Here is a 57,671-nt window from a genome sequence, read left to right on the forward strand (position 1 = left end):
GCGGGATGCTCATCTCTCCCCTGCCCTATGCCACCGACCTGAAGCCCGGCTCCGCCACGAAGCCGCTGCCCGGCGTCCAGCCCCAGATCGTCGATGCCGAGGGCAAGGTGCTGGACGGCGCAACCGAGGGCAATCTGTGCATCGTCGACAGCTGGCCGGGGCAGATGCGCACGGTGTGGAACGACCATGAGCGCTTCTTCCAGACTTATTTCACCACTTATCCCGGCAAATATTTCACCGGCGACGGCTGCCGCCGCGACGAAGACGGCTATTACTGGATCACCGGCCGGGTCGACGACGTCATCAACGTGTCCGGCCATCGCATGGGCACCGCGGAGGTCGAATCCGCGCTGGTCGCGCACGCCAGCGTCGCGGAGGCCGCGGTGGTCGGCATGCCGCATGAGGTGAAGGGCCAGGGCATCTACGCCTTCGTCACGCTCAACGTCGGAACCGAACCGGGCGAGGAGCTGCGCGCCGAACTGCGCCAGTTCGTCCGCAACGAGATCGGCCCGATCGCGTCACCCGACGCGATCCAGTTCGCGCCCGGCCTGCCCAAGACGCGCTCGGGCAAGATCATGCGCCGCATCCTGCGCAAGATCGCGGAGGACGAGGTTGGCAATCTGGGCGACACCTCGACGCTCGCCGACCCCTCCGTCGTCGAGAAACTGGTCGCGGAACGCGTCGTCCGCAAATAGCGACTGATCGGGATCAGGTCGGGGAACGGCGTTCCCCGGCCGCCCATTGGGGAGCGATGACCCAGCACCCCAAACCACCCTATCCCGAACAGCAGCAGCCGATGCCCGGCCGCACCGAGGCGATGGACCCGCGCCCCGATCATGGCGAGCACAGCTATGTCGGCCACGGCCGCCTGCTCGACAAGAAGGCGATCGTCACCGGCGGCGACAGCGGGATCGGCCGCGCGGTCGCGCTCGCTTATGCGCGCGAGGGCGCCGACGTGCTCGTCTCCTACCTCGACGAGCATGACGATGCGGAGGAGACCAGACGGCTGATCGAGCAGGCGGGACGCACCGCGATCCTCGTCCCCGGCGACCTCAGCGATCCGGCGCATGCCCGCGCGGTGGTGGACCGGGCGGTCGCGGCGTTCGGGCGCGTCGACATCTTGGTCAACAATGCCGCGCATCAGGCGACCTTCCAGTCGCTGGAGGACATTGCCGACGACGAATGGCAGCTGACCTTCGCCACCAACATCCATGCGATGTTCTATCTGGCAAAGGCGGCGGTGGCGCACATGCGCAGCGGCAGCGTCATCATCAACACCACCTCGGTCAACGCCGACCAGCCCAACGAGACGCTGCTGGCCTATGCCACCACCAAGGGCGCGATCCACAATTTTACCGCCGGGCTGGCGCAGATGCTGGCGGAGCGCGGCATCCGCGTGAACGCGGTCGCGCCGGGGCCGGTATGGACCCCGCTGATCCCCTCCACCATGCCGCCGGAGAAGGTGAAGACCTTCGGCAGCAACACGCCGCTCGGCCGCGCCGCGCAGCCGGTGGAACTGGCACCGCCCTATGTGATGCTGGCGACCGACGAGGCGAGCTATATCACCGGCGCGACCGTGCCGGTAACGGGCGGGCGACCGTTTTTGTGATGCTGCACACGATCCACACGTCACCCCGGGCTGGACCCAGGGTCCCGCTTCTTCTCCGGCGTGGCCGCACGAGCGGGACCCCGGCTCAAGGCCGGGGTGACGGAATAGCCAAAACGCGCCCACTCACCACCCATGTTACTGACTTTACGACATAAAATCTAAACCATACCCCATTTCGCCCGTTGGTCCCCCGCCATCATCACCAACGAGGCGCACCATGTATTACCACGACAAACGGCTCCAATATCCCGTCACCGTCGAGAACCCGGACCCCGCGTTCGCGCGGATGCTCCAGCAGGCGATCGGCGGGGTCGAGGGCGAGATCCGCGTCTGCATGCAATATTTCTTTCAGGCGTGGGGCAATCGCGCGCCGACGACGAAGTATCGCGACATGCTGCTCCACACCGCGACCGAGGAGATCGGCCATATCGAGATGCTGGCGACCGCCGTCGCGCTCAACCTCGACAAGGCACCCGCCTCGCTTCAGGAAGCGGGCGCGACCGACGGCATCGTCGGTGCGGTGATGGGCGGGGAGCGCCCGCGCCACGTCATCGAGGGAATGATCCACAAGAACCTACTGTCGGGCGGGCTGGCCGCGATGCCGATCGACTCCGACGGCGTGCCCTTCAACATGAGCCATATCTACGCCAGCGGAAACGTCGCCGCCGACATGTATTGCAACGTCGCCGCGGAAAGCACCGGGCGCGTGCTCGCCACCCGGCTCTACAATGCCGCGCATGACGAGGGCATGAAGAAGATGCTCCACTTCATGATCGCGCGCGACACGATGCACCAGGAGCAATGGCTCGCCGTGATCGAGGAGCTGGGCGACAAGGCCGCGGTGCTGCCGATCCCCAATTCCTTCCCGCAGGAGCAGGAGGACCAGCAGCACAATTACGACTTCTTCGTCACTTCGATCGACGGCACCTACCCCGAAGGCCGCTGGACGCAGGGGCCGAGCGTCGACGGCAAGGGCCATTTCACCGCCTTCCGCAACGAGCCGCTGGGCGAGGAACCGGTGCTCGGCCCGGCCCGTCCCGACAGCAGCGCGCAGGCGGAGCAGATCGGGAAGGCCTGATCCGATCCGTCACCCCGGGCTTGCCCCGGGGTGACGGCCGGGAATGCTCCACCCTTGGCGAGCCACCCCCAACTGCCGTATCGCGCACGCTCCCGTTTCGTGCCGGAGCCGCCTGCCGATGCCCTTCCCCGCACCGCTGCGGTGCTGCCTCGCCCTTCTCCTCCTGCTGCTGCCCGTCCCGCTCGCGGCGCAACCGTCGCCGCTCGTCACCGCGTCGGCGCAGCTGGCACAGGCGGAGGCGGATTTGCGCACCGCGGACCGCGCGCTCGACGGGCGGCTGGACGACGACCGCCGCGCCGAATTGCGCACCGGCGTGCTCGCCGCGCGCACCGCCACCGTCGCCGCGACGCAGCAGCTGACCGAACAGCTCGCGCTGATCGATGCGCGCATCGCCGGCCTCGGCGCCGCCCCCGCGGAGGGCGAGGCGGCCGACATCCGTGCGGAGCGCGCGCGCCTCGCCCGCGAGCGCGTCGCGCTCGATTCCGCCGCGAAGCACGGCCGCCTGCTGGGGGTCGAAGCGCAGCAGCTGGCCGACGAGATCACGCAGAACCAGGCCGAGCAGTTCGGCCAGCGCCTCTTCGCGCACGTCCCCTCCCCGCTGTCCCCCGCCTTCTGGAGCGCGGTGATCCACAATGCGCCGCGCGACATGCGGCGCATCGCCGCCTTCGTCGACCGCGGCGTCGGCAGCCTGCGCGACCGTCCCGCCCGCGCGCCGTGGTGGCCGGCGCTGGTCGGCATCGCCGCCGCGCTGGCGATCCTGCTTCCCGGGCGCGCCGCCGCGCACGGGCTGGGGCGCCGCTTCCTGATCGAGGGCGCGCCGGGGCACCGCGTGCGCCGCTCCGCCAATGCGATGTGGCGCGTGCTGGTCGGCACGCTGGCGCCCTTCATCGCGATGACCGCGCTGGTGCAGGGACTGCGCTGGTCGCAGCTGGAGCCGGCGGGCTGGACCGCGCTGTTCGATGCGCTGATCGCCGCCGCCACCTTCGGCGGGTTCACCGCGGCGGTCACCGGCGCCGTGCTGATGCGCAACCAGCCCAGCTGGCGCGTGCTGCCGATCGCCGACGATGCCGCGCGTCAGTTGCGCCCGTTCAGCTGGCTGCTCGCCGCGATCGCCTTCCTCACCATCCTGTGGGACGCGTTCAACACCGCGGTCGGCGCCAGCGCGGCAGCGCTCAGCGCCACCCAGGCGGTCGAGGCGATCGTCCATCTCGCGATGATCGTCGGCGCGCTGGCGGTGATCGCGCGGCTGCGCGCGGCGCGGGCGGATGCGGAGGAGGCCGCGCCGACCCGTACCGGGCTGGGCGCGCTGGCGCTGGTCGCCTGGGCGATCGTCGTCGCGGCGGCGGTCGCGCTGCTGGCGGGCTATCTCGGTTTCGCATTGTTCGTGGTGCAGCTGATCGCCTGGGCGGTGGTGCTGGGCAGCATCGTCTTCCTGACGATGGCCGCGGTGGACGATATCGCCACCACCGTCTTCACGCGCGATGGGCCGGTCGGCCGCGTGCTGAGCCGCGCGCTGGGGCTGCGCGGCGCGGTGATCGACCAGTTCGGCGTGCTGCTGTCGGGCGTGGTCCGCCTGCTGCTGGGCGTGATCGCGGTGGCGATGCTGTTCGCGCCGTTCGGGGCCGGCGGCGGCGTGGGCACCCTGTTCGGGCGCGTGGGCGCGCTGGCGCAGGGTATCCAGATCGGCGGCATCGCGATCTCGCCGGGCACCATCCTGCGCGGCGTGCTGGTGCTGCTGGTGGGGCTGGGGCTGGTGCGCGCGTTCATGCGCTGGCTGGAGGGCAAGTATCTGCCCGCCACCGACCTCGACGGCTCGGGGCGCAATTCGGTCAGCCTCGTCGCGCGCTATGTCGGCATCGCGCTGGCGGTGATCTGGGCGCTCGCCTCGCTCGGCATCGGGGTGGAGCGGATCGCGCTGCTGCTGTCCGCGCTGTCGGTCGGCATCGGCTTCGGGCTTCAGGCGATCACGTCCAATTTCGTCTCCGGCCTGATCCTGCTCGCCGAGCGCCCGATCAAGATTGGCGACCTCGTCCGCATCGGCACCGACGAAGGCGACGTGAAGCGGATCAGCGTCCGCTCGACCGAGATCGAGCTGCCGGACCATTCGACGCTGATCGTGCCCAATTCGGAGCTGATCACCAAGACCGTCCACAACAGGACGCTGGCCAGCCCGCTGGGTCGCATCCAGATCCAGTTCTCGATCCCGATCGAGGCCGATGCCGACCGCGCCCACGCCCTGGTCGAGCGCGCCTTTGCCGAACATCCCGCGGTGCTCGACGCGCCGGCCTCGGCGGTGTTCATCGATTCGATCGCCAACGGCCGCGTCCTGTTCAACTGCTTCGCGCACGTCGACAGCCCCCGCGCGGCGTACCGGGCGAGGAGCGAGATCCTGGCCACGCTGCTGCGCTGGTTCCGCGACGAGGGGATCGAGCTGGGCACGGTGCCGCAGAAGCTGGAGTTCGTGCCCGCCGCGGACCCGGCCGCGCCGCGCGGCTGACCCACGTCGTCACCCCGGGCTCGACCCGGGGTCCCGCTTCTTCTTCCGTCGCCGCGGAAAGCGGGACCCCGGATCAAGTCCGGGGTGACGAAGAAGCGGTTGCCGGCCCTTTTTCACCGTCCCCATGCCACCATCCCCCGCCCCGAATGTTGTGCGCGTGCGAAGACAACAAGGGGACCGCACCGTTGCACACGCTCGTCGACCGGCTCCAGCCCGGCTCGCCCTATCCGCTCGGCGCCACGTTCGACGGGCTGGGCGTCAATTTCGCGGTCTTTTCCGCCAATGCCGACCGTATCGAGCTGTGCCTGTTCGACCCCGAGGGCAAGCGTGAGCTGAAGCGGTTCACGCTCCCGGAATGCACCGACGAGGTGTGGCACGGCTACCTTCCCGATGCGGAGCCCGGCCTAGTGTACGGCTATCGCGCGCACGGCCGCTATGCACCCGAGGAGGGGCATCGCTTCAACCCCAACAAGCTGCTGCTCGATCCCTATGCACGCCGGCTGCAAGGCCAGATCAAATGGACCGACGCACTCCACGGCTATCGCATCGGCCACCGCAAGGAAGACCTCTCCTTCGACAAGCGCGACAGTGCGCCCGCGATGCCCAAGGCGATGGTGGTGGACGACCATTGGGACTGGTCGCGCGACCGGCGCCCCAACACGCCCTGGTCCGATACCGTCATCTACGAGGCGCACGTCAAGGGCCTGACGAAGCTGATGGAGGAGGTGCCCGCGCGCGAACGCGGCACCTATGCCGCGCTCGGCCATCCCGCGGTGATCCGCCACCTGAAGCGGATCGGCGTCACCGCGATCGAGCTGCTGCCGATCCACGCCTTCACGCAGGACCGCTTCCTTCAGGAAAAGGGGCTGCGCAACTATTGGGGCTATAACACGCTCGGCTTCTTCGCGCCCGAACAGGGCTATATGTCGTCGCAGCATCAGGACGAATTGCGCCGCGCCGTCCACCGCCTCCACAAGGCGGGGATCGAGGTGATCCTCGACGTGGTGTACAACCACACCTGCGAGGGGTCGGAGCGCGGCCCGACGCTGTCGTGGCGCGGCCTGGACAATGCCAGCTACTATCGCCTGGTCGAGGGCGACGCGCGCTACACGATCAACGACACCGGCACCGGCAACACGCTCAACATGAGCAAGGCGCGCGTCATCCAGATGGTGGCGGATTCGCTGCGTTACTGGGCGACCAGCTTCGGCGTCGATGGCTTCCGCTTCGACCTCGGTCTGACGCTGGGGCGCGAGGCGACCGGGTTCGATCCCGGCGCGGCCTTCTTCGACGTGCTGCGGCAGGATCCGGTGCTGGGTCGCCTCAAGCTGATCGCGGAACCGTGGGACGTCGGCCCCGGCGGCTATCAGCTCGGCAACTTCCCGCCCGGCTTCGCGGAGTGGAACGACAAATATCGCGACACCGTGCGCGAATATTGGCGCGGCGAACCGGGCAAGCGCGCCGACCTTGCCGCGCGCCTGTCGGGATCGGGCGACCTGTTCGACCGCCGCGCACGCCGCCCCTGGGCCAGCGTCAACCTGCTCGCCGCGCACGACGGCTTCACGCTGGCGGATACCGTCACCTACGAGAAGCGCCACAACGAGGCCAATGGCGAGGACAATCGCGACGGCCACAGCCACAATGCCTCGCGCAACTGGGGTGTGGAGGGGCCGACCGACGACGCGGTCGTCAACGATGCGCGGGCGCGCGTGATGCGCTCGATGCTGACCACGCAGTTCGCCTCGCTCGGCACTCCGATGCTGGTCGCGGGCGACGAGTTCGGGCGCACGCAACAGGGCAACAACAACGCCTATTGCCAGGATAACGAGATCAGCTGGCTCGACTGGAAGGCCGCCGCCGCACCGGAGGGGCAGGCGCTGATCGATTTCACGTCGCGGCTGACCGGGCTGCGCCGCCGCTTCACCGTGCTGCGCAACCCCACCTTCCTCTACGGACAGGATTCGCCGGGCGAGGGCGTCGACGATATCGAATGGTGGGACGAACGCGGGCAGCGCCTGTCGCCCGGGGACTGGCAGAATCCGGACGGCCGCGCGCTGCTGATGCGCCGCGCGACGCAGACCGAGGATGGCGAAGTGGAGGCGGTGTCGCTGCTGCTCAACGCGTCCGCCGACCCGATCACCTTCACCCTCCCCCCGCCCCACGCCGCGCGCACCGTCCTGCTCGACAGCGCGAGGCCGGATCAGGGCGAGATCGAGATCGACGACCGCTACGAGGTCGCGCCACAGGGCGCCGTGCTGATCACCTGGCGCAGCAGCTTCCCGGAATGACGCGTGCCACGCCCACCCCGCCGCCCCTGCCTTGCTCCCCGGCGCAGGCCGGGGCCCAGTGGGGAAACGTTTCCGCATCCCTCCGGCCGCTCCCGACTGGACCCCGGCCTTCGCCGGGGAACAAAGTGCGCGAGGCCACCGCATGAAATGGGGGCCGGAACCGCTCGCGGACGGCACCACCCGCTTCCGCCTCTGGGCGCCCGACGCCCCCGCCGTCGCGATCGAGGTCGACGGCGACCCGCCGCAACCGATGGAGCCGGGTCCGGACGGCTGGTACGCGCGCGTCCTGCCCGCCGCCCCCGGCACCCGCTATCGCTTCCGCATCGGCGACACGACCGTCCCCGACCCCGCCTCGCGCCGCCAGTCCGGCGGTGTCCATGGCTGGAGCGTCGTTCCCGACACCGCCTACGACTGGCAGCATCCAACATGGCGCGGCCGCCCATGGCACGAGACGGTGCTGCTGGAGGTCCATGCCGGTATCCTCGGCGGCTTCGCCGCGATCACCGCGCGCCTGCCCGAATGGAAGGCGGCCGGGATCACCGCGATCGAGCTGATGCCGGTGGCGGCGTTCGGCGGCACGCGCGGCTGGGGCTATGACGGCGTGCTGCCCTATGCCGTCCATGAAAGCTACGGCACGCCCGACGAATTGAAGGCGCTGGTCGATGCCGCGCATGGCCACGGCCTGTCGGTGTTCCTCGACGTCGTGTACAATCACTTCGGCCCCGACGGGAATTATATCGGCCGATATGCCGCCGACTTCTTCGACCCCGACGTCCATACCCCCTGGGGTGGCGCGGTGGCGGTGGCGCGCGATCCGGTGGCGCGCTTCTTCGTCGACAATGCACGCATGTGGCTGGACGAGTATCGCCTCGACGGGCTGCGGTTCGATGCGGTCCATGCCATCGCCGACCCGCTCTTCCTCGACGCGATGGCCGCGGAGCTGCGCGCCGCCCTTCCCGATCGCCACGTCCATCTGGTGCTGGAAAACGAGGGCAACGATGCGCCCCGCCTCGCCCCCGGCCGCTACGACGCGCAGTGGAACGACGATTTCCACAACGTCCTCCACGTCCTGCTGACCGGCGAGACCAGCGCCTATTACGCCGACTTCGCCGATCGCCCCGCCCAACGCCTCGCGCGCTGCCTGTCGGAAGGCTTCATCTATCAGGGCGAGGCGTCCGCCAACCACGACGGCGCGCGCCGCGGCACCCCCAGCGCGCATCTGTCCCCGACCGCATTCGTCGCCTTCCTCCAGAACCACGACCAGATCGGCAACCGTGCGCTGGGCGAGCGGCTGATCGCGCTGGCGGATCCGGCGAAGCTGCGCGCCGCCACCGCGCTGCTGCTGCTCTGTCCACAGATCCCGCTGCTGTTCATGGGCGAGGAGGAGGGCAGCGACACTCCCTTCCTCTTCTTCACCGACTTCCACGACGATCTGGCGGACGCGGTGCGCGAGGGCCGCCGCCGCGAATTCGCCAAGTTCGCCGCCTTCGCCGATCCGGACGCGCGCGCGCGGATCCCCGATCCCAACGCGGCCGACACGTTCGAACGCTCGCGCCCGCGCCCCGGAACGGCGACATGGCGCGCGCTCTACCGCGACCTGCTGACGCTGCGCCATCGCCACCTGATCCCCCGCCTCGCCGGCGCGGTATCGATCGACGCCGTCGTCACCGGCCCGGCGGCGGTGGTCGCGCGGTGGCGGCTGGCCGATGGCGCGATCCTGACGATCGCAATCGACCTTGCCGATACGCCCGCGCCGCTCCCGCTCGCGCCGGCGCCGCTGTTCGCGACCGACGATCGCTTCGTCGCCTGGATCGCGCCATGACCCACCGGCTGCTGCGCGACTGGACCGATGCGCAGGGCCGCCCGCAACGCGTCGCGGACGAGGTGCTGGCCGCGATCCGCGATCGCCTGGGCGACGACGATCCGCCCGATACGCCGTTCCTGTCCGCCGACGCCGGCCGCCCGATCGCGCTGCCCGCCGGCGTCGGCGGCACCGCCGAGCTGCTGTTCGAGGATGGCGGCCGGGCCACCCATGCGATCGGCGCCGACGGGACGCTGCCCGCGCTCGACCGCCCCGGCTATCACCGCCTGCTCGCGGGCGGGCGCGACTATACGCTCGCCCTCGCGCCGCGGCGCTGCCCCGCGCCCCCGGCGCGCGCCTGGGGCGCGGCGGTGCAGATCCCGGCGCTGCGCGACGAGACCCCCGACGCGTTCGGCGACGCCGGGACGCTCGCCCGCGCCGCCGCCCGCTTCGCGCCACTCGGCGCGCAGGCGCTGGCGATCAGCCCGACGCACGCGCTGTTCCCCGCGGCGCCTGCGCGGATCAGCCCCTATTCGCCGTCGACGCGGCTGTTCCACAACGTCCTGCTCGCGGACCCCTCGCTGATCGGTGTCGCGCTGCCGCCGCCGCCCGCCCTGGCCCCCGCCCCCGACCTGATCGACTGGCAACGCGCGATCCCGGAGCGGATCGCCGCATTGCGCGGCGCCTATGCACAGGCCGGCGACGCCGCGCGCGCGGCGGCCACCGCTTGGCGCCGCCAGCGCGGCCCGATGCTGGAGGCCCATGCCCGCTTCGACGCGCTCCACGCGCGGTTTGGCGGCGATGGCTGGCGCGACTGGCCCGCCGCCTTCCACGACGCCGGCGGTCCCGCGGTGATCCGCTTCGCCGCGCAGGAGGAGGACGAGGTCGCCTTCTTCGCCTTCCTGCAATGGCTCGCCGACCTGTCGCTCGCCACCGCGCAGCGCACCGCGCGCGAGGGCATGGCGATCGGCCTGATCGCCGATGTCGCGGTCGGCATGGCGGCGGACGGCAGCCATGCGTGGAGCGCACCGGACGAGGTGCTGCGCGGCCTCACCATCGGCGCGCCGCCCGATCCGCTCGGGCCGCAGGGGCAGAATTGGGGCATCACCGCGCTCGATCCGCGCGCGCTGGAGCGCGGCGGGTTCCAGCCCTTCATCGACACGCTGCGCGCCGCCTTCGCGCATGCCGGCGGGGTGCGGATCGATCATGCGCTGGGGCTGGAACGATTGTGGGTGATCTCGGAGGGGGCCGATGCGTCTCAGGGCGCCTATCTGACCATGCCCGGCGATCACCTGCGCCGCATCGTCGCGATCGAGGCGCAGCGCGCCGGCGGCATCGTCATCGCCGAGGATCTCGGCACCATTCCCCCCGGGCTGCGCGCGGCGCTGGCGGACCGCTGCATGATGGGGATGCGCGTGCTGCCGTTCGAGCGCACGGCGGACGGCGCCTTCGTCGACCCGGAAGAATGGGATGCGTCCGCGGTCGCGATGACCGGGACGCACGACACCCCGACCGTCGCCGGCTGGTGGACGGGGCGCGACCTCGACTGGGCGCGCCGCCTCGGCCGCGACCTGTCCGACGACCGCGCCGCCGATCGCGCCGCCTTGTGGCGGGCGCTCGGCGGCGATGGGGCGCCGCCGGAGGAGGTCCCCCTCGACGCGATCCTGGCGCATGTCGCCCGCGCGCCCGGTGCGCTCGCGATCGTTCCCGTCGAGGACATGCTTGGGCTGGAGGAACAGCCCAACCTTCCCGGCACGATCGACGAACATCCCAACTGGCGCCGCCGCCTGCCCGCCGCCACCGACGCGCTGCTCGCGCGCCGTGCGGTCGTGCGCCGCGCCCGCCTCCTCACCAGCGAAAGACCCGGATGACGCCCCCGCACCCGCCGCGCGCCACCTACCGGCTGCAATTCCACGCCGGCTTCACCTTCGCCGATGCGGAAGCGATCGTCCCCTATCTCGACCGGCTCGGGATCAACCATGTCTATGCTTCCCCGGTGACCACCGCCGCGCCGGGCTCGACGCATGGATATGACGTGGTCGATCCCACCGCGATCAACCCCGAACTGGGCGGAGAGCCCGCGTTCCGCTCGCTCGCCGCGGCGCTGGCGGCGCGCGGCATGGGGATGGTGATCGACATCGTCCCCAATCACATGGGCGTCGCCACCGGCACCAACGCCTGGTGGCAGGACGTGCTGACCCAGGGACCGGCGAGCCCGCATGCCGCGGTGTTCGACATCGACTGGGACGAGCCGATCGTGCTGCCGGTGCTCGGCACCCCCTTGTCGCAGGCGCTGGCCGACGATGCGCTGGCGGTCGAGCGCCACGACGGCCGCTGGTGGATCATCGCCTACGGCGAGCATCGTTTCCCGCTGCGCGACGCGGATCAGGATGCGCCCGACGCCGTCGCCCTCCCCGACCTGCTCGCCCGCCAGCATTACCGCCTCGCCTGGTGGCGCACCGCCAACGACACGCTCAACTGGCGCCGCTTCTTCTCGATCAACGAACTGGCCGGGGTCCGCGTCGAGGATCCCGCGGTGTTCGAGAAGACCCATGCGCTGATCTTCCGCCTGTATGACGAGGGGCTGATCCAGGGCGTGCGGGTGGATCATGTCGACGGCCTCACCGATCCGGTCGGTTATACCCGCCGCCTGCGCGACCGGCTCGGCCCCGCGGCGTGGATCGTGGTCGAGAAGATCCTCGCCCCCGGCGAGGCGCAGCCGACCGGCTGGGGCGTCGACGGGACCAGCGGCTATGACGCGATGGAGCTGGTCTCGCTCCTCCTCCACGATCCCGTCGGTGCGCCGGCGCTCACCGCCCTGTGGCACGACGTGACCGGCCAGCCCGCCGCCTTCGCGCCCGGGGAGCTGGCCGCCCGGCAGGAACTGCTGGCATGGCAGTTCACCGGCCAGCTGGAACGCTGCGTCGCCGCCTTCGCCGCGATCGCGCCGGATGGCTATACGCCGGCGATGCTGCGGCGCGCGATCGAGCGGCTGCTGTGGGTCTTCCCGGTCTATCGCACCTATGCCACCGGCGCGGGCGCGCCCGATAGCGACGCCGCCGTCCGCGACGCGGTCCGCACCCGCGTCGCGCCGCATCTGCCCCCCGGCGAGGCGCCGGTCGCGGACTGGATCCTCCACACCTTTGCGGGCGCGCAGGGCATGCGCGCCGCCGATGCCGTCCGCCGCTTCCAGCAGCTGTCCGCGCCGATCGCGGCGAAGGCGGTCGAGGATACCGCTTTCTATCGCTACGGCCGGTTGCTGTCGCGCAACGAGGTCGGCTCCGATGCCGCCACGATCGGCGTCGCGCCCGCCGCCTTCCACGCCATCGTCGCGCAGCGCGCGCGCGACGTGCCGCACGCGATGCTCGCCACCGCCACGCACGACCACAAGCGTGGCGAGGATGTCCGCGCCCGGCTCGCGGTGCTCAGCGCGATGCCGGAGGTGTGGCGTACTTACGCCGAACGCTGGATGGCGCGCGACGACGCACAGGCGATCGCCGCCGCCGACCGCTACATGCTGCTCCAGATACTGGTCGGCGCCTGGCCCGACGAACGCGCGGGCTTCGCCGACCGCATCAAGGCGTGGCAGCAAAAGGCGCTGCGCGAGGCCAAGCGCCATTCGTCGTGGGAGGCGCCCGACGAACGCTACGAAGGTCTGGCGGACGAGCTGGTCGACGCGCTGCTAGTCGACCCCGCCTTCGTCGCGGACGTGGAGGCGCTGCTCGCCGTCATCGCGCCGGCGGCGGAGGCGAACACGCTGGTGCAGACGGCGTTGCGCTACACGCTGCCCGGCGTCCCCGATCTCTATCAGGGCACCGAACTGGCCGATCTCTCGCTGGTCGATCCCGACAACCGCCGCGCGGTCGATTACGCCGCGCGCGAACGCCTGCTGGCAGCCCCGCCCGCCAAGCTCGCGCTGATCGCACGCCTGCTCGGTTGGCGGCGCGACGACCCCGCGCTGTTCGCGCACGGCGACTATGCGCCCGCGATCGTCACCGGCCCCGCCGCGCGCCACCTGCTGGCGTTCGAGCGCCGCCATGACGGCCGCGCCCTGCGCTGCGCGGTCGCGCTCCATGGCCGGCGCGACTGGGGCGACACGCGCATCGCCTTCGTCTCCGGCGAGGAGCGCCGCGCCGATGCGATCTTCCCCGACCAGCCGGTCTGGCTGGACAGGGGCTGAACCCGCATCCGATCCACGCTACGTCGCTGCCGTTCGAATCCACAAGGAAGCCGATGACCGGACGACACCTCACGCTCGTGCTCCTCGCCGCGCTCACCGCCTGCGGTGCGAGTGGTGGGGACGACGACACGCCCGCCGTCGTCGCCCCCGCACCCACGCCGACCCCCTCGCCGACACCGGCGACCACCCGCTGGACTCCGCGCCTGACCGACAGCTGGACCTGGCAATTGTCCGGCACGATCGACACCGGCGTCGATGCCGCAATCTACGACATCGACCTGTTCGACACCCCCACTGCCACGATCGCCGCGCTCCATGCCGGCGGGCGGCGCGTGCTATGCTATGTCTCCGCCGGCAGTTCGGAGGACTGGCGCCCCGACGATGCCCGCTTCGCCGCCGGCGACCGCGGTCGCGCACTCGACGGCTGGCCGGGCGAGCGCTGGCTCGATATCCGCTCCACCACCGTCCGCACCGTGATCGCCGATCGCATCCGCCTCGCCGCGACCCGGGGGTGCGACGGGGTGGAGCCGGACAATGTCGACGGCTACGACAATGCCACCGGCTTCCCGCTCACCGCCGCGGACCAGCTCGCCTACAACCGTTTCCTCGCCACCTCCGCGCATGCCGCGGGGCTGGCGATCGCGCTCAAGAACGATGTCGCGCAACTCGCCGATCTGGCGCCCGACTTTGATCTCGCCGTCAACGAACAATGCCATGAATTCGACGAATGCGCGGGCTATCGCGCGTTCACCGACCGCGGCAAACCGGTCCTCAACGCCGAATATGCCGCCGTCTGGCGCACCGATGCCGCCGCCCGCGCGCGCCTTTGCGCCACCGCCGCGGGGGAGAAACTGCGCACGCTCGTCCTACCGATGCAACTCGACGCCAGCTTCCGCTACGCCTGTCCGTAACGCAAGTGTTCCAGATCGCGACACTCGCGCGCCGCGCTAACCAATTTGCGCCCGTTCCGCGGATCGCGCGCCTACGATAGGGCCGTGCCGACCCGCATGGAGATGGCGCATGGCGACGACGCTGACGATCGACGGCAAGCTGGACGACTGGACCAATGCCGACCGGATCGATCGTGGGCTGCCCGACGGCTATGCGATCTACGCGCGCAGCAACGGCACCGACATGGCCTTCGCGATCAAGGCACCGATCGCGATCGGCGCCAACACCACCGCCTGGCTCAACACCGATCGCAACGCCGCCACCGGCTATCAGGTGTTCGGCTTTGCGGGCGGCGCGGAGTATAACGTCAACGTCAATGCGGACGGCACCGTCTCGCTCTATACCGGCGGCGCGGGCGAGAAGCTGATCCTCGCCAACCTGTCCGCCGCGCGCTCGGCGGACGGTACCGTGCTGGAATTCAGCGTACCGAAGGCGGCGATCGGCAACCCGCAGGCGATCGACACGCTGTACGACGTCAACGACAGCGTGTTCCTGCCCGGCAGCTATTCCTCCGCCCCCTTCACCGTCTTCAATGACACCGGCATCACCGCCGCGACCGATCACCGCGTCGCGATCGTCTGGTCGGAGACGACCGCGAAGAACTATTTCAGCGAAACCGCCTATTCGCAGCTGTTCATGGCGGCGCAGAGCCAGGCGATGCAGGCCGGCGTGCCGTTCGACATCCTGACCGAGGATGACCTGACGAACCTCGCCACGCTCGCCAAATACGACACGATCGTCTTCCCCTCGTTCCGCAACGTCGATGCGACCAAGGCGGACGCGATCGCGCACACGCTGGAGCAGGCCACCAAGCAGTTCGGCATCGGGCTGATCGCGGGCGGCGAGTTCATGACCAACGGCGCGGACAATGCCGCGCTGGCGGGCGACAGCTATTCGCGCATGAAGCTGCTGTTCGACGCCACCCGCGTCACCGGCGGCTTCCCCGCCGACGTCACCGTCAAGGCGACCGACGCCAGCGGCGCGATCCTCGACGGCTATACCAACGGCCAGGTGGTCCACCAGTACAGCAACGTCGGCTGGAACGCCTTCACCAGCGTCAACGGCACCGGCAAGACGATCGCGACCGAGACGGTCAACGGCACCGATTATGCCGCCGCGATCGCGACCCAGACCGGCGGGCGCAACGTCATCTTCTCGTCCGAGGCGGTGATGGCGGACGAGAACCTGCTGCAGAAGGCGATCGACTATTCGGTCCATGGCAGCGGGCTGTCGGTCGGGTTGCAGATGACGCGCAACGCCGGCCTCGTCGCCGCCCGCGTCGACATGGACCAAAGCCAGGAGAAGGACGAGGTCCATCCGGAGAACGGCACGCCCGGCATCTACGACAAGCTGATCCCGACGCTCGCGGAGTGGAAGGCCGCGTACAATTTCGTCGGCAGCTATTACGTCAATATCGGCAACAACCCGGCCGGCGGGCAGACCACCGACTGGGCGGTGTCGCTGCCCTATTACAAGGCGCTGCTCGACATGGGCAGCGAGCTGGGGCTGCACAGCTACACCCATCCCGAGAACACCAACATCCTGACCGCCGAACAGATCAGGTTCGAGTTCGGGCAGGAGCGCGCCGAGCTGGAAAAGCAGCTCTCGGCGTTCCTGGGGAAGACGGTGACGGTCGGCGGCGCCGCGGTGCCCGGCGCGCCGGAGACGATCGCCACCTCGCAGGAGATCATGAAGTACGTCGACTATCTGTCGGGCGGCTATTCCGGCGTCGGCGCGGGCTATCCCAACGCCTTCGGCTATATGACCCCGGCGAATGCGGCGGGCGACAAGGTCTATATCGCGCCCAACACCTTCTTCGACTTCACGCTGATCGAGTTCCAGAAGAAGACCGTGGCCGAGGCGGAGGCGATCTGGCAGCAGCAGTTCGACACGCTGACGAAGAACGCCGACGCCCCCGTCGTGGTGTGGCCGTGGCACGATTACGGCCCCGCGATGTGGAGCACCGACGGCACGTCGCCCTATACGAAGCAGATGTTCACCGACTGGATCGCACATGCGGCCGCGGCGGACATGGAGTTCGTGACGCTCGACGATCTGGCGAGCCGCATCTCCGCGCTCCACGCCACCACGATCAGCTCGACGGTATCGGGCAACACGATCACCGCAACCGTAGGGAAGACCACCGGCACCTTCGCGCTCGACATCGACGGCCAGTCGTCGGGACAGGTCATCGCCAGCGTCGCCAACTGGTACGCCTATGACAAGGACAAGGTGTTCGTGCCGGTATCCGGCGGCACCTTCGCGATCACCATGGGCGCCGCCGCGGACGACGTGACGCACATCACCGCGCTGCCGATGCGCGCCGCGCTGATCTCGCTGACCGGCGACGGGCGCGACCTGTCGTTCACCGTGTCGGGCGAGGGCCAGGTGACGATTGACCTGAAGGCGCCGGGCACCGACTGGACGACCGTGTCGGGCGCTACCATCAAGAGCCTGGTGGGCGAGATACTGACGATCGATGTCGGCACGATCGGCAGCCACGACGTCAAGGTGGGCCATGTCGCGAACACCGGCCCCGTCATCACCTCGCTGGGCGGCGGCGACACCGCGAAACTGTCCATGGCGGAAAACGGCACCGCGGTGACCACCGTCACCGCGACCGACGCCGACGTCATCCACGGCGATTCGATCCGTTACTCGATCGCACAGGGCGGTGACGGCGCGAAGTTCACGATCGACGCCACCACCGGCGTGCTGAAGTTCCTCGCCGCACCCGACTTCGAGACGCCGACCGATATCGGCGCCAACAACGTCTATGACGTGACCGTCGTCGCCACCGACACCCGCGGCGCCACCGACATGCAGGCGCTGGCGATCACCATCACCGACGTGGTCGGCATCACGAAGACGGGCACGATCCTGAACGACACGCTGACCGGCACCGGCGAGCAGGACGTGCTGGACGGCGGCTGGGGCAATGACGTGCTCAACGGGCTGGGCGGCAACGACCGCCTGATCGGCGGGCTGGGCAACGATACGCTCAACGGCGGCGATGGCGACGACGTGCTGATCGGCGGCTGGGGCAAGGACACGCTGACCGGCGGCGCGGGGAAAGACGTGTTCCACTTCGAATCGAAGCTGGACAGCGGCACCACCACCGGCACGCGCGACGTCATCACCGACTTCGTGCGCGGGCAGGACAAGATCGACCTCTCGGCGATCGACGCCAACAGCTCGATCTTCGCGCCCGGCGACCAGGCGTTCTCGCTGCTGGCGAAGGCGGGCGCTGCCTTCACCGGCGCGGCACAGCTGCGCTTCTCGTTCCAGATGATCAGCGGCAAGGAATATACGATCGTGGAGGGCAATACCGACGCCCTGAAGACCGCCGACTTCTCGATCGCGCTGCTGGGCCACCACGACCTGACCGCCAGCGACTTCGTGCTGTAGGCGGCTCGAAGAGACCGTCACCCCGGACGTGATCGATGATTGTCGCATTTAGACAAGTACGCCACCCCGGCGTAGGCCGGGGTCCAGTTGGGGAACAGGGGTTGGCGAGCGCTGTACGTCGTCACAGCGACCTTCCCGACTGGACCCCGGCCTTCGCCGGGGAGGCAGGGAGAAGCCTTGTTTGAAGGGGATAAGCCCCGACTTTATCCGGGTGACGGCGGGGGCTTCCGCAAAACTCCCGCGAGAACCGAGGGAATTAGGGGCCGTGGACGCGATCGCCGCCCGAGCCCGGCCTACAGCCCCTTTCCCCGCTCCCGCCCTCGCACGGATAGCGACGAAGCGACATTACCCGAAACGACACGTCATCGTCCCATTTCGTTACGCCGGCGCACCACGCCATCCACCATTTCGCAACGCCGTTTTCCTATAGGCGCCCGATGAGCGGTGCGCAGGCGATGACGGCGGGGCGGCGATGGCCGGCATAGGCTTCCAGCTCGCGCGGATGGCGCGCGACGGCGGCATCGGCGGGATCGCGGGCGCGGCGCTGCACGGCAGCCTGGTCAGCGCGGGGCCGTGGCTGATCACCGCCGGCGCGATGGAGGTGCTGGAGCAATGGACCGCCGCGCGGCTCGACCTGGCCGATGCGCATCGCGTGCAGACGCTGCTGGTCTATGCCTTCAGCCTGTCCGCGCTGGTCGCGGCGCCCGTGGGCATGCTGGCGACGCGGCTGGTCGCCGACCGCCTGTTCGCGCGCGACGCGGGCGGCGTGCCGGGGGTGGTCGTCGCCGCGCTCACCATCGGCGGCGCGCTGGGACTCGCGGCGGGAGCGCTGTTGTTCGCGTTCGCCACCCCGCTGCCGCTGGTCGAAGTGCTGATCGCGGCGATCGCGGTCGCCTGGTTGGCCCAGATCTGGGTCGCGGCACCGCTGCTGACCGCGCTGCGCCGCTATCGTGCGGTCCCCGCCGCCTATGCGATCGGCATCGCGGGCGTCGTCGTCGCGCTCACGCTGTGGCCCTCGCCCGATGCGCGCGCGGTGCTGGCGATCGTCACCGCCGGATTCGGCGCGACGCTGGCATCGATCGTCACCATTCTGCGCGGGCATTTCGCCGCGCGTGCGGTGCTGCCCGCCTCCGCCGCCATGCCCGCGCGCCGCATCCTGCTGGTCGCCGGATCGGGACTGGCCGGGGTGGCCGCGGTATGGGTCGACAAATGGCTGTTGTGGCTGGGGCCGTCCAGCGCCGCGACGCTGGGCACGTTGCGGCTGAACCCGATCAACGATTCGGGCAGCTTTCTGGGGTTGCTCGCGATCGTGCCCGGGCTGACGCTGCTGCTGATCGTCACGGAGACGCGGTTCGACCGCGCGTTCGGCGCGCTGCTGGCGCGCTGTACCGGCACCTCCACGCTGGAGCGGATCCAGGAGGCGCATCGCGACGTCGGCCACACGCTGCTCGACGGGCTGCGGCTGCTGGTGCTGGCGCAGGCGCTGGTGGCGGCGCTCGCCTGGGTGCTGGCGGTGCCGCTGTTCGAGGCGATCGGCGCGGACATGCGCGCGATCTTCGCCTTCCGCCACAGCGCGGTCGGCACCGTCTTCCATCTGGTCACCATCGCGACCACGGTGGCGCTGGCCTATTACGACCTGTTCGGGCGCATCTTGCTGACCTGGACCGCGTTCGTCGCCGCCGCCGCGATCGCCACTTTGGTGCAATGGCCGCTGGGGCTGGCGGGGTTCGGCTGGGGCTATATGGCGGGCGCGGTGGTGGGCGCGACGGTGGGGGTGGCGCTGGCCGCGGAGGCGACGGTGCACCTCGTCTATTTACTCTTCGTCGGTAACAATCCCGCGGTCGTGGGCGAACAGGGACGGATATTGTGACGGGCGACGATCCGATCGGCCGGCGGCGGGCGCTGCTGCTGGGCAGCGGCGCGCTGGGCATGATGCTGACGCTGGGGGCGCAGGTGCGCCCCGCGCGCGCCGACGCCTCCGCGCGCTGGGGCGTGGACTATGGCGCCGCGACCGATCCGGCGCTGGCACGCGCCTGCCGCCTGCTGGTGCTGGAGCCGCACCACCATCGTCCGATCGCGCCGCTGCGCGGCAAGGGCAGCACGCTCTTGGGCTATGTCAGCTTCGGCGAGGTGGAGAAGAACCGCCCCTATGTCGCCGCGCTGGATCGCGCCGGGGCGCTGCGCGCACCCAACCCGCACTGGCCCGACGCCCGGCTGGCCGACCTGCGCCATGCGGCGTGGCGCGACGAACTGATCGAGCGCGCGATCCCCGCGATCCTCGCGCTCGGCTATGACGGCATCTTCATCGACACGATGGACAATGCCGAGGCGATGGAGCGCGCCGACCCGGCGGGCGCCGCCGGCATGGTCGCGGCCGGCGCCGCGCTGATCGCGGCGGTGCGCGCGCACTTCCCGACGATCCGCATCATGCTCAACCGCGGCTATGCCGTGCTGCCCGACGTCGCGCGCCATGTCGACGCGGTGCTGGGCGAGGCGATCGCCAGCCGCTGGAACTTCACCGAGCGCCGGTACGAGAAGGTGAGCGACGCCGACTGGGCGTGGCAGGCCGAACGGCTGCGCGCCGCGCGCGCCATCAATGCGCAGCTGACGCTCGCCACGCTCGATTATTGGGATCCCGCCGACACCTGCACCGTCGCCGCGCTCTATGCACGCGAGCGCGCCGCGGGTTTCCTCCCCTATGTCGCCACGCTGGCGCTCGACCGGCTGATCGCGGAGCCGCGCGCGTGATCGGGCGGCGCCGCAACGCACGGCTCGCGGTCGCGCTGCCGCTGGTGGTGGGCGTGGTGAGCGTCGGCCTGGGTGTCTGGCTGCTGCCCGGGCGGGCCGAGGTCGCCAGCGCCGCGGGTCGCGCGATCCCCGTGCCCCCCCCACCGCGCTACATGCCCCCCGTGGCGCCGCGCCCGCCCGCCGCCACGGAGCCGTCGCTCGCGGCGCTGATCCGCCACGCCGACGCGCCCGCGCTGGCGGCGGAGACGGCACGGCTGGTCGCCGCGGGCCGTGCCGTCTCCACCGCACAGGTCGCCTGGGACCTGCTGGCGGCGAAGCGCGCCGACACCGGCCTCGCCTATCTCGCGCTGCGCCCCGATCGCGACGCGCCCGCGCTATGGCCGGTCCGGCTGCGGATGCTGGAGGCGACCGGGCGCCGCGATACGGCGGTGGCGCTGCTCGCGACGCCGCCCGCGGGCGTGGCGCCGGGCGATGTGGTCGCGGCGGGCTATGCGCTCGACCGCGCCGACCTGATCGCGGCGGCGGTCGCGCGCGGCGCGCTGCCGGCCGAACCCGCCGCGCTGCTGCTGGACCTGATCCGGCGGATGGAGGCGGCGGGTCGCACCGACCTCCTCGTCGCGCTCGACCGCCGTACCACGGGAGCATGGCGCCGCGCCGACCCATGGCTGGCGCTGCGCGTCGCCACTCGCATCGGCGACACCCCCGCGGCGCTGCGCGCGGTCGAGCTGCTGCCGCCGGCGCAACGCGACGCCGCGCGCGAAGCGGTGCTGACGCACGCCGGGGACCGCGCCGGGCTGCGCAATGCGCTGCTGGCCGGCACCGACCGCCCGGCCGCAGCGGAACGCCTGCTCGCAGCGGGGGTGGCGCGACGATGCCATTGCGGTGCTGCGCGACGCCGCCGTCGGGCTGCCGGTCGACGCCCCCGCGGCGCAGCGCCTGCTGTATCTGATCGGCCCACGCCCGCACGACGCCGACCTCGCCTGGCTGCGCGACCGCACGCTGGCCGGTCCGCCCGCAATGCAGGCCGGCTGGCTCGCGGCCTATGCCCCGCGCGACCGGCCCGCCGCCGCGCTCGCCTTCGTCGCGCACCATCCGCTGGCGATGCGCACCCCGGTGCTGCTGACGCGGCTGTCGCTGGCATCGGCGGCGGGGGACGATGCCGCGGGTGCCGCCGCGCTGGCCGCGCTGCTCGACGGGCGTGCGCTGTCGGGCGACGACTGGCGCGCGATCGCCGCCGCTACCCCGCGCGACCTGCCCGCGGCGCAGGCCGACCTGCTCGCGCGCCGCCGCCTCGCTGCGGGGGTCGCCACCCCGCAGCAGCGCCTCGACATGGCCTGGGCCGCGTGGAACCGCGGCGGTGCGGCGCAGACGATCCGCATTCTCGACGATTATCTCGCCGACCATCCGCAGGACCTCCCCGCACTGCGCCTGATGGCGGATGCGCAGGCGAAGGCGGGCGGCGCGGCGGCGGCGCGCGCGTATCTCGACCGCGCGCTCGCCGTATCGCCCGCGCCGGACCGCACCCGCGCGGACCTCCTGGAACGGCTCGGCCGCCGGACCGAGGCGTTGCGCCTGGTGGAGGCGTTGCGCGCCGAGGCGCCCGCCGACCGCGGCCTCGCCGCCTTCCAGGCGCGGCTGCTGATCGCGCTCGGCCAGCCCGGTCGCGCGCGCACGGTGCTGGCGCCGTGATCGCCGCGCTGTTCCTGCTGCTGGCCGACGCGCCGCGACTCGCGGTGCCCGAGCCGGTCTTCGCCGACGCATCGATCGCCGCGCCCGTGCCGCAGCTGGCATGGCCGTCCGGCACGCGCATCACGCTGGAGCCGGGCGCGGGCGAGCTGGTGGTCCGCTACGACCGCCCGCTCGACCCGCACACGCTCGACGCCTTTCGCGCCGCGCTGGGCGATCGCATCGACGACCTGCGCTGGAACGACGACACGTTGGTGCTGCGCGCCGCGCCGGGATGGCAGATCGCACCGCGGCTCGACGGCGCCACGCTGTCGGTCGCGTTCCTGCCTCCAGCCATCACCGTCGTCGCCCCGGCGGCAGATTCCGGCGCACTCGACGCCGATCTCGCGCTGGTGGAGGCCGATGCCGCCGCCGGCTATCCCGGACAGGCCCGCCGCCGGGCGGAGGCGCTCGCGCGCGCGCATCCCGACGATCCGCAGGTCGCCCGCCGGCTGGCTGACGCGCGCGCCGGTGACGGCGATCCGCGCGGCGCCGCGCGCGCCTATCGCGCAATCGACGCGCACGATCGCGCCGCGCGTCGTGCCGCCGCGATGGCGCCGGGCACCGCGACGCTGACCGCCACCGCCCGCGACGGCGGCGACCTGTCGCAGGTGGAGGTCGCCGCGCATGTCGATGCTCTCCTCGACGCCATCCTCGACGATCGCGTCACCGCGGGCGGCGGCGTGCGCCGGATGGAGACGTGGGTCGACACCCCCGCCGCGACGCGCACCGCCGGGCGCACCATCGCCGACGCCGCGCTACAGATCGCGCTGACCGACGCCGCGCGCGCGCAGGTGATGCTCGCCGCCGCGCTCGACGACGGCGTCACCGGCGGCGGCGCGCGGATCGTCTGGGGCAGCGCGGAGGCGCAGGCGCGCGGCCTGCTGCTGATCCACATGCCTGATGTGTCCACCGGCGCACAGGCGCTCGCCGCCGGCTGGCTGACCCGCGCCGCGATCGGCGGCACCTGGCGGCTGTCGCCCGAATGGCTGGTACAGGGCGATGCCGGCGTTAACCGCTACGGCATCCACTCGGGCGCCGCGAGCGACACCGTCACGCTCGCCGCGGGGATCGATTACCTGATGCGCCGCGCCGCGCCGTCGCTGACGCTCAGCTACCGCCTCGATGCCGAATATGTCACGCGGTCGGGCGCGGTGCCGCTGGCCAACCGCGAGAACCATATCGCGCAGGCGGTGGTCGGCGGCACGCTGGGCGCGGTCCAGCTCACCGGCCAGTTCGGCTACACCGTCGATCGCTTCGGCGGCAACGGCCCGATCGCGGCGCTCGGCGCCTCGGCGTGGCTGGGCGACGGCTGGCGGCTGGAAGGCAGCGGCGGCGTCACCTCGATCGCGCGCCCCGGCTTCTCGGGCGAGCAGCTCTACGGCCGGGCGCAGCTGACGCGCGGCCTGGGGCGCGCGAAATGATCCGGCCGCGCGTGCGCAGGATCGCGGAGCTGCTGGCGATGTTCGCCGCGCTGGCGCTGCTGGCGTCGGTGCTGACGCACGGCCACGGCTTTGCCGGGATGCAGCCGCATCCGCTGTGGATCCCCGTCATCGCCATGGCGCTCGCCTATGGCACCGGCGCCGGGGTCGCCGCCGCCGCGCTCGCCACTTTGTGGTGGCTGGTCGAGGCGCAGGGGCTGCGCGATCACGGCGACTATCTCGACCGGCTGCTGCACCTGTCGCTGCCGCCGCTGATGTGGTTCGTCGCCGCCGCCACGATCGGCGAGGTCACGCTGACGCGCACCCGCCGCCACGCGCGACAGGCGCGCAAGCTCGCCGCCGCGCGCCACGATCTCGCCCGGCTGGGCGGCGCGATCGAGGAACTGACGCGCACCAACCGCGCGCTCCAGGTACAGGTCGCCATCGACGAGCGCACCACCGGGCATATCATCGCCGCCGCCGCGCGCCTCGCCGCCCCGGATCCCGCCGCGCGTTGCGCCGCGCTGGCCGACCTGGTGGGGCGCGCCGCCGGCACCGCCGATTTCACCTGCTATCTGGTCGCGTCCGATCGCAGTGCGCGCGTCTGGCTGACCGGGGAAGGCGATGCCCGCCGCCCCGCCACCCTGCCGGAGACGCTGGTCGGCGTGATCGCCAACCGGCGCGAGGTGCTCCACGTCGCGCGCCGCCGCGATCGCACCCCGCTGGACGGCATCGGCGTCGCCGCGGTCCCACTGTACCATGCGCCCGGCGGCGAGATGGTCGCCTGCCTCGTGCTCCACGCGCTTCCCTTCGCCGATTTCCACGCGCAGGCGGTCGCGGAGCTGAACCGAATCGCGACCTGGCTTGCCCCGCTGGCGATGGAGGCACAGCGCGGTGAGCCGCGCGCGACGGGCCGGGTGGCATGATCGCGCGCCTGGCCGCGCTGGCGGTGCTGGACGTCGTGATCCTCGCGATCGCCGCGCTGGGCCTCGCCACCTCGCCGATCCTGCTGGTTCATGTGATGCTGACGCTGGCCGGGCTGGCGATCTGGCTCACCGGCGGGCGCATCGGGGTCGCGCCCGCGGTGGTCGGCGTGCTCGGCCCGCTGCCGCTGCTCGCCTGCTGCCTGCTGTTCCCGGGCACCCGCCTGCTGCGGCGACGCGACGCGGTCACCGCCGACGAGGATGACGCGCCGCGCCCACGCAAGGCGGCGGCGGTGGCCCGCCTGCTCGACGGGCGCGTGCGCCATGCCGCACCGGACATGCTCGGCTCGCTCGCCACCGTCATGCGCCACGGCGACGTCGCCGCGCGGCGCGGTGCGCTGGAGACGGTGGTGCGCTCGTTCGAGCCGGCGCTGTCGCCGCTCGTCGCGCTGGCGCTGACCGACGACGATCAGACGATCCGCGCACTGGCCGCCGCCGCCGCCGCACGCGTCGTCCATAATCTGGCGGAAGGACGCGCCGCACTCGGCCGCCGCATCGCCGCGGGCGACCCCGCCGCCACGCCCGCGCTCGCCGCGCTGCTGGCGGATCACGCGCGCGCCAACGTCCTGCTCTCCAGCGCGCAGCGCCAGCATCTGCGCGACGACGCGCTGGCGCTGCACCGCGACCCGTGCACCGCGATCGAGGCCGCCTGGGCCGCGCGCGACTATGCCGCGATCGACCGCCTCGCCGCCGATGCGCCGGCATCGTGGTGGCATGGCGAGGCCGCGGCATGACCCGCGATCCGCCCGCGGCGGACGTCTGCCTGATCGTCGAGGGCGCCTATCCCTATGTCGTCGGCGGGGTGTCGGGGTGGTTGCAGGACCTCATCACCCACCTGCCGGAGGTCAGCTTCTCGATCCTCGCGATCAAGCCGACCGCGGCGCCGCTCCCGTTCCGGCTCGATCCCCCCGCCAATGTCGTCGGCGTGGCGGAGGTGGCGCTGGCCCCCGCCCCGCGTGCGCCGCGCCGCCTGCCCGACGCGCCCGCCGCCGCGATCGCCGATGCGCTGGTCCGCTTCGTCGCCATGGGCGGGGGCACGGCGCTCGACGACCTGATCGATTGCCTGCGCCGCCTGCCGCGCGTGCCCCATGCCGGCGACATCCTGGCGCATCCCGCCACCTTCGCGCGGCTGCAACGCCATTACAGCGCGATCCTGCCCAAGGCGTCGTTCCACCATTATTTCTGGGCGATGCGCACCCTGCTGGGCGGGTTGCTGGCGGTGCTGACCGCGCCGCTGCCGCCGGCGCGCGTCTATCACACCATCTCGACCGGGTTCGCCGGCCTCGCCGCGGCGCGTGCACGGCGCGAGACGGGGCGCCCCGCGGTCATCACCGAACACGGCATCTATCTGCTCGAACGCCAGATCGAGGTGATGATGGCGGAGTGGATCGGCGATCAGGTCGATACCGGGCTGGAGCTGGAGCGCAGCGTGCGCGACCTGCGCGATTTGTGGGTGCGCGCCTTCGCCAGCTACGCCACCGCCGCCTATGATGCGTGCGACCCGATCGTCGCGCTCTATGGCGACAACAGCGCGGTGCAGCGCCGGCTGGGCGCCGCGCCCGCGCGGCTGCGCGTGATCCCCAACGGCATCGACGCCACCCGCTTCGCCGCGCTGCCCGACGCGCGCGACCCCGCGCACCCGCTGGTCGCGTTGCTCGGCCGGGTGGTGCCGATCAAGGATATCAAGACCTTCATCCGCGCCGCCGCACAGGTCCATGCGCGCCGTCCGGAGGTGCGCTTCGCGGTGCTGGGGCCGGAGGACGAGGATGCCGATTATGCCACCGAATGCCGCGCGCTGGTGGCGGAACTGGGGATCGGTGCGGTGTTCGACTTCGCGGGACGGGTGCAGATCGCCGAATGGCTGCCGCGCGTCGACCTGCTGGTGCTCACCAGCCTGTCCGAAGCACAGCCGCTGGTGATCCTGGAGGGCGGCGCATGTGGCGTCCCCGTGGTCGCGACCGACGTCGGCAGCTGTCGCGAGATGATCGAGGGCCGCGGCCCCGACGACGGCGGCGCGGGCGGCATCGTCACCCCGCTGGTCAACCCCGCCGCCACCGCCGACGCGATCCTGCGGCTGGTCGAGGATCCGCAACGCCGCCGCGCAATGGGCGAGGCGATGCGCCGCCGCACCATCCGCGACTATGACCATGCCACGATCATCGGCGCCTATCGCGGGCTGTACGCAGAGCTGGCGGCGCGGGACTGATCCCTCTCCGTTCACCCTCCCCCCGCCGTTCGTGCTGAGGAGGCACTGAGCTTGTCGAGGTGCCGTCTCGAAGCACAAGCGCCTACCCTTCGAGACGGGTCTTCGACAGGCTCAGCCCCTCCTCAGGGCGAACGGATGTGGCGGCTTATCCCCCCGTCACCCCCGCATCGCTCAACGCATCCACCGTCGGCGGCATCAGCACCGGCGCGCCGCCCACCGGCAGCGCGCTGCCCAGCGGCCCCGGCAGTTCCGTCACCGCCGCCGTGCGCAGCCGCGTATCCACCGCCACCGGCAACACCGGGGGCGGTGCGCTCGCCGCGCCGGGCACGCTGGCGCGGTCGATCGGCGCCAGGAACGGGTCGAACGGCCCGAACGTCACCGCCTTGGCATGGCGCAGATTGGCGCCCGCGTCATAGGCCGGCACGCCCTGCGCCAGCGTCGCCGCCTGCAACCGCCCCAGCACCGCCAGCACGCGCGCCTTGGCGACATAAGCGGCATAGACCGCCTGTACCTCCAGCACCTGCGCGTTGAGCAAGCGTTGCTCCGAATCGAGCACCTCGAAGTTCGACCGGAACCCCTCGCCGAAGCTGCGCCGCACGCCGGTCAGCGCGATACGCCCGGCATCCACCGCCAGCCGCCCCAGCTCGCGCTGCTCGGTCGCGGCGACCGACTGGTTCCACGCCTCCTGCGTGCGCGCCAGCACGTCGCGCCGCGCACCCTCCACCTCGAACCCCAGCCGCTGGCGGTCCGCCACCGCGGCGCGCACCCGCGATCCGATCACGCCGCCGGTCAGCAGCGGCACCGTCATCGTCACCCCGCCGATCGCCTCGGGCCGCAGGTCGCGGGTGCGATAATCGCCGATGCTGGAATAGCCGTAGCTGCCCGACAGCGACACCGTCGGCGCCCGCTCCGCCCGCTCCGCCGACACCCGCGCATCGCCCGCCCGCGCGGTCATCCGCGCCTGCCACAGGGTCGGCGCCTCGGCGTCCGCGATCGCGAACGCCTCGTCCAGCGTCGCGGGCAGCCCCGGCAATACCGGCGGCGGCACCAGCGCGCCCGGATTGCGCCCCACCGCGCTCGCGAAGCGGATGCGGCTGGTCTGCAAATTCGCTTCCGCCTGCGCCAGTTGCGCGCGGATGATCTCGCGTTGCGCGCTCGCCTGCGCGATATCGGTGCGGGTCAGCTCGCCGCCGCGCTCGCGCGCCACCGCCTGATCGACCTGCCGGCCATAAGAGTCGACCGAGCGCCGCTGGATCGCCACCAGTTCCTGATCGCGCAGCACCGCGGCGAAGGCGTCGACCACCTCGTACAGCGTTGCATTCTCCGCCGCGCGCAATTCCTCGCGCCCCGCCAGTACCTGCGCCTCGGCGGTCGACACCGCCGCCGCGGTGCGCCCGCCGTTGAGCAGGATCTGCGACACCGACACGCGCGCACCCATCGTCCGGTTCTCGACATCGACGAACCGGCCCAGGAAATTCTGCTGCCGCTGATCCTGATAATTGAGCGACGCATTCAGCTGCGCGCGCAGCCGGTAGGGCGCGCCCGCCTGCACCACCTGTTCGTCGATCGTGCGCAGCCGCGCGCGCTGCGCCTCCAGCGTCGGGTTGCTGCGATAGGCGTCCGCGATCGCCTGCCCCAGCGTCTCCTGCGCCGGGGCCACGACCACCACCGCGGGCGGCTGATCCCCCGCCGCGGGTGCCGCCGCCGCGGCCGCCAGCATCATCGCGATCATCATCTCACCGCTCATGGAACGACCGCCGGAACGCCTCGGTCAGCGGATCGAGCAGATATTGCAGCGCGGTGCGCGCCTTCAGCTTCACCATCACCGCCACCGGCACGCCCGCACGGATGCCGGTGTCGCGCCCGCGCACGTTCTCGATCTCCGCGATCTGGCTGCGCGGCACCGCGATATCCGCGCTGAAATAGCTGTGCCCGGTCGCCTCGTCGCGCAGGCTGTCGGCGGACACCGTCTCCACCCGCCCCAGCAGGATCGGCAGGTCGCGTTCGTGCAGCGACAGGAACTTCACCTCCGCGATGCCCCCCGTTGCCACGCCGTCGATATCCGCGGGCTGGAAATGCGCGCGCACCACCAGCGGGGCGGCATCGGGCACGATGTCCAGGATCGGTTGCCCGGGCTGGATCACCCCGCCCACCGAGAAGACGCGCAGCCCCACCACCGTCCCCGTCACCGGCGCACGGATCGCGGTGCGCGCCAGTTGCTCGCGCGCGGCGGCCCATTTGGGCATCGTCTCGTTCAGCTGGAACTGCGTATCGCGCAGCGCGGTCGCGGCATCCTCGGCATACCGCCGTCGCGTCTGCACCCCCTGCGCCTGCGCCTGCCCGATCTGCTCGCGCGCGGCGCTGGTGCGCGCGGCATAGTCCGCGTTGCTGCCGTCCAGCTGCTGGATCGAGCGTTCGATCGCGCGTACCGTGTTGAGGCTGACATAGCCCTGGTCCGCCAGCTTGCGCGTGCTGTCCAGCTGCTCCTGCAACGAGGCGCGCTGGCGTGCCGCCGCGCTCGCCTGCGCCGCGAAGCCGCCCGATTCGCGCGCCACCTGCGCCTCCTGCCGCCGCAGCACCGCATCGCTCGCCGCCAGCGATCCCGACCGCGCCGAACGCTGTGCCAGTTGCAGCGCCTTGGCGCGGTCCACCAGCCGGCGATCGTCGCCGGTCGCGGTCGCGAACCCGTCGGGCCAGCGGATCGCGGCCCCCGTCACGTCCGCCTCCAGCCGCGCACGCTGCGCCTGCAAATCGATCACGGTGTTCGCCAGCGCGCGCTCGGTCGCCGCCACCTCGTTGCCGTCGAGTTCGAACAGCACGTCGCCGGCGCGGACATGCTGCCCCTCGCGCACATGGAGCGCGCGCACGGTCCCGCCGTCGCGATGCTGCACGGTCTGGCGATTGCCCGCCACCACCACCTGCCCCTCGCCCGACGCCGCCGCATCCAGCCGCGACGCCGCGGCCCAGCCGGTGCCGACGACGAAGAACGCCGCCGCCACGCCCAGCCCGACCCAGGTCGCGCGCCGCGGCGAATCGTCCAGCCGCAATTGCTCCGCGATCACCATGCGGCGATCCGCGCGCAACACGGGGGGCGCTACCACGTCGCTCACCGCGCCCCTCCCGCCGCCACCGCGGTCGCGGGCGCGGAGCGCACCACCTTCGATCGTTCGTCGAACAGCTGCATCCGCCCGTCCTTGATGAGCATGATCTTGTCCACCGACTGGAGCAGCCCGGTCCGGTGCGTCGACACCACCACCGTCGCGCCGCGCGCCTTGAGCGCCGCGATCGTCTCGGCCAGCCGCAGCTCGCCCTCGCTGTCCAGATGCGCATTGGGTTCGTCCAGGAAGAGGATCGTCGGCTGGCCGAACAGCGCGCGCGCCAGCGCCACCGCCTGCCCCTGCCCGGCGGACAGCCCACCGCCGTCGCCCGCGCCCAGCATCGTCGCATAGCCCTGCGGCAACCCAAGGATCAGTTCGTGCGCACCCGCCGCCATCGCCGCGGCGACCACCTCGCGGTCCAGCTCGGGCGTCTCCCCCGCCAGCACCGCGGCAAAGCGCGAGATGTTGGTGTGGACGCTCGCGGGAAACAGCGTCGGCGTCTGCGGCATATAGCCGATGTGGCGGCCCAGCTGCTCGCGGTTCCATTCGTCCAGCGTCGCGCCGTCGACGCGCACCTCGCCCCCGTCGCACGCGATCGCGCCGGTCAGTGCGCGCAGCAGCGTGGACTTGCCCGCCCCGCTCGGCCCCACCAGCGCGACCACCTCGCCCGGCTCGATCGCGAAGCTGATATCCTCCAGGATCGCACGATCCCCATCGGCGCGCGCACGCTCAGGTCGCGCACCTCGATCCGTCCGCGCGGCGCGGGCAGCGTGATCGTACTATGGTCCGGCGCGGGCATCGACAGGAAGCGGTCGAGCGAGCGCAGCGCGTTGCGCCCGGTGCCCAGCGGCTTCAGCGCCGCCAGGATCTGCTCGATCGGCTGGAGCGCGCGACCCAGCAGCAGCGACGCGGCGAAGATCGCGCCGCCCGAAATGTCCTGCCGGATCGCCAGGAACGCACCCAGCGCCAGCGCCGCGGATTGCAGCAGCAGCCGCAGGAACTTGCCCGCCCCCAGAAAGCGTGCGGAGGCTGCCGCCAGCGCCGCCTGCCGCCGCGTCACGTCGGCGCGTTCCAGCAGGTGGCGCGTCGCCAGCGCGTCGCGCATCCCCATCACCCGCGCCACATCGGCGGCATGGATCGTGAAGTCCTGCTCGCGCTGCGCCAGCAAGGTGCGCGCATTGACGCCGTTCAGCTGCGGCAGCGTCGCGCGCTCGCCCCCGATCGCGATGGCGACCAGCAGCAGCCCGCTGACCAGCGCCAGCACGCCCAGCCACGGATGCAGCATGAAGCAGACCAGAATATAGATCGGCGCCCAGGGCGCATCGAACAGCGCCACCACCGCCGCGCCGGTCAGCGTCGCGCGCAGCTGGTCCAGATCGCGCAGCGCCTGCATCCGCTGCGACGACGACGCCGCGCCATCGCCCAGGATGCGCAACAGGATCGCGGGCGCCAGCCGCCGCTCCAGCCGCAGCGCCGCACGCAGCAGCAGCCGCGAGCGCACCGCGTCCAGCACCGACATCACCCCCAGCGCCACGATCAGGATCAGCAGCAACGCCACCAGCGTGGCCGCGCCGCGCGTCGGCACGACGCGATCATAGACCTGCAACATGAAGATCGACGGCGCGAGATACAGCAGGTTGATGAGCCCCGAGAACGCCGCCGCGGCGACGAGATGCCGCCGGCACCCGCGCATCGCGCCCGCCAGGATCGGCGCCAGCCGCCGTGCTTCATGCTCATCGCCGGCGGGGGACCGCGGCGCCGTCCGTTGGATCGACATGGCCGGTGCCGTAACGGCGAAAGGTTAATCGCGCGCTCACGACGGCCTGGAGGGTGGGTGAGCTTACCCGGATTGCATTTCCTGCAACCGAGTTAACGTTTCTTGCACTTGCTTAATACCGTGCTGCACTGCACAAGGATCAGGCCTTTCAGGCATCCTCTCCTAAAAACTTTCCACGCCGGAGCGCTCGTCGCTCCGGCTTTTTTTTGGCGCGTCGTCACCCTCCCGTCACCCCGGGCTTGACCCGGGGTCCATCTTTCCGCGGGCGCAGCGTCCACGGTCCATGGATGTCGGGTCACGTCCGGCATGACGATCTGCCCCCTCCCGTTCGTGCTGAGGAGGCATCGAGCGAAGTCGAGAGGCCGTCTCGAAGCACATGCGCCACGTCTGGTCGAGCCGACGTTCAGGGCTCTCCCCCTTCGTCATCCCCGCGAAGGCGTGGATCCATTGACGCTGCCGTGGCGGATCGAGCCGCGACACCTGCGTGTATGGATTCCCGCCTACGCGGGAATGACGAAGGGGAAAGTGTAAGCAGGCTCAGCCCGTCTCACGACGAATGTCAGCGGCCGCCCTATCCCTCCGCCGCCCCGGTCAGCGTCTTCGCCACCGCCGCGCGCCACCCGGCCACCAGCGTCTCGCGCTGCCCCGCCGCCATCCCCGGCTCGAAGCAATCGCGCCGCGCCCATGTCTCGCTCAGCGCGTCCAGATCCTTCCACACCCCCGTCGCCAGCCCGGCGTGGAAGGCCGCGCCCAGCGCGGTCGTCTCCAGGTGCAGCGGTCGCTCCACCGCAGTGTCCAGCAGGTCGGCCAGGAACTGGCACAGCCAGTCGTTGGCCGCCATGCCGCCATCGACGCGCAGCATCGCCGGCGCCTCGCCGCCATCGGCGATCATCGCATCGGTCAGGTCCTTCGTCTGATACCCCACCGCCTCCAGCGCCGCGCGCGCCAGATGCGCCTGCGTCGCCCCCAGCGTCAGCCCGAAGATCGCACCCCGCGCTTCCGGGTCCCAGTGCGGCGCGCCCAGCCCGACGAACGCCGGCACCATATAGACGCCGTGGCTGTCGGGCACCTTGGTCGCCATGTCGTTGGTTTCGCTGGCGTGCGTGATGACGCCGATCCCGTCGCGCAGCCACTTGATCGCCGCACCCGCGACGAAGATCGACCCTTCCAGCGCATAGGTCATCCTGCCGTCCAGCCGATACGCCGGTGTCGTCAGCAGGCGATGTTCGGACTCGATCGCCTCCTCGCCGGTGTTGAGCAGCAGGAAACAGCCGGTGCCATAGGTCGACTTGGCCATCCCGCGCGCGAAGCACGCCTGCCCGAACAGCGCCGCCTGCTGGTCCCCCGCCATGCCCGCGATCGGGATCGCGGCGTCGAACAATCCGTCCGCCGTGTCACCATAGAGATGCGCATTGTCCTCCACCGACGGCAACATGGCCATCGGTATCGCAAACAACCGGCACAGTTCCGCATCCCATCGCTGCGCCCTGATGTCGTACAACAGCGTCCGTCCCGCATTGGTCACATCGGTCGCATGTACCGCGCCGCCGGTCAGCCGCCACAGCAGGAAACAGTCGATCGTCCCGAACGCCAGTTCGCCCGCCTCCGCGCGTGCCCGGGCGCCCTCCACATTATCCAGGATCCACGCCAGCTTCGTCGCGGAGAAATAGGGGTCGATCAGCAGCCCGGTCTTCGCGCGCACCATCGCCTCATGCCCTTCGGCCTTCAGCTCGGCGCAGCGTTTCGCGGTACGGCGATCCTGCCACACGATCGCGCGGTGGATCGGCTCGCCGGTGGCGCGGTCCCATACCACCACCGTCTCGCGCTGGTTGGTGATGCCGATCCCGGCGATCCCCCCGGCCCCCACGCCGCTTTCCGCAATCGCCTGTCGCGCGACGTCCAGCGTGTCGCGCCAGATATCTTCCGGTTCATGCTCGACCCAGCCACCTTGCGGATAATGCTGCGGAAATTCGGTCTGCGCGGTCGCCACCGGGCGCGCATCGCGGTCGAAGACGATCGCGCGGGTCGACGTCGTCCCCTGATCGATCGCCAGAATATGGGTCTTGGCCACACACGCTCTCCTTCGCTCGCGATGCTTGTCGCCACCCCCCGGGCGAACGTCAACAGTTTCGTTTGAAAGTTCGTTCGAAAGCATCCATATTCGTTTGATGAGCACATTCGATACGGACCTGCTGATCGTCGGCGGCGGGATCAACGGCGCGGGGATAGCGCGCGACGCGGTCGGCCGCGGCCTGTCGGTCATGCTGGTGGAGAAGGACGACCTCGCGGCGCATACTTCGTCAGCATCCACGAAGCTGATCCACGGCGGGCTGCGCTATCTCGAATATGGCGAGGTGCGGCTGGTGCGCGAGGCGCTGATCGAGCGCGAGCGGCTGTGGGGCATGGCGCCGCACATCATCTGGCCGCTGCGCTTCGTCCTGCCGCAAACCAACTCGCCCCGCCCCGCCTGGATGGTCCGCGCGGGCCTGTTCCTCTACGACCACCTCGGCGGCCGCGAGAAACTGCCCGCGACCGAGACGATCCGTCTCGGCCGCGACGCGCGTGGCAACGGCCTGAAAGACGACGGAAAGGCCTTCGTCTATTCGGACTGCTGGGTGGAAGACAGCCGCCTGGTCGTTCTCAACGCCCGCGACGCCGCCGACCGCGGCGCGCAGATCCTGACGCGCACCCGGCTGGTCGATGCGCGCCGCGAAAGCGGCGGCTGGCGCGCCACGATCGCCGATGCGGACGGCGAGCGCACCGTCACCGCCCGCGCGCTGGTCAACGCCGCCGGCCCCTGGGTCGCCGACGTGCTGGGCCGCGTCCCCCATGCGCGCGACGATCGCGGCGTGCGGCTGGTCAAGGGCAGCCATATCGTCGTCCCGCGACTGTACGAGGGCGACCACGCCTTCATGCTCCAGAACCCCGACCGCCGCATCGTCTTCGCCATCCCCTATGAGGGCGACTTCACGCTGGTCGGCACCACCGACGAGGCATGGGAAGGCGCGCCGGGCAAGGCTCAGATCGCGCAACATGAAGTGGACTATCTGCTGGAGACGGTCGCGCGCTATTTCGATCGTGCGCCGGTGCAAGCCGACATCAAATGGACCTATGCCGGGATCCGCCCGCTCTATGACGACAAGGCCGCCAATGCCTCCGCGGTCACCCGCGATTACGTCCTCGATCTCGATAAGGGGCCGCAAGGCGCCAACGAAAACGCCCCGATGCTCAGCATCTTCGGCGGCAAAATCACGACCTATCGCAAGCTCGCCGAACACGCGATGCAGGAACTCGCCCCCTTCTTCCCCGCCGCCGGCACGGCATGGACCGCGGGCGCGACGCTACCCGGCGGCAACATGCCCGACATGGACTTCGACAGCTATCTCTCGACCCTCGCCGCGCGCTATCCGGAGATGCCAGCGAAGCTGCTCCGCCGCCTCGCGCGCGCCTATGGCACGCTGACCCCGGACGTGCTGCGCGACGCCCGCACCCCCGCCGATCTGGGCGAGGATTTCGGCGCCGGCTTGTCCGCGCGCGAGGTCGACTGGCTGGTCGCCAGTGAATGGGCGCGCGATGCGGAGGACATCCTCTACCGCCGCAGCAAGCTGGGCCTCCACGTTCCCGCGGATGCGGCCGCGGCGATCGACCGCTATCTGGCCGCATGAGCGATACCGACCGCCACCGCCAGATCCTCGAATGGGCGCGCGCCGCGGGCAGCGTCGAGGTCGACGACCTCGCCCGCCGCCTGTCGGTGACGCCGCAGACGATCCGCAAGGATCTGAACGAACTCGCCCGCCGCGCGATGCTGTCGCGCGTCCATGGCGGCGCGGTGGTGACGTCGGGCGTCGACAATATCGACTATGCCGCGCGCCGCACCGTCGCGACGGGCGCGAAGGCCGCGATCGGCGCCGCGGCGGCGGCGCTGGTGCCCAACGGCGCGTCGCTGTTCGTCAACATCGGCACCACGACGGAGGCGGTCGCCGCGCATCTGGTGGCGCACCGCGACCTGATGGTCATTTCCAACAACCTCAACGTCGTCGACCAGCTCGACGGCCGCCCCGGGGTCGAGGTGGTGGTCGTCGGCGGACAGGTCCGCCGCGGCGACCGCGCGGTGGTGGGCGCGCTCGCGATGCAGTTCATCGCCACGTTCAAGGTCGATCTCGCGATCATCGGGGCCTCCGCGATTGATCCGCAGGACGGCAGCCTGCTCGATTTCTCGGTCGACGAGGTGCAGGTGACGCAGACGATCGTGAAGAACGCGCGCCGCGTCATCCTGGTCGCCGACGCCAGCAAGGTCGGCCGCGCCGCCCCGGTCCGCATCGGGCGGCTCGACATGGTCGACTGGCTGGTGACCGATCGCCTGCTCGATCCCGGCCTGCGCCGGCTGTGCGAGGAACAGGGCGTGACGCTGGTGGAGACGGGGGCAGCCTAGACGTCGGAACACCACGCAACCTTTTCCCCCCCACGCGTTGTTGCCGATGTGAAACGTCCCCGCCCCGCGCCGCGCGCATGAACCGGCTGACCCCTGACGAGGCGGATGCGCGCTTCGTGCGGCGCGTGCTGTGGATCGTCCTGATCGTCGCGATCGTCGCCGCGCTCTATTTCGCGCGCCACCTGCTGATCCTCGCCTTCGGGTCGATCCTGATTGCGATCGTCATCCATGCCGTCGCCGACGTCTATGCGACGAAGCTGCGGCTGGGCGACCGGCGCGCGATGGGCGCTGCGATCGCCAGCCTGTTCGCCTTCCTCGCGCTGCTGTTCTGGCTGTTCGGGGTCGAGTTCCGTTCGCAGGTCAACACGTTGGTGATCGCCCTGCCCGGCCTGCTGCAACAGCTCGACGGCTATATGTCGCAGAGTCCGGTGGGCGAGAAGGTCGCCGACGCGGTACAGGCCGCCTTCGCCGGCAGCCGGGTGGCACAGGACATCGGCGAAATCGCGCGCGGCGCGGGCGAGCTGCTGCTCAACACCTTCCTCGTGCTGTTCGGCGCGATCTTCTTCGCGGTCGATCCCAAGATCTACGAGCGCGGCTTCCTGCTGATGATCCCGCCGTCGAAGCGCGCCGCGGTGGAGGACGCGCTGGGCGACGTCGCCTCCACCTTGCTGCTGTGGCTGCGTGCGCAGCTGATCCAGATGACCGCGATGGGGACGATGGTCGGCATCGGGCTGTGGCTCGCCGGCGTGCCCTCCGCCGCGCTGCTGGGGCTGCTGACGGGGCTGAGCGAGTTCATCCCCTATGTCGGTCCGGTCGCCGCGATGCTGCCCGCGCTCGGCCTCGCCGCCACGCACGGCACGCAGACGTTGCTGTGGGCGCTCGCCGTCTTCGCCATCGTGCGCATCGTCCAGACCAATTTCGTCACCCCCGTCGTCACCGGGCGCGTCATCGCCATCCCGCCCGCGCTCAGCCTGTTCGCGATCATCGGCACCGGCGCGGTGTTCGGGCTGTTCGGCATCTTCTTCTCGGGCGGCATCCTGGTGGTCGGCTTCACGCTGGTGCGCAGCCTCTACTTGCGCGAGGTATTGGGAGAGGACATACCCCGCTCACGCGAGCGCACGCTGTTCACCTCTAAGGGAACACCAAGAGACCCGGTAAACGCCGAAGAAATCTCGCCGCGCGATTAAACCCGAATTAACCTTTTGCGTTCAGAAGCGGTTTGGTAAATGAATCGGGTGACTTGGCGGCGGGCATGCCGCCACGCTTGCGAACCAGGGGACGACCGGCCATGCGCGTGCTGCTGATCGAGGACGAGCCGACGACGGCCAAGGCTATCGAACTGATGCTCTCGACCGAGGGCTTCAACGTCTATTCGACCGATCTGGGCGAGGAAGGCCTCGATCTGGGCAAGCTCTATGATTACGACATCATCCTGCTCGACCTGAACCTGCCGGACATGCACGGCTATGACGTGCTGAAGAAGCTGCGCGTGGCGCGCGTGCAGACGCCGGTGCTGATCCTGTCGGGCATCAACGAGATGGATTCGAAGGTGCGCAGCTTCGGCTTCGGCGCCGACGATTACGTCACCAAGCCGTTCCATCGCGACGAGCTGGTGGCGCGCATCCACGCCGTGGTGCGCCGCTCCAAGGGCCATTCGCAATCGGTCATCCGCACCGGCAAGCTGTCGGTCAATCTGGATGCCAAGACGGTCGAGGTCGACAGCGCGCGCGTCCACCTGACCGGCAAGGAATATGCGATGCTGGAGCTGCTGTCGCTCCGCAAGGGCACCACGCTGACCAAGGAAATGTTCCTCAACCATCTCTACGGCGGGATGGACGAGCCGGAACTGAAGATCATCGACGTCTTCATCTGCAAGCTGCGCAAGAAGCTGAGCATGGCGTGCGATGGCGAGAATTATATCGAGACGGTCTGGGGCCGCGGCTATGTCCTGCGCGAGCCCGAGGATGCCGTCGCGGTCGCCTGACGACGCGATCCTGTCGTACCGGCGTGAAGGCCGCGGCACCGGGGGGCGCCGCGGCCTTTTCGCTGATGCGGCCGCCCCTAGCCCCCTGCGTCATCCCAGCGAAGGCTGGGATCTCCCGAGAGGAAACGTGCCGCCAGCCACGGGGAGGCCCCAGCCTTCGCTGGGGCGACGCGGTTGCATCGCCCGTCCCATGACAATCCCGCGACACCCGTGTCGTCATTCCGCAACCGAACCGTCATCGCACCGACCCCGACGTGCGGCAGGGCGCCCCCGACCAAGGGGGATCACCATCATGACGTCGAAGTTCACGCTGCTCGCCGGTGCCGCCACGCTGCTTGCCGCCTCGCCCGTTGCCGCGCAGGACGCGCCCGCGCCCGCCACCGCGGCGACGATCGATCAGGCCGCGCCCGATCAGCCGATCCCGGAGGACGGCAGCGACATCGTCGTGCTCGGCTTCGGCCAGGCGCGCCAGGTGCAGACCATCACCGCCGCCGATCTGGAGCGCCTGACCCCCGGCACCTCGCCCCTGAAGGCGGTGTCGAAGCTGCCCGGCGTCAACTTCCAGTCGGCCGACGCCTTCGGCGCCTATGAATGGTCGACCCGCATCAGCTTGCGCGGCTTCAACCAGAACCAGCTCGGCTTCACGCTGGACGGCGTGCCGCTGGGCGACATGAGCTACGGCAACGTCAACGGCCTGCACATCAGCCGCGCGATCCTCTCGGAGAATATCGCCAGCACCACCGTGGCGCAGGGCGCGGGTGCGCTCGGCACCGCCTCGACCAGCAACCTGGGCGGCACGCTCCAGTTCGTCAGCCGCAAGCCGTCCGACACCGCCGACCTCGTCGCCAGCGGCACCTATGGCAGCGACCAGACCTATCGCGCCTTCGTCCGCGCCGACAGCGGCGACATCGCCGACGGCCTCAAGGGCTATCTCAGCTACGGCTATCTGAAGACCGACAAGTGGAAGGGCTACGGCAAGCAGATCCAGCATCAGGCCAATGGCAAGCTGGTGAAGGACCTGGGCGAGCGCGGCGCGATCACCGCCTTCCTGAACTTCTCCGACCGGCGCGAGAACGACTATCAGGACCTGAGCTACGACATCATTCGTCGCCGCGGGCTGGACAACGACAATATCAGCAACAACTACCCGCTCGCGCTCCAGATCGGGCAGGCCTACCAGTCCGGCACCGCGCTGCCGACGGGCATCGGCACCGTCGACGACGTCTATTACGACGCGGCCGGCGTGCGGCAGGACTGGCTCGGCGGCTTCACCGTCGATGCGCGCCTCAACGACATGCTGTCGGTCGTCTCGACCAGCTACGTCCACCGCAACAAGGGCCAGGGGTCGTGGATCACGCCCTATGTCCCCACCCCTGCGGGCGCGCCCGATGCCAATGGTCAGCCGCTGGCGAGCGGATCGCCGCTGTCGTTCCGCACCACCGAATATCGCATCCGCCGCGCCGGCAACCTCACCTCGCTGGCGCTGGAGACGGGCGCGAACCGGCTGGAGGTCGGCGGCTGGCTGGAGACGAACACCTTCCTCCAGGCACGCCGCTTCTATGGCATGACCAGCGCCGCGACGCCCAACCGCAACGCACGCGATTTCCAGGACAATCCGTTCTTCACCCAATGGAACGGCAATTACGACACCGACACCGTCCAGTATCACGTCGCCGACACGCTGAAGCTGGGCCAACTGACGCTCAGCGGCGGCTGGAAGGGGATGCAGGTCGACAATAGCGCCACCCTGCTCACCGGCTCGCTGGTGGCGGGCAAGATCCGCGCGCGCGACTGGTTCCTGCCGCAGGTCGGCGCGGTGTTCGACCTCACCAACGGTGCCGAGCTGTTCGCCAGCTATTCGGAGAACATGCGCGCGTTCGTGTCGTCCGCCACCTCGGGTCCGTTCGCGATCACGCAGGTCGGCTTCGACGCGATCCGCTCGACGTTGCGTCCTGAGACGTCGAAGACGGTGGAGGGCGGCGTCCGCGTCCGCACCGGCGGGCTTCAGCTGTCGGCGGTCGGCTATTACATCGACTTCTCGGACCGCCTGCTCGTCTTCTCGAACGGCTCGGGCATCCAGGGCAATCCGCCGACGCTCAACAACGCCGGCGATGTGGAGAGCTACGGCGGCGAGGTCTCGGCCTTCTACCGCATCATGCAGCCGCTGACCGTGTTCGCCAGCTATTCGTACAACAAGGCGACCTACCGCGATAACGTCCTGAATGCCGCTGGCTCCGTGCTGACGGCGACGCGGGGCAAGACCGTCGTCGACACGCCCGAGCATATGGCGAAGGGCGAACTGGTCTATGACGACAGCCGCGTCTTCGGTCGCATCGGCGCGGATTACATGTCGAAGCGCTACTTCACCTATCTCAACGATCAGTCGGTCGCCGGCCGCGTGCTGCTGGACGCCAGCATCGGCTTCCGCTTCGGCGAGGACTTCGGTTTCTTCCGCGGCTTTGCGATCGAGGGCAGCGTGACGAACCTGACCGACAAGAAGTACATCTCGACCATCGGCACCAACGGCTACACCGCCAGCGGCGACAATCAGACGTTGCTATCGGGCGCCCCGCGCCAGTGGTTCGTGACCCTGCGCCGCGGATTTTAAACCAGCCGTCACCCCGGCCTTGGGCCGGGGTGACGAACATCGTCAGGCGACCACCACCTCCGCCTCGCACGTCACCGGAAAATTCACCGACCGCGCGATGAAGCACATCGCATGCGCCCGCTCATGCAGCGCCCGCGCCTTCTCCATGTCACCAGAGGCGATCGTCACCCGCGGACGCAACGTGACGGAAACGAACTGCCCCGCACCGCCTGTTTCCTCCGCCATCACGCCCTCGGCCGCATCCTCATAGGCGGTGACGACCACCCCGGCCTCCGCGCACAGCGACAGATACCACAATTGGTGACACCCGCTCAGCGAAGCGACCAGCAACTCCTCGGGATTCCACCGTGCCGGATCGCCGCGAAACGCCGGGTCTGCCGACGCGGCAAGGTCTGCCTTCCCCGCTGCCGAGACCACATGATCGCGCGCATAGCCGCGATAGGTCGCCGTCCCCTCGCCCAGGTTGCCGGTCCACACCGTCCGCACCGCATAGCCATGCTCGCGCATCAGATCCCCCCCTCCGTCGTGAAAAATCCCGCCGCCGCCAGCCCCGCCGCCAGATCGGCGATACACGCATCCACCTGCGCCGGATCGGGCGAGCGCACCACGAAATTGGCCCCCGTCCGCCCCTCGCGGAAGAAGGGATAGCTGCCGATCGCCACCCCCTCATGCGCCTTCTCGGTCGTGCGCAGCAGGTCGGCGATCTCGCTCTCCGCCACCCAACAGCCGATCGTGCGGCTCACCACCGGGCGCCCACCCTCCAGCGTGCCGGTCAGCGCGTCGAGCATCCCGGCGGTGATGTGCGGCACGCCCGCCATGATGAAGATGTTGCCGATGCGGATCCCCGGCGCGCCGCTGACGCGATTCTCGATCAGGTCCGCGCCGTCCGGCACCCGCGCCATCCGCAGCCGCGCGTCGGTCACCCCGCCGCGCGTCGCATAATAACGCTCCAGCACCGCCACCGCTTTGGGGTGATGCACCACGCCCACCCTCAGCGCGACCGCGATCGCATCCACCGTGATGTCGTCGTGCGTCGGCCCGATGCCGCCGGTGGTGAACAGATAATCGTTGCGCGCGCGCAGCGTGTTGACCGCCTCGACGATCGCCTCCTCGCGATCCGCCACCACGCGCACCTCCGCCAGCCGGATGCCCTGGACGTTGAGCCATTGCGCGATCTGCGCCACGTTCTTGTCCTGCGTGCGCCCGGAGAGGATCTCGTCGCCGATGACGACCAGCGCGGCGGTCCAGATGCGTTCGGTCTGCATGACCCCCGGCATAACCTCGCAATCGCCGCGGCGTCACGCTATATCGCCCGGCATGACCGAATATGTGACCGTCACCAGCGATGCGCCGCTCACGCGCAACGGCGCCATCAAGCTGTACGGCGCGGACGCCTTCGCGGGCATGCACAAGGCGGGACGGCTGTGCGCAGAGACGCTCGACATGCTGGTGCCGCACATGGTGCCCGGCGTGACCACCGCGGAGATCGACCGGCTGATCTACGACTTCGTGCTCGCCGGCGGCGGCGTGCCCGCGACGCTGGGCTATCGCGGCTATACGCATTCCAGCTGCATCTCGATCAACCATGTCGTCTGCCACGGCATCCCGTCGGACAAGCCGCTGAAGGCGGGCGATATCGTCAATGTCGACGTCACCCCGATCGTCGACGGCTGGCACGGCGACAGCAGCCGCATGTATCTGATCGGCGACGTGCCGCTGAAGGCGAAGCGGCTGGTCGACATCACCTACGAATGCCTGATGCTGGGCATCGAGCAGGCGCGGCCCGGCAATCACATGGGCGACGTCGCGCACGCGATCCAGCGCCATGCGGAGGCGCATCGCTATGGCGTGGTGCGCGATTTCTGCGGCCATGGCGTCGGCCGGCTGTTCCACGACGCGCCGGAGGTGGTGCATGTCGGCCGCCCGGGCACCGGGCCGGAGCTGCGCCCGGGGATGATCTTCACGATCGAGCCGATGATCAACATCGGCCGCCCCGACGTGAAGCTGCTCGACGACGGCTGGACCGCGGTGACGCGCGACCGCTCGCTGTCGGCGCAGTTCGAACATTCGATCGGCATCACCGAGGACGGCTGCGAGATCTTCACCGCCTCCCCCGCCGGGCTGCACCAGCCGCCATACTAACCGTGCTCCTGCGAACGCAGGAGCCCAGGGTTACGCGCGCCAACGCCCGTTGCTCGGCCTGACCCTGGGCTCCGGCGTGCGCCGGAGCACTTCTCAGCTCACCGTCCGGAACGTATAGGTATAGCTCTGCGCCACCCCGCGCACGAGGACGTTGGCGATCGTCACCTCGTAGCTGACGTTGTTTTGCAATCCCGTCACATTGAACTGGATGTTGTTGGGCAGGCCATAGCCGACATTGTCATAGCTGATGTTCGACACCGCCAGCGTGGTCGCCCCCGCCTTCACCGTCACCGTCGCACCGCTGAAATTGACCGTCGCATTGGCGCCCCCGCGCTGCGTCGCATCGGCGACCACCGAGAAGGACAGCAGCGCCGCCGGGTCGAAATAGCGCGCCGGATAGTCCCCCTGCGGATAGGCGACGAACGCGGGCAACGTGCCCGGCGTCGGCACGCCGCCGGTGAAGTCGAACACCTTCAGCGCCGACGCATCCGTCCGCCGTCCGTCCGACAGCAATTGCGCGACGCGCCCATAGGAAATCTTGCCCAGGAACGGATCGAGCATCCAGCGGCGATGCCCGACATTGTTCGCGACGATGTTGCTCGTCTCGATCATCCACCCCGCGAGATACGCATCCTCGCTGTAAAAGGCGAGGTTGGCCGCGATCAGCCCGCCGTACAGGTTGCTGGTCCCCGCCCCCTTGCGCCCCGCCTCGGTATAGCAGGTCCAGGTGGAGGTGGGGAAATGGTCCAGCTTCCCATTCGCCGCCATCAACAGCGCGGCCTGCGTCGCCTGTTCCTCGTCTGCATCGGCATAGGTCACCGCGGGCAGCCGGTGAATCGCGCGTAGCGCGTTCAGCCGCGTCAGCACGTCCGCCTTGACGCTCGCCGCCAGCACGCCCGCACGACAATTGGGCACGTCGGGCGCCGTGGTATAGAGCGCCGCCACCCCCGCTGCCCAGCTGCTCGGCGCGGGCGGGGCCGCCGGGAAGGCTGCCGTCGTCGCGCTCGGCGTTGGCGAGGGTGACGGCGTGGGGGACGCGCTGGGGCTCGGCGACGGAGTCGGCGCGGGCGCCACCACCACCGGCGTCGTTGTACCGCTGCCCGACGCGCCGTCGCCGCCGCAGCCCGTCAACAGCAACGGCAGCAGTGCCGCGCCCATCCATCGCCGATCGAATCTCGCCATGTCAGCGCGATAGCAGCTGCGTCTTACCAAAGTCCCACCCGCCCCCTTTTCAACGTCCCCAACCTAAGTCAGTGTGCTTAGCGAACCCGGATACCGGGGCGGGGAAGAGGAGAGGATATGCGCAACGTGGCGATGCCGCTGCTGGCGGTCGTGCTGGGGCTGGCGGGATGCAGCGGCGGGGCGGCACCCGATGCCGCGCAGCAGGAGCAGCAGCGCGACCGCAGCGGTGTCGGCAAGGTCGACGGCACGCTCCTGACCACCGGCGGCGACGGCAGCGACTGGGCGATGACCGGGTTCAACTATCAGGAGCAGCGCTTCTCGCCGCTGACGCAGGTCAACGCCGGGAACGTGGCGAAGCTGGGGCTCGCCTGGTTCGCCGACATGCCCGATGCGCGCGGGCAGGAAGCGACTCCGATCGTCATCGACGGCAAGCTGTTCGTCACCGGCCCGTGGTCGAAACTCTATGCCTTCGACGCCGCGACGGGTGCCAAGCTGTGGGAGTACGATCCCAAGGTCGATCCGCAAAAGGGCGTGCAGGCGTGCTGCGACGTCGTCAATCGTGGCGTCGCGGCGTGGAAGGGGCAGTTGTTCCTCGGCACGCTCGACGGACGGCTGATCGCTCTGGACGCGAAGACCGGCACGCCGAATTGGTCGGTCCAGACCACCGACAATGCCAAGCCCTATACGATCACCGGCGCACCGCGCGTGGTGAAGGACATGGTCGTCATCGGCAATGGCGGCGCGGAGTTCGGCGTGCGCGGCTATGTCACCGCCTATGACGCGAAGACCGGCGCGCAGAAGTGGCGCTTCTACACCGTTCCCAACCCCAGCGGTGCGAAGGACGGCGCGGCCAGCGACGCGGCGATGGCCAAGGTGGCGCCCACCTGGTCGAAGAACGGCCAATGGAAACAGTCGGGCGGCGGCGGCACCGTCTGGGATTCGATCGTCTATGACGCCGAACTCGACCAACTCTATCTCGGCGTCGGCAACGGCTCGCCGTGGAACCACGGACTGCGCAGCGAGGGCCAGGGCGACAACCTCTTCCTCTCCTCGATCGTCGCGCTGAAGCCGGAGACGGGCGAGTACGTCTGGCATTATCAGGAGACGCCCGCCGAGACATGGGACTTCACCGCGACCCAGCCGATCAATCTCGCCACGCTGACGATCGGCGGGCAGAAGCGGCAGGTGCTGATGCAGGCGCCGAAGAACGGCTTCTTCTACGTCATCGATCGCACCAACGGGAAGCTCATCAACGCGGGTCAGTTCATCCCCGGCGTCAACTGGGCCAGCGGCTATGACCTCAAGACCGGCCGTCCGATCGAGCATCCGGAATCGCGTTACTACCGCACCGGCAAGCCGTTCCTCGCGGTCCCGTCCGCGATCGCCGCGCATAACTGGCAACCGATGAGCTTCTCGCCGCAGACCGGCCTCGCCTATGTGCCCGCGCAGTCGGTGGGCGCGGCCTATCTCAACCCCTCCTCCCCGCTCGACCAGCGCAAGCCGATCGGGTTCAACGTCGGGCAGGATCTGGGCAACGCCATGTACCCGCGCGACGCCGCGGCGGTGAAGGCGGCGGTGGCGGGCGCGACCGGCACGCTGGTCGCGTGGGATCCGGTGGCGAACAAGGCGCGGTGGAAGGTGGAATATCCCACGCCGTGGAACGGCGGGACGATGACAACCGCGGGCAATCTGGTCTTCCAGGGCACCGCGCTGGGCGAGTTCCGCGCCTATGCCGCCGACACGGGAAGGCAGCTCTTCTCCTTCCCCGCGGGCACCGGGATCATGGCGGGCGCGGCGACCTATATGGTGGGCGGCAAGCAATATGTCGCGGTGCTCGCCGGGCGCGGCGGCGCGCTGCCGCTGTCGATCGGCTATGCGATCGGCAAGGCGCGCGACGTGCCCAACCGCCCGCGCCTGCTGGTCTTCGCGCTCGACGGCACGGCGAAGCTGCCGCCGGCGCCCGGCGCCACCCCCGCCGCGCCGGTCCCGCTGCCGACCGAGACCGCCGCGCCCGAGCAGGTGGCGCAGGGCAAGCTGCTGTTCGGCCGCTACTGCCAGGTCTGCCACGGCGCCAGCGCGGCGGGCGGCGGCGTGCTGCCCAACCTCCAGAACTCGCCCGTGCTGGCGGATGCGGAGACGTGGAAGTCGATCCTGATCGACGGCGCGCTCAAGGACCGCGGCATGGTCAGCTTCGCGCGCGTGATGACGCCCGAGCAGGCGCAGTCGATCCGCCAGTATGTGATCGACGAGGCCCGCTGGGCGCGCGCGAACCTGGGCGATGGCGGGAAGGCAGACGTGAAGACGCGCTGACGCCGCCTCCCAAAAACCGTCATTCCCGCGAAGGCGGGAATCCATACACGCTGAGCGCGCGACCCTTGCGAAGACCTGCGCGTATGAATCCCCGCCTCCGCGGGGATGACGGCGATGGGAGATCGACTGCCCCCAAAACCGGCACAACCCCGCCCCCTGCCCATTCGTTAGGCATCCGTTAACGTCGGTTACCGCCGATTCGACACCTTGCCCTCCTGCGCCTCGACTGGCACGGTCGGTGCAAGGTGCTCGTCGGGGTATCCGAACATGACCTGGGGTGGGGCGTCCGTCGCGTGAAGAAGATCGAAGCGATCATCAAGCCGTTCAAGCTGGACGAGGTGAAGGAAGCGCTGCACGACATCGGCGTTAGCGGCATCACCGTCACCGAGGCGAAAGGCTTCGGCCGGCAGAAGGGGCATACGGAGCTGTATCGCGGCGCCGAATATGTCGTCGACTTCCTGCCTAAGGTGAAGCTGGAGGTCGTCGTCGAGGATGGCCTGGCCGAGCGTGTGGTGGAGGCGATCGCCGCCGCTGCGCAGACCGGCCGCATCGGCGACGGCAAGATCTTCGTCATCCCGGTCGAAACGGCGCTGCGCATCCGCACGGGCGAGCGCGGCGACGACGCGATCTGATCGCACCCAACCCCCGATTTTCACGTCACCCCAGCGAAGGCTGGGGTCTTCTAGTTACGGCGAGACCCCAGCCTTCGCTGGGGTGACGCAAAGGCGAGAGAGAGAAGCACCATGGCGAACACGGCCGCAGACGTTCTGAACAAGATCAAGGAAGAAGAGATCGAGTGGATCGATCTGCGCTTCACCGATCCCAAGGGCAAGTGGCAGCACCTCACCATGGTCGCCTCGGTCATGGGTGAGGACGAGTGGACCGACGGCCTGATGTTCGACGGTTCGTCGATCGAAGGCTGGAAGGCGATCAACGAGTCCGACATGATCCTGAAGCCGGATCTGGATGCGGTCTATACCGATCCCTTCTCCGCCACCCCGATGCTGATCGTGTTCTGCGACATCGTCGAGCCGTCGACCGGCGAGGGCTATAGCCGCGACCCGCGCACCACCGCGAAGCGCGCCGAGGCCTATGTCGCCACCACGGGGATCGGCGACACCGTGTACGTCGGGCCGGAGGCCGAGTTCTTCATGTTCGACGACGTGAAGTTCGACACCTCGTACAACCAGTCGTACTTCAAGATCGACGATATCGAGCTGCCGACCAACACCGGCCGCGAGTATGAGGGCGGCAACCTGGGTCATCGTCCGCGCGCCAAGGGCGGCTATTTCCCCGTCGCGCCGGTCGACTCGGCGGTCGACATCCGCGGCGAGATGGTGTCGACCATGCTCGAAATGGGCCTGCCGTGCGACAAGCACCACCACGAGGTGGCCGCCGCACAGCACGAACTGGGCCTCACCTTCGGCACGCTGACCACCACCGCCGACCGCATGCAGATCTACAAGTACGTCGTGCATCAGGTCGCGCATGCCTATGGCAAGTCGGCGACCTTCATGCCCAAGCCGATCAAGGAAGATAACGGCTCGGGCATGCACACCCACTTCTCGATCTGGCAGGGCAAGGAGCCGCTGTTCGCGGGCAACGGCTATGCCGGCCTGTCGGACACCTGCCTCTATTTCATCGGCGGCATCATCAAGCATGCCAAGGCGATCAACGCCTTCACCAACCCGACCACCAACAGCTACAAGCGGCTGGTGCCGGGTTACGAGGCGCCGGTGCTGCTCGCTTACTCGGCGCGCAACCGCTCGGCGTCGTGCCGCATCCCCTATGGCACCGGCCCGAAGAGCAAGCGCGTCGAGGTCCGCTTCCCGGACGCGATGGCCAACCCGTATCTCGCCTATGCCGCGCTGCTGATGGCGGGTCTGGACGGCATCCAGAACAAGATCCATCCTGGCGAGGCGATGGACAAGAACCTGTACGACCTGCCGCCGGCCGAGCTGGCGCAGGTGCCGACGGTCTGCGCATCGCTGCGCGAGGCGCTGGAGTCGCTGCAGGCGGATCACGACTTCCTGCTGAAGGGCGACGTGTTCACCAAGGACCAGATCGAAGCCTATATCGAGATCAAGTACGCCGATGTCGCGCGTTGGGAAATGACCCCGAGCCCGGTGGAATTTGATATGTATTACAGCGCGTAAGGCGGCCGTGCCGGCCGCCGGTGCGGCTCCGCCGCATACGCGCTGCCGGCCGGCCTCGCGTTGCGAGGACCGACGACGCGGCTTCGCCGCGTCGCCTCCAGAAGAAGAAGCGCCCGGGTCACGCCGGGCGCTTTTTTTTTCTTACTCACGTCGCGCCGACGCCTTCAACGTCATCCCAGCGAAGGCTGGGATCTCGCGTGGCGACCACCTGCCCTTGCCTCCAGGAGGCCCCAGCCTTCGCTGGGGCGACGCTTGGGGGGAGGGCACCAAGCAGCGCTCGTGGAAGCGATCCCTCCATCACACCCGCCGTCGCCCCTGCGCAGGCAGGGGCCTATCGCTGTCGAGTGGCTCGCCGCGGCGGACACATAGGCGTCGCACCTGTGTCGAACGATCGCGACACGACACAGACATCGGCTCCTGCCTCCGCAGGGGCGACCTACATTCCCAGCCGCAATGCCTTCAAGGCAGTCATCGGCCCCCACCTCCGCAAGGGCGACGGACCCCGCTCCCCCCCCGCTAGAACCCCACCGACACTCGCGCCGCGATCCGGTCGCCCGCGTGCCGCCGCACCGCGAACGGCGAGGCATCCGGCCCGTCGTCGCTGATATCGGTCCCGCTATACGTCAGCCCCAGCGTCAATGGCCCGCTGATCCGCTGCACCCCCAGCGACCAGTCGTGATACCGCCCGGTCGGGCGCAACCGCGCCGCGCGCACCGGATCGTTCACGTCCCCCGTCGACCGCCCGACCGTGCCGACGATCGTCCATGGCGTCGCCGGCACGCCCAGTCGCGCGCGGGCGCCGAGGTACAGATTGTCGCCGCCGATCGCGCCCTGCGACGGGGCATAGCGCGCTTCCGCGCCGACCTCGGCGGGTCCCAGCGTATAGCTCGCCCCCGCCCCGCCCTCGACATAGCTCATCCCGCCGATGCCGCCGGTGAAGACATGCCCGGTCACGAACCCGTCGAGACGGAACCCGCCCAGGTCGCGCGCATAGCCGAGCGTCGGCTCGATCACCGCCTCCGCGCCGCCGGACCGTGGGTCACCGCGCGTCGTCGTCACCCGCGCCCCCAGGTCGAACCCCGGCGGCAGGTCCGCGCGCACCCAGGCGGCGGCGGCCGCCTTGCCCTCGCTCCAGCTCAGCCCGCGCCGTCGCTCGTCGGTCGTCACCTCTACGCCGGCATGGGGCACTACCTGCGCCGACACCGGAACGGCCGCCGTGCCGGACAGCACGGCGGCCAGCATCATCCGTCCCCGCACGTCAGCTGCGCACCGGGCCATGGACCGCGTCGAGTTCGGCGAGCACCGCGTCCTGATCGCGCGCGGCGACCGCCATCAGATGATCGCGCACCTTGTCGCTGGCCGCGGCCACATCGCGCGCGATCGCGTCGCGCTGCCCCGCGCACCAGCCCGGACGGCTGCCGGAGACCGGCGCCTCGGCGCTGATCCGGCGGGTCATGACATGGCCGGCGGCGTGCCGCGCCTCGCGATGGACGTCGACCGCCGCATCCCAGCGGCAGCGCAACGTCGTCGGGCGGCCGGGCGCACCGGCGGCGCCGACCTGCTGATGGCGAACGGTGACGTCGTGGCGATAGGTCACGTCGACACGCTGGCCACGGTGGTCCAGTTGCACCTGGTGCGTGTCGCTCGCGACGGGGGAGCCGAGCAGCAACCCGGCGGCGATGATGAAGCTCATGAGCGTTCTCCTTGCGAATGGCCCGGACCATCCTGCCCGGTGACACGTCCGACATATGAACGGCCCGAAGCGTCGCAACGCTCCTTCCGCCACCGCAACACTTCATTACGTTGGCGTCGGCGATCCGCGCCGTTAGGCTGGCGGCATGACCCTTCGCCTCGCGCTCGCCGCCCCGCTGCTGCTCCTCGCCACCGCCGCCGTGTCTCCATCGGAGGAGCGGATGCGCGCCGCCGTCGCCGCCGGCACCCCGCGCGACGAGGCGCTGCTGGAGCGGCTGGTGCGCCAGAATTCCGGGACGCTCAACCTCGCCGGGGTGACCGCGGTGGGCACGATGATGCGCGACGAACTCGCCCCGCTCGGCTTCGACGTGCGCTGGGTCGATATGAAGGAGACGGCGCGCGCCGGCCATATCGTCGCCACGCACAAGGGCGACGGCCGCGGCCGGCGCATCCTGCTGATCGGCCATCTCGACACCGTCTTCGAACCCGACAGCCGCTACACCGGCTTCCGCCGCGAGGGCACGCGTGCCTATGGCCCGGGGGTGGGCGACGACAAGGGCGGGCTGGTCGTCATCGTCGCCGCGCTGCGGGCGATGCAGGCGGCAGGGACGCTGAAGCGCGCCGACATCATGGTCGTGCTGACCGGGGACGAGGAGCGCTCCGGCAAGCCGCTGTCGATCGCGCGGCGCGACCTGATCGATGCCGGCAAATGGGCCGATGTCGCGCTGGAATATGAAGGACTGGCGCAGGAGGACGGTCGCGATTTCGGCACCGTCGCACGCCGCGGCGCGACCGACTGGGAGATCGTGACCACCGGCACTCCGGGCCATTCCGGCGGCGTGTTCGGCGAGGCGCTCGGCTATGGCGCGAATTACGAGCTGGCGCGCATCGTCGACGCCTTCCGCCGCGAGCTGCCCGAGGCGAACCTGACCTATAATGTCGGCGTGATGGCGGGCGGCACCCCTGCCGCGTTCGACGCCGACGGCTTTCGCGCCACCGCATCGGGCAAGACCAATATCGTCGCGGAGCGTGCCGTCGCGCGCGGCGACCTGCGCGGCCCGACGCCGGAACAGGTCGCGCGCGTCCACGCGAAGATGGAGGCGATCGTCGCGCAGCATTTGCCGCGCACCGGCGCCACCATCACCTTCAACGACGGCTATCCGCCGATGGCACCGACGGCGGGCAATCGCGCGCTGCTGGCCGATCTCAATGCGGTCAACCGCGACCTGAACCTGCCCGAAATGCCCGAATATGATCCCGCAAAGCGCGGCGCGGCGGACTCCAGCTTCGTCGCGGCGGACGCCGACACGATGGGCGGCATGGGCGCGGCGGGCGGCGGTGCGCATGCCGATGGCGAGTGGCTCGACCTCGCCAGCATCCCCCGGCAGGCGCTGCGCAGCGCGCTGCTGATCTCGCGCCTATCGGTACAGAAGCGTACACGCGCGGATAGATAGCGCGGGCAACTCGTTGGCCGGTAACCCGGATCGAGGATAACGCCATGACGCTGACCGCCATCGCCCTGAACTGTACGCTCAAGGCGGACGCCACCGCCCCCTCTTCCACCGACGCCATGCTGAAGGTGGTGGCGGACGCCCTGACCGCGCGCGGCGTCACCGTCTCCGAACCGGTCCGCGTCGCCGCTCTGAACATCAAGCCCGGCGTCACCAGCGACGAAGGCGATGGCGACGAATGGCCCGCATTGCGCCGCCGCATCCTCGACGCCGACATCCTGATCCTGGGCGGTCCAATCTGGATGGGGCAGTTGGGCAGCGTCGCCAAGCGCGTGATGGAGCGGATGGACGCCTTCCTCGGCGAAACCGACGACGAGGGCCGCATGCCCAGCTATGGCAAGGTCGCGGTCTGCGCGATCGTCGGCAACGAGGATGGCGCGCACGTCTCGACCGCGCAGGTCTTCCAGGCGCTCAACGACGTCGGCTTCACCATCCCCGCGGTCGGCGCAGTCTATTGGGTGGGGGAGGCCTATGGCAGTACCGACTTCAAGGACCTGCCCGAAACGCCGGAAAAGGTGACGAAAACGGCGGCGATGCTGGCGACGAACGCGGCGCATCTGGCCGGGCTGCTGAAGGAAAAGGGCTATCCGGGCGCGGAGTGACGTTGTCACCCCGCCCCTCACCTCACGCCGTCAGCACCATCTTCAACGCTCCATTCTCCCGCTTGTCGAACAGCGCATAGGCCTCCGCCCCCTGCGACAGGTCCATCCGGTGGCTGATGTACCGCTCCGGGCGCAGCCGCCCCGACTGGATCAGCGGGATCAGCGCCGGCCATTCCTCCGGCACCGAACAGGTGCCGGTGCGGAACGTCAGCCCCGCCGCGAACGCGCGCTCCAACGGGAAGGGGAAGCGCCGCGATTGCTGCACTCCGATCACCGACACCGTGCCACGCCGCCCCACCAGCCGCAGCGCCAGGTCGACGGTCGCATCCGCACCCACTGCCTCGATCACGCACGGCAGCTTTTGCCCGTGCGTCGCGTCGCGGATCGTCTCCAGCGCCACCTCGGGATGCAGCGCCACCGCGCCCACCGCCTCCGCCAGCGCGCGCCGCTCCGGCACCGGGTCGATCGCATAGACCGTCCCCGCCCCCATCACGAACGCGCTCTCCACCGCCATCAGCCCGATCGGCCCCAGCCCGATCACCGCCACGTCGCTGCCCGGGCGAATGTCCGCGCCGCGTGCACCGAACCACGCGGTCGCCATCGCATCGGTCATCATCAGCGCCTGGTCGGTGGAGATGCCGTCGGGGATCAGCCACGCATTGCTGTCTGCCATGGGCACGCGGAACGCCTCCGCCTGCACGCCCTGCAACGCCGCCGACAGGCCGTAGCAGCCGCCCGCATTGTTCGCGCAGTGGATGACATCGCCCGCTAGGCACGAACGGCACGCACCGCACCCGACCGCGGCGGGCACCATCACCTTGTCCCCCACCTTCAGCTGGCGCACGCCGCGGCCGATCTCGACCACCTCGCCCACCGCCTCGTGCCCGACGCAGAAGCCGACATCCTCGGAAAAGCCATGCCCGTGATAGATGTGCAGGTCGCTGCCGCAGATCGAGCACGCGTCCATCTTCACGATCGCGTCGCCGGCGCCTAGCGGGGTGGGATCCTCCATCGCATCGTAGCGGATGTCGCGTTCGCCGAAATAGCGCAGCGCCTTCATGGCCGATCCCCTCGCCTATCATCAAATTAAGTCGTTCGCTTTGTCGCGAGACACTGCACCCGCGTCAACGCCTTGCGAGCGGGCGCAGATTCGCCGATGCTGGACGGCCATGATCGCCCTTCCTCCCCCCGCCGCCTCCCGTGGCGGCACGACCCGCCACGAATTGAAGCGCGCCGCCCGCCGGCTGTTCGCCGAGCGCGGCATCGCCGCGGTGGGGATGCGCGAGGTGGTGGAGGCCGCGGGACAGCGCAACGCGGCCGCGGTCCATTATTATTTCGGCAGCAAGGACGACCTGCTGCGCGAACTGCTGATCGACGGCGCCGACCAGATCGACGCGCGGCGCGGCGCGCTGATCGACGCGGCGGAGGCCAAGGGCGCGGCGATGACGCTGCGCGACTTGGTAGCCGCCACGATCCTGCCGGGGCTGGAGCTGAGCCGGACGACGGGCGAGTCGGAAACCTATTTCCGCTTCATCGTCAACGTGCAGAACGAACGTCGCGAGCTGTTCCGCGCGACGGTGCCGGAACATTCGGACAGTTATCGCCGCTATATGGAGCATGTCCACGCGCTGCTGGCGCCGCTGCCCGGGGCGCTGGTCAAGCAGCGCATCCTGTTCGCCGGGCTGACCGGGCAGACGCTGCTCGCCGCGCGCGAGGCGGCGCTCGACCGCTCCGATACCGGCGACCACCATTTCTGGAGCCGCCCGGAGGCGCTGGCGGGGATGATCGACGCGGTCGAGGCGATCCTGGCGAACCCGCGCTAGTCGCCGCGCCGACGCACCGCCCTCAAGCATCGCGCCACCAGGCCCGGCCTTACCAGCACCCAGTCGCGCAGCATCGCCCCCTCCCGCGCGCCGATCACCCGCTTGTAGCCGCTGTCGCCCATGCCCCAGTCGACGCGCTCGACACCGCGCTCCAGCGCCTGCACCAGATTGCGATAATAGAGCAGCTTGCCCGGCGAATGCTTCGCCACCGCCGGCGCATAGCTGTTGGCGATCGCATGTTTCAGCGTGCCGACGTCGAGGTCGAACGAGAAGGCGCTCGGCACGCCGTCGATCGTCAGGATCGCGGCGTGGAACATGCGCGCCAGCACCGGGTCCTGCGCCGCCGCACGGAAGAAGGCGCCATGGCCGTAGGCGGTGAACTTCGTATCGCGTCCGTCGGTACGATCCGCCAGCCAGCTCGTCTTCTCCACCTGCGCCATCGCGTCGAACGCCTCGGGCCAGCCCGCCCCGGTGACGAAGCGCCAGTCGAGCGCGCCATGCGCCGCCAGATGCTTTTCGTGGAACCGGTTCTTCTTCAGCGTCGAGCTGCGCGGCCACGTCCCCGCCGCGCGCGCCGCCACCATGTCGAGCCGATAGCCGGTCCCCACGATGCGGCTGATCGTCGCCCAGCCGCCCGCCCGCGCGCGCGCCAGCAGCCGCACCATCACCGCATCGTCATCCGCCACCGGCCCGATGCGCAGCGCGCGTACCTCTCGCGCGGCGACCACCAACAGCGCATCGATCGCGGCGTCGCTGGCCGCCTGCGCCATCACCGGCGCACGGAACGGCCAGTAACAGCCCGGCACCATCGCGAGGCGCGCCCGGCGCGGGCCGGCCGCCACCAGCGGCAGCGCCACGGACGGCACCGCCGCCCCCTCGGTCGCGACGATTGTCCGCGCTGCACCGCCATAGGCCGCCACCGCCGCCGCATACCATTGCCGGCGCAGGAAATGGTGCGTGGCGGGCGCGGCCGCCGCCACCGCGTCGATCGCCTCGGGCAGTCCCGGCAGGCAGCGCGCCTGCGCGCCTGCCGCCTCGGCCGGTTCTTCGAAGCGCTGGACGATCATTCTGCCGCCGTAGCAACAGTTTGTTACCAGGCTGTTGTGGACGCGCGCCCACGGCGTCAGACAATGGCGCGATGAGCTACGCGCCCGCCCTGCCGACCATCGTCGATGCGATCCACGCCTCCGTCAGCCCGGTGTTCATGCTGACCGGCATCGGGGCGCTGCTCAACGTGCTGGCGGGGCGGTTGTCGCGCGTGGTCGACCGCGCCCGCGACCGGGAGGATCGGCATGCCGCGCTCGCGCCGGGCGACCGTGCGCAGGTGGTCTGGGAATTGCGGTTGCTGGCGCGGCGGATGGGGATCATCAACGTCGCGCTCTTCCTGGCGGTGGCCAGCGCGGTCGCGACCTGCACCGTCGTCGCGCTGCTGTTCGTCGGCGCGCTCACCCACTTTCGCGTCGGCCAGCTGGTGGCGGTCGCCTTCATCGCCGCCACGACCTTGCTGATCGCCGCCTTCACCGGCTTCCTGATCGAAGTCCGCCTGTCGATCCGCGCGATCCGCATCCGCGACGATCTGCTGCGATAGCGCCATTCGATAACCCATGTCAGCATCGTTGATGGACGATGCTGGTACGGTCGCGGCGCGACACATTCGCCTGTAGATCCGGGGGGCCGATCATGGGACTTTTCGATAGCGCGATCATCAAGGTACAGGATACGTTCTCCGCCGCGCCGCTCAACCGCCGGGTCGCGGTCGGCGATACCATCTACACCATCCCGCTCCGCGGCGAACTGAGCAAGGAACACCTCGCCAGCTACGAGGAATATTTCGAACGGATGATCGGCTTCATCCTTCGCCGCCGCGCGGGCACGTTCGCCGATGTCGGCGTGAACGTCGGCCAGATCCTGCTGAAGGTCAAAAGCATGGATCCGTCGCGCCCCTATATCGGCTTCGAACCCTCGCTCGCCTGTGTCGCCTATGTGGACGAGGTGATCCGCATCAACGCGCTCAGCGACTGCACCATCGTCCCGCTCGCGCTCAGCGACCGGCGGGGCACGATGACCTTCCATTACTCCACCGGCGCCGATCCTCAGGCGACCATGATCGACGGGTTCTGGACCGCGCAGAACGCGCGCAAGCTCGAAAAGACGATTTTCGTGGAGCGGGGCGACGATGTCGTGCGCAGCATCACCGCCGACCGGATCGCGATCCTGAAGGTCGATGTCGAGGGTGGCGAGCTGGAGGTGCTGTCCGGCTTCACCGGCATCCTGCAAGAGGATCGCCCGATCGTCTTGGTCGAGGTGCTGCCGTACCTCACCAACTACAGCGGCCCCGAAACCGAGACGATGGCCTTTCGCGAGCGCCGCTGCCGGACGTTGATGGAGACGTTCGCGGCGTCCGGCTACACGCCGTTCCGCATCCTGCCGGGAATGACGATCGAACCCGTCGATCATTTCGGCGCGGAGCGCTTCGTCGCGGAGATGACCAACTACATCATCCTGCCGGATGAGGAGGTCGAAACGTTTCGCGCCAGCCTGACTCAGGCCGAACCGGTCGCCTGACGGCAGGGCGGTCCCCACGGACCGCCCCCCTTCCCCGCACCTACAGCACGAACCGGCTGAGGTCGGAATTGCGCGCGATGCCCGACAGCTGCTGCTCGACATAGGCGGCATCGACCATCAGCGCCTGGCCCTGCCGGTCCTCCGCGTCGAAGCTCACCTCCTCCAGCAGCTTCTCCATCACGGTCTGCAAGCGACGCGCGCCGATATTCTCGATCTCGCCGTTCACCTCCGCCGCGATCTTCGCCACCGCGCGGATGCCGTCCTCGGTGAAGCTGACCTCGACGCCCTCGGTCGCGATCAGCGCCTTGTACTGCGCCGGCAGCGATGCCTTGGTATCCGACAGGATCGCGACGAAATCGTCCTCGGTCAGCCCCTTCAGCTCGACCCGGATCGGCAGGCGTCCCTGCAATTCGGGCAGCAGGTCGCTCGGCTTGGCGACATGGAAGGCGCCGCTGGCGATGAACAGGATATGGTCGGTCTTCATCGGCCCATATTTGGTCGCTACCGTCGTGCCCTCGATCAGCGGCAGCAGGTCGCGCTGCACGCCCTCGCGGCTGACCGAGCCGCCGCGCACGTCGCTGACCGCGATCTTGTCGATCTCGTCGAGGAAGACGATCCCGTTGGCCTCCGCATCCGCCAGCGCGACGCGGCTCACCTCGTCCTGATCCAGCCTTTTGTCGGCCTCCTCCTCGACCAGTTTCTCCCACGCCGACGGTACCAGCAGGCGGCGGCGCTGCTTCGGCCCGCCGCCGAACGCCTTGCCCATCATCTCGGAGATGTTGATCATCCCCACCGAACCGCCGCCCGGCAGGTCGAACGGCATCTGCGGCGCCTGTTGCAGCTCCAGCTCGACTTCCTTGTCGGCCAGATGCCCCTCGTGGAAGCGGGCGCGGA

The 57,671-nt window shown here is 70.0% G+C and carries 45 protein-coding genes and 2 pseudogenes (2 of these 47 cut by a window edge); 31 read left to right on the forward strand and 16 right to left on the reverse strand.

The window, feature by feature from the left end; genetic code table 11:
* The 12 genes from acs to PGN14_RS07810 all read left to right on the forward strand — a co-directional run.
* Nucleotides 1–695 carry the 3' portion of an acetate--CoA ligase gene (gene acs, locus PGN14_RS07755; RefSeq protein ID WP_335298905.1) on the forward strand. Its footprint begins 1,240 nt before the window's first position, so only the last 695 of its 1,935 coding nucleotides appear in the window; the start codon falls outside the window, past its left edge; its stop codon occupies nt 693–695.
* Nucleotides 696–751: 56 nt separating this feature from the next.
* The gene (locus PGN14_RS07760) at nt 752–1,609 is read left to right on the forward strand and encodes a glucose 1-dehydrogenase (RefSeq protein WP_335298906.1); all 858 of its coding nucleotides are present in this window, start codon (nt 752–754) and stop codon (nt 1,607–1,609) included.
* Nucleotides 1,610–1,826: 217 nt separating this feature from the next.
* Nucleotides 1,827–2,687: a manganese catalase family protein gene (locus PGN14_RS07765; protein ID WP_335298907.1), complete on the forward strand. Its 861-nt coding sequence runs from the start codon at nt 1,827–1,829 to the stop codon at nt 2,685–2,687.
* 118 nt (nt 2,688–2,805) lie between these two features.
* Entirely contained in the window at nt 2,806–5,184 is a 2,379-nt protein-coding gene (locus PGN14_RS07770; protein WP_335298908.1) for a DUF3772 domain-containing protein, read from the forward strand.
* Nucleotides 5,185–5,369: 185 nt separating this feature from the next.
* Nucleotides 5,370–7,472, forward strand: a complete 2,103-nt coding sequence (gene glgX / locus PGN14_RS07775) for a glycogen debranching protein GlgX (RefSeq protein ID WP_335298909.1) — start codon at nt 5,370–5,372, stop codon at nt 7,470–7,472.
* A gap of 142 nt (nt 7,473–7,614) precedes the next feature.
* Nucleotides 7,615–9,294: a malto-oligosyltrehalose trehalohydrolase gene (treZ, locus tag PGN14_RS07780; RefSeq protein WP_335298910.1), complete on the forward strand. Its 1,680-nt coding sequence runs from the start codon at nt 7,615–7,617 to the stop codon at nt 9,292–9,294.
* Nucleotides 9,291–11,144 carry a 4-alpha-glucanotransferase gene (gene malQ / locus PGN14_RS07785; protein ID WP_335298911.1) on the forward strand — a complete coding sequence of 618 codons (1,854 nt, stop codon included), beginning with the start codon at nt 9,291–9,293 and terminating at the stop codon, nt 11,142–11,144. Before treZ ends, malQ begins: the two co-directional genes overlap by 4 nt.
* Nucleotides 11,141–13,453: a malto-oligosyltrehalose synthase gene (gene treY, locus PGN14_RS07790; protein WP_335298912.1), complete on the forward strand. Its 2,313-nt coding sequence runs from the start codon at nt 11,141–11,143 to the stop codon at nt 13,451–13,453. Before malQ ends, treY begins: the two co-directional genes overlap by 4 nt.
* A gap of 53 nt (nt 13,454–13,506) precedes the next feature.
* Nucleotides 13,507–14,364 carry an endo alpha-1,4 polygalactosaminidase gene (locus PGN14_RS07795; RefSeq protein ID WP_335298913.1) on the forward strand — a complete coding sequence of 286 codons (858 nt, stop codon included), beginning with the start codon at nt 13,507–13,509 and terminating at the stop codon, nt 14,362–14,364.
* Between the two features lie 109 nt (nt 14,365–14,473).
* Entirely contained in the window at nt 14,474–17,812 is a 3,339-nt protein-coding gene (locus PGN14_RS07800; RefSeq protein WP_335298914.1) for a M10 family metallopeptidase C-terminal domain-containing protein, read from the forward strand.
* 472 nt (nt 17,813–18,284) lie between these two features.
* On the forward strand, nt 18,285–19,682 hold the full coding sequence (pelG, locus tag PGN14_RS07805) for an exopolysaccharide Pel transporter PelG (RefSeq protein WP_335298915.1): 1,398 nt from the start codon (nt 18,285–18,287) through the stop codon (nt 19,680–19,682).
* A complete protein-coding gene (locus PGN14_RS07810) occupies nt 19,679–20,560 on the forward strand; it encodes an endo alpha-1,4 polygalactosaminidase (RefSeq protein ID WP_335298916.1) in 882 nt (293 codons plus the stop codon). The genes pelG and PGN14_RS07810 overlap by 4 nt, the downstream gene beginning before the upstream one ends.
* Nucleotides 20,561–20,708: 148 nt before the next feature.
* Here PGN14_RS07810 and PGN14_RS07815 read toward each other — a convergent pair whose 3' ends face one another.
* Nucleotides 20,709–20,888, reverse strand: a complete 180-nt coding sequence (locus PGN14_RS07815) for a hypothetical protein (protein ID WP_335298917.1) — start codon at nt 20,886–20,888, stop codon at nt 20,709–20,711.
* A gap of 46 nt (nt 20,889–20,934) precedes the next feature.
* Complete coding sequence (locus tag PGN14_RS07820) at nt 20,935–21,438, reverse strand: hypothetical protein (RefSeq protein ID WP_335298918.1); 504 nt, start codon at nt 21,436–21,438, stop codon at nt 20,935–20,937.
* 4 nt (nt 21,439–21,442) lie between these two features.
* Here PGN14_RS07820 and PGN14_RS07825 point away from each other — a divergent pair, with 4 nt between their 5' ends.
* From PGN14_RS07825 to pelF, 5 genes are read left to right on the forward strand one after another with little or no spacing between them, the layout of a single operon-like run.
* Nucleotides 21,443–22,249, forward strand: coding sequence for a hypothetical protein (locus PGN14_RS07825; RefSeq protein ID WP_335298919.1), 807 nt, complete (start codon nt 21,443–21,445; stop codon nt 22,247–22,249).
* Complete coding sequence (locus tag PGN14_RS07830) at nt 22,246–23,709, forward strand: hypothetical protein (protein WP_335298920.1); 1,464 nt, start codon at nt 22,246–22,248, stop codon at nt 23,707–23,709. The genes PGN14_RS07825 and PGN14_RS07830 overlap by 4 nt, the downstream gene beginning before the upstream one ends.
* A complete protein-coding gene (locus PGN14_RS07835; RefSeq protein WP_335298921.1) occupies nt 23,706–24,632 on the forward strand; it encodes a hypothetical protein in 927 nt (308 codons plus the stop codon). Before PGN14_RS07830 ends, PGN14_RS07835 begins: the two co-directional genes overlap by 4 nt.
* On the forward strand, nt 24,629–25,423 hold the full coding sequence (locus PGN14_RS07840; protein ID WP_335298922.1) for a hypothetical protein: 795 nt from the start codon (nt 24,629–24,631) through the stop codon (nt 25,421–25,423). The genes PGN14_RS07835 and PGN14_RS07840 overlap by 4 nt, the downstream gene beginning before the upstream one ends.
* Complete coding sequence (gene pelF / locus PGN14_RS07845) at nt 25,420–26,895, forward strand: GT4 family glycosyltransferase PelF (RefSeq protein WP_335298923.1); 1,476 nt, start codon at nt 25,420–25,422, stop codon at nt 26,893–26,895. The genes PGN14_RS07840 and pelF overlap by 4 nt, the downstream gene beginning before the upstream one ends.
* Nucleotides 26,896–27,040: 145 nt before the next feature.
* On the opposite strand, the gene PGN14_RS07850 is transcribed toward pelF, so the two are convergent.
* The 5 genes from PGN14_RS07850 to glpK all read right to left on the reverse strand — a co-directional run bounded on the left by PGN14_RS07850 (nt 27,041) and on the right by glpK (nt 33,841).
* The gene (locus tag PGN14_RS07850; protein WP_335298924.1) at nt 27,041–28,630 is read right to left on the reverse strand and encodes a TolC family outer membrane protein; all 1,590 of its coding nucleotides are present in this window, start codon (nt 28,628–28,630) and stop codon (nt 27,041–27,043) included.
* A gap of 1 nt (nt 28,631) precedes the next feature.
* Nucleotides 28,632–30,005: an HlyD family type I secretion periplasmic adaptor subunit gene (locus PGN14_RS07855; protein WP_335298925.1), complete on the reverse strand. Its 1,374-nt coding sequence runs from the start codon at nt 30,003–30,005 to the stop codon at nt 28,632–28,634.
* A complete protein-coding gene (locus PGN14_RS07860) occupies nt 30,002–30,643 on the reverse strand; it encodes an ATP-binding cassette domain-containing protein (RefSeq protein WP_335298927.1) in 642 nt (213 codons plus the stop codon). Before PGN14_RS07860 ends, PGN14_RS07855 begins: the two co-directional genes overlap by 4 nt.
* On the reverse strand, nt 30,598–31,770 hold the full coding sequence (locus PGN14_RS07865; RefSeq protein ID WP_335298928.1) for a hypothetical protein: 1,173 nt from the start codon (nt 31,768–31,770) through the stop codon (nt 30,598–30,600). Before PGN14_RS07865 ends, PGN14_RS07860 begins: the two co-directional genes overlap by 46 nt.
* A gap of 571 nt (nt 31,771–32,341) precedes the next feature.
* Complete coding sequence (gene glpK / locus PGN14_RS07870) at nt 32,342–33,841, reverse strand: glycerol kinase GlpK (RefSeq protein WP_335298929.1); 1,500 nt, start codon at nt 33,839–33,841, stop codon at nt 32,342–32,344.
* Between the two features lie 97 nt (nt 33,842–33,938).
* Between glpK and PGN14_RS07875 the strand changes: the two genes are divergently transcribed.
* The 5 genes from PGN14_RS07875 (at nt 33,939) to PGN14_RS07895 (ending at nt 40,794) form a co-directional block, all read left to right on the forward strand.
* On the forward strand, nt 33,939–35,435 hold the full coding sequence (locus PGN14_RS07875; protein WP_335298930.1) for a glycerol-3-phosphate dehydrogenase: 1,497 nt from the start codon (nt 33,939–33,941) through the stop codon (nt 35,433–35,435).
* Nucleotides 35,432–36,202, forward strand: coding sequence for a DeoR/GlpR family DNA-binding transcription regulator (locus PGN14_RS07880; protein ID WP_335298931.1), 771 nt, complete (start codon nt 35,432–35,434; stop codon nt 36,200–36,202). The genes PGN14_RS07875 and PGN14_RS07880 overlap by 4 nt, the downstream gene beginning before the upstream one ends.
* 77 nt (nt 36,203–36,279) lie before the next feature.
* On the forward strand, nt 36,280–37,389 hold the full coding sequence (locus PGN14_RS07885) for an AI-2E family transporter (RefSeq protein WP_335298932.1): 1,110 nt from the start codon (nt 36,280–36,282) through the stop codon (nt 37,387–37,389).
* Nucleotides 37,390–37,490: 101 nt separating this feature from the next.
* Entirely contained in the window at nt 37,491–38,186 is a 696-nt protein-coding gene (gene ctrA / locus PGN14_RS07890) for a response regulator transcription factor CtrA (RefSeq protein WP_335298933.1), read from the forward strand.
* Between the two features lie 292 nt (nt 38,187–38,478).
* Nucleotides 38,479–40,794 (forward strand): TonB-dependent receptor, encoded by a 2,316-nt coding sequence (locus tag PGN14_RS07895; RefSeq protein WP_335298934.1) that lies wholly within the window; start codon nt 38,479–38,481, stop codon nt 40,792–40,794.
* 42 nt (nt 40,795–40,836) lie between these two features.
* On the opposite strand, the pseudogene PGN14_RS07900 reads toward PGN14_RS07895, so the two are convergent.
* The 3 genes and pseudogenes from PGN14_RS07900 to PGN14_RS07905 all read right to left on the reverse strand — a co-directional run.
* Nucleotides 40,837–41,139 (reverse strand): annotated as a pseudogene (locus PGN14_RS07900) (OsmC family protein); the annotation flags it as partial.
* A 39-nt stretch (nt 41,140–41,178) separates the two neighbouring features.
* Nucleotides 41,179–41,277, reverse strand: a pseudogene (locus PGN14_RS16855) (OsmC family protein); the annotation flags it as partial.
* Between the two features lie 23 nt (nt 41,278–41,300).
* Nucleotides 41,301–42,059 carry a competence/damage-inducible protein A gene (locus PGN14_RS07905; RefSeq protein ID WP_335298937.1) on the reverse strand — a complete coding sequence of 253 codons (759 nt, stop codon included), beginning with the start codon at nt 42,057–42,059 and terminating at the stop codon, nt 41,301–41,303.
* 52 nt (nt 42,060–42,111) lie between these two features.
* On the opposite strand from PGN14_RS07905, the gene map reads away from it, so the two are divergent.
* Nucleotides 42,112–42,936 (forward strand): type I methionyl aminopeptidase, encoded by an 825-nt coding sequence (gene map / locus PGN14_RS07910; RefSeq protein ID WP_335298938.1) that lies wholly within the window; start codon nt 42,112–42,114, stop codon nt 42,934–42,936.
* 93 nt (nt 42,937–43,029) lie between these two features.
* On the opposite strand, the gene PGN14_RS07915 is transcribed toward map, so the two are convergent.
* Nucleotides 43,030–44,118 (reverse strand): CAP domain-containing protein, encoded by a 1,089-nt coding sequence (locus PGN14_RS07915; RefSeq protein WP_335298939.1) that lies wholly within the window; start codon nt 44,116–44,118, stop codon nt 43,030–43,032.
* A 117-nt stretch (nt 44,119–44,235) separates the two neighbouring features.
* Here PGN14_RS07915 and PGN14_RS07920 point away from each other — a divergent pair, with 117 nt between their 5' ends.
* The 3 genes from PGN14_RS07920 to glnA all read left to right on the forward strand — a co-directional run bounded on the left by PGN14_RS07920 (nt 44,236) and on the right by glnA (nt 48,584).
* Complete coding sequence (locus PGN14_RS07920) at nt 44,236–46,428, forward strand: PQQ-dependent dehydrogenase, methanol/ethanol family (RefSeq protein ID WP_335298940.1); 2,193 nt, start codon at nt 44,236–44,238, stop codon at nt 46,426–46,428.
* A 293-nt stretch (nt 46,429–46,721) separates the two neighbouring features.
* A complete protein-coding gene (locus tag PGN14_RS07925) occupies nt 46,722–47,060 on the forward strand; it encodes a P-II family nitrogen regulator (RefSeq protein ID WP_335298941.1) in 339 nt (112 codons plus the stop codon).
* Between the two features lie 111 nt (nt 47,061–47,171).
* Entirely contained in the window at nt 47,172–48,584 is a 1,413-nt protein-coding gene (gene glnA, locus PGN14_RS07930; protein WP_335298942.1) for a type I glutamate--ammonia ligase, read from the forward strand.
* 516 nt (nt 48,585–49,100) lie between these two features.
* Here the strand turns inward: glnA and PGN14_RS07935 are convergent.
* Nucleotides 49,101–49,829 carry a TorF family putative porin gene (locus PGN14_RS07935; RefSeq protein WP_335298943.1) on the reverse strand — a complete coding sequence of 243 codons (729 nt, stop codon included), beginning with the start codon at nt 49,827–49,829 and terminating at the stop codon, nt 49,101–49,103.
* Between the two features lie 13 nt (nt 49,830–49,842).
* Nucleotides 49,843–50,277 carry a hypothetical protein gene (locus PGN14_RS07940; RefSeq protein WP_335298944.1) on the reverse strand — a complete coding sequence of 145 codons (435 nt, stop codon included), beginning with the start codon at nt 50,275–50,277 and terminating at the stop codon, nt 49,843–49,845.
* A 145-nt stretch (nt 50,278–50,422) separates the two neighbouring features.
* Between PGN14_RS07940 and PGN14_RS07945 the strand changes: the two genes are divergently transcribed.
* The gene (locus PGN14_RS07945; protein ID WP_335298945.1) at nt 50,423–51,730 is read left to right on the forward strand and encodes a M20/M25/M40 family metallo-hydrolase; all 1,308 of its coding nucleotides are present in this window, start codon (nt 50,423–50,425) and stop codon (nt 51,728–51,730) included.
* A 44-nt stretch (nt 51,731–51,774) separates the two neighbouring features.
* The gene (locus tag PGN14_RS07950; protein ID WP_335298946.1) at nt 51,775–52,389 is read left to right on the forward strand and encodes a flavodoxin family protein; all 615 of its coding nucleotides are present in this window, start codon (nt 51,775–51,777) and stop codon (nt 52,387–52,389) included.
* 22 nt (nt 52,390–52,411) lie between these two features.
* Here the strand turns inward: PGN14_RS07950 and PGN14_RS07955 are convergent, their stop codons facing one another.
* Nucleotides 52,412–53,449, reverse strand: a complete 1,038-nt coding sequence (locus tag PGN14_RS07955) for an alcohol dehydrogenase family protein (protein WP_335298947.1) — start codon at nt 53,447–53,449, stop codon at nt 52,412–52,414.
* A 109-nt stretch (nt 53,450–53,558) separates the two neighbouring features.
* Between PGN14_RS07955 and PGN14_RS07960 the strand changes: the two genes are divergently transcribed.
* A complete protein-coding gene (locus tag PGN14_RS07960; protein WP_335298948.1) occupies nt 53,559–54,212 on the forward strand; it encodes a TetR/AcrR family transcriptional regulator in 654 nt (217 codons plus the stop codon).
* On the opposite strand, the gene PGN14_RS07965 is transcribed toward PGN14_RS07960, so the two are convergent.
* Complete coding sequence (locus PGN14_RS07965) at nt 54,209–55,279, reverse strand: GNAT family N-acetyltransferase (protein ID WP_335298949.1); 1,071 nt, start codon at nt 55,277–55,279, stop codon at nt 54,209–54,211. The genes PGN14_RS07960 and PGN14_RS07965 overlap by 4 nt on opposite strands.
* Nucleotides 55,280–55,350: 71 nt before the next feature.
* Here PGN14_RS07965 and PGN14_RS07970 point away from each other — a divergent pair, with 71 nt between their 5' ends.
* Entirely contained in the window at nt 55,351–55,800 is a 450-nt protein-coding gene (locus PGN14_RS07970; protein ID WP_335298950.1) for a DUF2721 domain-containing protein, read from the forward strand.
* Between the two features lie 92 nt (nt 55,801–55,892).
* Nucleotides 55,893–56,777, forward strand: coding sequence for an FkbM family methyltransferase (locus tag PGN14_RS07975; protein ID WP_335298951.1), 885 nt, complete (start codon nt 55,893–55,895; stop codon nt 56,775–56,777).
* A gap of 40 nt (nt 56,778–56,817) precedes the next feature.
* On the opposite strand, the gene hslU is transcribed toward PGN14_RS07975, so the two are convergent.
* Nucleotides 56,818–57,671: the 3' portion of an ATP-dependent protease ATPase subunit HslU gene (gene hslU, locus PGN14_RS07980; RefSeq protein WP_335298952.1), read on the reverse strand. The gene runs 445 nt beyond the window's last position; the window shows 854 of its 1,299 coding nt (coding positions 446–1,299); the start codon falls outside the window, past its right edge; it ends in the stop codon at nt 56,818–56,820.

The sequence above is a fragment of the Sphingomonas adhaesiva genome, from assembly GCF_036946305.1.
GTDB lineage: Bacteria > Pseudomonadota > Alphaproteobacteria > Sphingomonadales > Sphingomonadaceae > Sphingomonas > Sphingomonas adhaesiva_B.

Bases quoted from the DNA above. Each gene is read 5' to 3' on its own strand.
- ctrA (WP_335298933.1), top strand. From the start codon at position 37,491: ATGCGCGTGCTGCTGATCGAGGACGAGCCGACGACGGCCAAGGCTATC.
- pelG (WP_335298915.1), top strand. From the start codon at position 18,285: ATGGCCGGCATAGGCTTCCAGCTCGCGCGGATGGCGCGCGACGGCGGC.
- PGN14_RS07945 (WP_335298945.1), top strand. From the start codon at position 50,423: ATGACCCTTCGCCTCGCGCTCGCCGCCCCGCTGCTGCTCCTCGCCACC.
- PGN14_RS07935 (WP_335298943.1), bottom strand. From the start codon at position 49,829: ATGATGCTGGCCGCCGTGCTGTCCGGCACGGCGGCCGTTCCGGTGTCG.
- PGN14_RS07960 (WP_335298948.1), top strand. From the start codon at position 53,559: ATGATCGCCCTTCCTCCCCCCGCCGCCTCCCGTGGCGGCACGACCCGC.
- PGN14_RS07950 (WP_335298946.1), top strand. From the start codon at position 51,775: ATGACGCTGACCGCCATCGCCCTGAACTGTACGCTCAAGGCGGACGCC.
- PGN14_RS07920 (WP_335298940.1), top strand. From the start codon at position 44,236: ATGCGCAACGTGGCGATGCCGCTGCTGGCGGTCGTGCTGGGGCTGGCG.
- glnA (WP_335298942.1), top strand. From the start codon at position 47,172: ATGGCGAACACGGCCGCAGACGTTCTGAACAAGATCAAGGAAGAAGAG.
- PGN14_RS07760 (WP_335298906.1), top strand. From the start codon at position 752: ATGACCCAGCACCCCAAACCACCCTATCCCGAACAGCAGCAGCCGATG.
- PGN14_RS07850 (WP_335298924.1), bottom strand. From the start codon at position 28,630: ATGATGATCGCGATGATGCTGGCGGCCGCGGCGGCGGCACCCGCGGCG.
- PGN14_RS07915 (WP_335298939.1), bottom strand. From the start codon at position 44,118: ATGGCGAGATTCGATCGGCGATGGATGGGCGCGGCACTGCTGCCGTTG.
- PGN14_RS07765 (WP_335298907.1), top strand. From the start codon at position 1,827: ATGTATTACCACGACAAACGGCTCCAATATCCCGTCACCGTCGAGAAC.
- PGN14_RS07955 (WP_335298947.1), bottom strand. From the start codon at position 53,449: ATGAAGGCGCTGCGCTATTTCGGCGAACGCGACATCCGCTACGATGCG.
- PGN14_RS07905 (WP_335298937.1), bottom strand. From the start codon at position 42,059: ATGCAGACCGAACGCATCTGGACCGCCGCGCTGGTCGTCATCGGCGAC.
- PGN14_RS07965 (WP_335298949.1), bottom strand. From the start codon at position 55,279: ATGATCGTCCAGCGCTTCGAAGAACCGGCCGAGGCGGCAGGCGCGCAG.
- PGN14_RS07770 (WP_335298908.1), top strand. From the start codon at position 2,806: ATGCCCTTCCCCGCACCGCTGCGGTGCTGCCTCGCCCTTCTCCTCCTG.
- PGN14_RS07865 (WP_335298928.1), bottom strand. From the start codon at position 31,770: ATGTCGATCCAACGGACGGCGCCGCGGTCCCCCGCCGGCGATGAGCAT.
- PGN14_RS07885 (WP_335298932.1), top strand. From the start codon at position 36,280: ATGAACCGGCTGACCCCTGACGAGGCGGATGCGCGCTTCGTGCGGCGC.
- malQ (WP_335298911.1), top strand. From the start codon at position 9,291: ATGACCCACCGGCTGCTGCGCGACTGGACCGATGCGCAGGGCCGCCCG.
- PGN14_RS07800 (WP_335298914.1), top strand. From the start codon at position 14,474: ATGGCGACGACGCTGACGATCGACGGCAAGCTGGACGACTGGACCAAT.
- treY (WP_335298912.1), top strand. From the start codon at position 11,141: ATGACGCCCCCGCACCCGCCGCGCGCCACCTACCGGCTGCAATTCCAC.
- treZ (WP_335298910.1), top strand. From the start codon at position 7,615: ATGAAATGGGGGCCGGAACCGCTCGCGGACGGCACCACCCGCTTCCGC.
- map (WP_335298938.1), top strand. From the start codon at position 42,112: ATGACCGAATATGTGACCGTCACCAGCGATGCGCCGCTCACGCGCAAC.
- pelF (WP_335298923.1), top strand. From the start codon at position 25,420: ATGACCCGCGATCCGCCCGCGGCGGACGTCTGCCTGATCGTCGAGGGC.
- PGN14_RS07970 (WP_335298950.1), top strand. From the start codon at position 55,351: ATGAGCTACGCGCCCGCCCTGCCGACCATCGTCGATGCGATCCACGCC.
- PGN14_RS07975 (WP_335298951.1), top strand. From the start codon at position 55,893: ATGGGACTTTTCGATAGCGCGATCATCAAGGTACAGGATACGTTCTCC.
- PGN14_RS07835 (WP_335298921.1), top strand. From the start codon at position 23,706: ATGATCCGGCCGCGCGTGCGCAGGATCGCGGAGCTGCTGGCGATGTTC.
- PGN14_RS07820 (WP_335298918.1), bottom strand. From the start codon at position 21,438: ATGGCATCGTCGCGCCACCCCCGCTGCGAGCAGGCGTTCCGCTGCGGC.
- PGN14_RS07895 (WP_335298934.1), top strand. From the start codon at position 38,479: ATGACGTCGAAGTTCACGCTGCTCGCCGGTGCCGCCACGCTGCTTGCC.
- PGN14_RS07795 (WP_335298913.1), top strand. From the start codon at position 13,507: ATGACCGGACGACACCTCACGCTCGTGCTCCTCGCCGCGCTCACCGCC.
- PGN14_RS07875 (WP_335298930.1), top strand. From the start codon at position 33,939: ATGAGCACATTCGATACGGACCTGCTGATCGTCGGCGGCGGGATCAAC.
- PGN14_RS07940 (WP_335298944.1), bottom strand. From the start codon at position 50,277: ATGAGCTTCATCATCGCCGCCGGGTTGCTGCTCGGCTCCCCCGTCGCG.
- PGN14_RS07840 (WP_335298922.1), top strand. From the start codon at position 24,629: ATGATCGCGCGCCTGGCCGCGCTGGCGGTGCTGGACGTCGTGATCCTC.
- PGN14_RS07880 (WP_335298931.1), top strand. From the start codon at position 35,432: ATGAGCGATACCGACCGCCACCGCCAGATCCTCGAATGGGCGCGCGCC.